The 49,574-nt window shown below is 69.2% G+C and carries 45 protein-coding genes and 1 tRNA gene; 23 read left to right on the top strand and 23 right to left on the bottom strand.

Going from position 1 to position 49,574, the window contains the following annotated elements; all coding sequences use genetic code 11:
- The 4 genes from H7I41_RS09945 to H7I41_RS09930 all read left to right on the top strand — a co-directional run.
- On the top strand, positions 1 to 1,084 hold a 1,084-nt coding region (locus H7I41_RS09945), incomplete at its 5' end, for a nitroreductase family protein (protein WP_505011362.1).
- A gap of 24 nt (positions 1,085 to 1,108) precedes the next feature.
- A complete protein-coding gene (locus H7I41_RS09940) occupies positions 1,109 to 2,986 on the top strand; it encodes a putative bifunctional diguanylate cyclase/phosphodiesterase (protein WP_264012408.1) in 1,878 nt (625 codons plus the stop codon).
- Between the two features lie 65 nt (positions 2,987 to 3,051).
- Positions 3,052 to 4,050 carry an acetyltransferase Pat gene (gene pat / locus H7I41_RS09935; protein WP_264012407.1) on the top strand — a complete coding sequence of 333 codons (999 nt, stop codon included), beginning with the start codon at positions 3,052 to 3,054 and terminating at the stop codon, positions 4,048 to 4,050.
- On the top strand, positions 4,047 to 4,892 hold the full coding sequence (locus H7I41_RS09930; protein ID WP_264012406.1) for a shikimate 5-dehydrogenase: 846 nt from the start codon (positions 4,047 to 4,049) through the stop codon (positions 4,890 to 4,892). Before pat ends, H7I41_RS09930 begins: the two co-directional genes overlap by 4 nt.
- Positions 4,893 to 4,895: 3 nt before the next feature.
- On the opposite strand, the gene lpqN is transcribed toward H7I41_RS09930, so the two are convergent.
- Positions 4,896 to 5,600 carry an envelope biogenesis lipoprotein LpqN gene (lpqN, locus tag H7I41_RS09925; protein WP_264012405.1) on the bottom strand — a complete coding sequence of 235 codons (705 nt, stop codon included), beginning with the start codon at positions 5,598 to 5,600 and terminating at the stop codon, positions 4,896 to 4,898.
- A gap of 381 nt (positions 5,601 to 5,981) precedes the next feature.
- Here lpqN and H7I41_RS09920 point away from each other — a divergent pair, with 381 nt between their 5' ends.
- A complete protein-coding gene (locus H7I41_RS09920; protein WP_264012404.1) occupies positions 5,982 to 7,607 on the top strand; it encodes a PE-PPE domain-containing protein in 1,626 nt (541 codons plus the stop codon).
- 1 nt (position 7,608) lies between these two features.
- On the opposite strand, the gene H7I41_RS09915 is transcribed toward H7I41_RS09920, so the two are convergent.
- Positions 7,609 to 7,890 carry a hypothetical protein gene (locus tag H7I41_RS09915; protein WP_264012403.1) on the bottom strand — a complete coding sequence of 94 codons (282 nt, stop codon included), beginning with the start codon at positions 7,888 to 7,890 and terminating at the stop codon, positions 7,609 to 7,611.
- A gap of 122 nt (positions 7,891 to 8,012) precedes the next feature.
- Here H7I41_RS09915 and H7I41_RS09910 point away from each other — a divergent pair, with 122 nt between their 5' ends.
- On the top strand, positions 8,013 to 8,672 hold the full coding sequence (locus H7I41_RS09910; protein WP_264012402.1) for a DUF5642 family protein: 660 nt from the start codon (positions 8,013 to 8,015) through the stop codon (positions 8,670 to 8,672).
- A 28-nt stretch (positions 8,673 to 8,700) separates the two neighbouring features.
- Positions 8,701 to 9,351 carry a DUF5642 family protein gene (locus tag H7I41_RS09905; protein WP_264012401.1) on the top strand — a complete coding sequence of 217 codons (651 nt, stop codon included), beginning with the start codon at positions 8,701 to 8,703 and terminating at the stop codon, positions 9,349 to 9,351.
- Between the two features lie 4 nt (positions 9,352 to 9,355).
- Here H7I41_RS09905 and H7I41_RS09900 read toward each other — a convergent pair whose 3' ends face one another.
- Entirely contained in the window at positions 9,356 to 9,952 is a 597-nt protein-coding gene (locus H7I41_RS09900; protein WP_264012400.1) for an alpha-ketoglutarate-dependent dioxygenase AlkB, read from the bottom strand.
- A 33-nt stretch (positions 9,953 to 9,985) separates the two neighbouring features.
- Positions 9,986 to 10,417 carry a redox-sensitive transcriptional activator SoxR gene (soxR, locus tag H7I41_RS09895; RefSeq protein ID WP_302913328.1) on the bottom strand — a complete coding sequence of 144 codons (432 nt, stop codon included), beginning with the start codon at positions 10,415 to 10,417 and terminating at the stop codon, positions 9,986 to 9,988.
- A 45-nt stretch (positions 10,418 to 10,462) separates the two neighbouring features.
- Here soxR and arcA point away from each other — a divergent pair, with 45 nt between their 5' ends.
- Positions 10,463 to 11,671: an arginine deiminase gene (gene arcA, locus H7I41_RS09890; RefSeq protein ID WP_308214600.1), complete on the top strand. Its 1,209-nt coding sequence runs from the start codon at positions 10,463 to 10,465 to the stop codon at positions 11,669 to 11,671.
- A 50-nt stretch (positions 11,672 to 11,721) separates the two neighbouring features.
- Here arcA and H7I41_RS09885 read toward each other — a convergent pair whose 3' ends face one another.
- Entirely contained in the window at positions 11,722 to 12,576 is an 855-nt protein-coding gene (locus H7I41_RS09885) for a putative endonuclease domain-containing protein (RefSeq protein WP_264012399.1), read from the bottom strand.
- A gap of 140 nt (positions 12,577 to 12,716) precedes the next feature.
- The gene (locus H7I41_RS09880; protein ID WP_264012398.1) at positions 12,717 to 14,258 is read right to left on the bottom strand and encodes a dolichyl-phosphate-mannose--protein mannosyltransferase; all 1,542 of its coding nucleotides are present in this window, start codon (positions 14,256 to 14,258) and stop codon (positions 12,717 to 12,719) included.
- Positions 14,259 to 14,282: 24 nt separating this feature from the next.
- On the opposite strand from H7I41_RS09880, the gene rsmI reads away from it, so the two are divergent.
- The gene (gene rsmI / locus H7I41_RS09875) at positions 14,283 to 15,122 is read left to right on the top strand and encodes a 16S rRNA (cytidine(1402)-2'-O)-methyltransferase (protein ID WP_264012397.1); all 840 of its coding nucleotides are present in this window, start codon (positions 14,283 to 14,285) and stop codon (positions 15,120 to 15,122) included.
- On the opposite strand, the gene H7I41_RS09870 is transcribed toward rsmI, so the two are convergent.
- From H7I41_RS09870 to metG, 4 genes are all read right to left on the bottom strand, one after another.
- Positions 15,092 to 16,330 carry an aminodeoxychorismate synthase component I gene (locus H7I41_RS09870; protein WP_264012396.1) on the bottom strand — a complete coding sequence of 413 codons (1,239 nt, stop codon included), beginning with the start codon at positions 16,328 to 16,330 and terminating at the stop codon, positions 15,092 to 15,094. The two genes, rsmI and H7I41_RS09870, sit on opposite strands and share 31 nt — an antisense overlap.
- A 19-nt stretch (positions 16,331 to 16,349) precedes the next feature.
- On the bottom strand, positions 16,350 to 17,252 hold the full coding sequence (locus tag H7I41_RS09865) for an RNA polymerase sigma-70 factor (protein ID WP_264012395.1): 903 nt from the start codon (positions 17,250 to 17,252) through the stop codon (positions 16,350 to 16,352).
- A complete protein-coding gene (locus H7I41_RS09860) occupies positions 17,249 to 18,421 on the bottom strand; it encodes an NAD(P)/FAD-dependent oxidoreductase (protein ID WP_264012394.1) in 1,173 nt (390 codons plus the stop codon). The genes H7I41_RS09865 and H7I41_RS09860 overlap by 4 nt, the downstream gene beginning before the upstream one ends.
- Positions 18,422 to 18,524: 103 nt before the next feature.
- Positions 18,525 to 20,060 carry a methionine--tRNA ligase gene (gene metG / locus H7I41_RS09855; RefSeq protein WP_264012393.1) on the bottom strand — a complete coding sequence of 512 codons (1,536 nt, stop codon included), beginning with the start codon at positions 20,058 to 20,060 and terminating at the stop codon, positions 18,525 to 18,527.
- Between metG and H7I41_RS09850 the strand changes: the two genes are divergently transcribed.
- The 3 genes from H7I41_RS09850 (at position 20,053) to rsmA (ending at position 23,026) form a co-directional block, all read left to right on the top strand.
- Entirely contained in the window at positions 20,053 to 20,928 is an 876-nt protein-coding gene (locus tag H7I41_RS09850; RefSeq protein WP_264012392.1) for a TatD family hydrolase, read from the top strand. The genes metG and H7I41_RS09850 overlap by 8 nt on opposite strands.
- Before the next feature lie 89 nt (positions 20,929 to 21,017).
- A complete protein-coding gene (locus H7I41_RS09845) occupies positions 21,018 to 22,145 on the top strand; it encodes a resuscitation-promoting factor (RefSeq protein ID WP_264012391.1) in 1,128 nt (375 codons plus the stop codon).
- Positions 22,142 to 23,026 carry a 16S rRNA (adenine(1518)-N(6)/adenine(1519)-N(6))-dimethyltransferase RsmA gene (gene rsmA / locus H7I41_RS09840; protein ID WP_302471748.1) on the top strand — a complete coding sequence of 295 codons (885 nt, stop codon included), beginning with the start codon at positions 22,142 to 22,144 and terminating at the stop codon, positions 23,024 to 23,026. Before H7I41_RS09845 ends, rsmA begins: the two co-directional genes overlap by 4 nt.
- 8 nt (positions 23,027 to 23,034) lie before the next feature.
- Here the strand turns inward: rsmA and H7I41_RS09835 are convergent, their stop codons facing one another.
- On the bottom strand, positions 23,035 to 24,537 hold the full coding sequence (locus H7I41_RS09835) for an amino acid permease (protein WP_264012390.1): 1,503 nt from the start codon (positions 24,535 to 24,537) through the stop codon (positions 23,035 to 23,037).
- 80 nt (positions 24,538 to 24,617) lie between these two features.
- Positions 24,618 to 25,409, bottom strand: coding sequence for a serine/threonine-protein kinase (locus H7I41_RS09830; RefSeq protein WP_264012389.1), 792 nt, complete (start codon positions 25,407 to 25,409; stop codon positions 24,618 to 24,620).
- A 50-nt stretch (positions 25,410 to 25,459) separates the two neighbouring features.
- Here H7I41_RS09830 and H7I41_RS09825 point away from each other — a divergent pair, with 50 nt between their 5' ends.
- From H7I41_RS09825 to H7I41_RS09805, 5 genes are all read left to right on the top strand, one after another.
- A complete protein-coding gene (locus tag H7I41_RS09825) occupies positions 25,460 to 26,428 on the top strand; it encodes a 4-(cytidine 5'-diphospho)-2-C-methyl-D-erythritol kinase (RefSeq protein WP_264012388.1) in 969 nt (322 codons plus the stop codon).
- 359 nt (positions 26,429 to 26,787) lie between these two features.
- Positions 26,788 to 28,422, top strand: a complete 1,635-nt coding sequence (locus tag H7I41_RS09820) for a fatty acyl-AMP ligase (protein ID WP_264012387.1) — start codon at positions 26,788 to 26,790, stop codon at positions 28,420 to 28,422.
- A 62-nt stretch (positions 28,423 to 28,484) separates the two neighbouring features.
- On the top strand, positions 28,485 to 29,447 hold the full coding sequence (locus H7I41_RS09815; RefSeq protein ID WP_264012411.1) for an efflux ABC transporter ATPase subunit, DrrA-related: 963 nt from the start codon (positions 28,485 to 28,487) through the stop codon (positions 29,445 to 29,447).
- Positions 29,444 to 30,292, top strand: coding sequence for an ABC transporter permease (locus tag H7I41_RS09810; RefSeq protein WP_264012386.1), 849 nt, complete (start codon positions 29,444 to 29,446; stop codon positions 30,290 to 30,292). Before H7I41_RS09815 ends, H7I41_RS09810 begins: the two co-directional genes overlap by 4 nt.
- A gap of 43 nt (positions 30,293 to 30,335) precedes the next feature.
- Positions 30,336 to 31,364 (top strand): epoxyqueuosine reductase, encoded by a 1,029-nt coding sequence (locus H7I41_RS09805; protein ID WP_264012385.1) that lies wholly within the window; start codon positions 30,336 to 30,338, stop codon positions 31,362 to 31,364.
- A 4-nt stretch (positions 31,365 to 31,368) separates the two neighbouring features.
- Here the strand turns inward: H7I41_RS09805 and pth are convergent, their stop codons facing one another.
- The 8 genes from pth to H7I41_RS09765 all read right to left on the bottom strand — a co-directional run bounded on the left by pth (position 31,369) and on the right by H7I41_RS09765 (position 37,449).
- The gene (gene pth / locus H7I41_RS09800) at positions 31,369 to 31,944 is read right to left on the bottom strand and encodes an aminoacyl-tRNA hydrolase (protein ID WP_264012384.1); all 576 of its coding nucleotides are present in this window, start codon (positions 31,942 to 31,944) and stop codon (positions 31,369 to 31,371) included.
- A gap of 18 nt (positions 31,945 to 31,962) precedes the next feature.
- Positions 31,963 to 32,652 (bottom strand): 50S ribosomal protein L25/general stress protein Ctc, encoded by a 690-nt coding sequence (locus tag H7I41_RS09795; protein ID WP_264012383.1) that lies wholly within the window; start codon positions 32,650 to 32,652, stop codon positions 31,963 to 31,965.
- A 154-nt stretch (positions 32,653 to 32,806) separates the two neighbouring features.
- Complete coding sequence (locus tag H7I41_RS09790) at positions 32,807 to 33,673, bottom strand: oxidoreductase (RefSeq protein WP_264012382.1); 867 nt, start codon at positions 33,671 to 33,673, stop codon at positions 32,807 to 32,809.
- Positions 33,674 to 33,710: 37 nt separating this feature from the next.
- Positions 33,711 to 34,382: an LpqN/LpqT family lipoprotein gene (locus H7I41_RS09785; RefSeq protein ID WP_264012381.1), complete on the bottom strand. Its 672-nt coding sequence runs from the start codon at positions 34,380 to 34,382 to the stop codon at positions 33,711 to 33,713.
- Complete coding sequence (gene arsC / locus H7I41_RS09780; protein WP_264012380.1) at positions 34,379 to 34,726, bottom strand: arsenate reductase (glutaredoxin); 348 nt, start codon at positions 34,724 to 34,726, stop codon at positions 34,379 to 34,381. The genes H7I41_RS09785 and arsC overlap by 4 nt, the downstream gene beginning before the upstream one ends.
- Positions 34,727 to 35,707: a ribose-phosphate diphosphokinase gene (locus tag H7I41_RS09775; protein WP_264012379.1), complete on the bottom strand. Its 981-nt coding sequence runs from the start codon at positions 35,705 to 35,707 to the stop codon at positions 34,727 to 34,729.
- A 102-nt stretch (positions 35,708 to 35,809) separates the two neighbouring features.
- Positions 35,810 to 37,288, bottom strand: coding sequence for a bifunctional UDP-N-acetylglucosamine diphosphorylase/glucosamine-1-phosphate N-acetyltransferase GlmU (gene glmU / locus H7I41_RS09770; RefSeq protein WP_264012378.1), 1,479 nt, complete (start codon positions 37,286 to 37,288; stop codon positions 35,810 to 35,812).
- An 89-nt stretch (positions 37,289 to 37,377) separates the two neighbouring features.
- A tRNA-Gln gene (locus tag H7I41_RS09765) sits at positions 37,378 to 37,449 on the bottom strand.
- A gap of 93 nt (positions 37,450 to 37,542) precedes the next feature.
- Here H7I41_RS09765 and H7I41_RS09760 point away from each other — a divergent pair.
- The 3 genes from H7I41_RS09760 (at position 37,543) to H7I41_RS09750 (ending at position 43,127) form a co-directional block, all read left to right on the top strand.
- Positions 37,543 to 38,142 carry a TetR/AcrR family transcriptional regulator gene (locus H7I41_RS09760; RefSeq protein WP_264012410.1) on the top strand — a complete coding sequence of 200 codons (600 nt, stop codon included), beginning with the start codon at positions 37,543 to 37,545 and terminating at the stop codon, positions 38,140 to 38,142.
- Positions 38,143 to 38,226: 84 nt separating this feature from the next.
- Positions 38,227 to 41,883, top strand: coding sequence for a transcription-repair coupling factor (gene mfd, locus H7I41_RS09755; RefSeq protein WP_264012377.1), 3,657 nt, complete (start codon positions 38,227 to 38,229; stop codon positions 41,881 to 41,883).
- Positions 41,880 to 43,127, top strand: coding sequence for a nucleoside triphosphate pyrophosphohydrolase (locus tag H7I41_RS09750; protein ID WP_308214599.1), 1,248 nt, complete (start codon positions 41,880 to 41,882; stop codon positions 43,125 to 43,127). Before mfd ends, H7I41_RS09750 begins: the two co-directional genes overlap by 4 nt.
- Before the next feature lie 74 nt (positions 43,128 to 43,201).
- On the opposite strand, the gene efeB is transcribed toward H7I41_RS09750, so the two are convergent.
- From efeB to efeU, 3 genes are read right to left on the bottom strand one after another with little or no spacing between them, the layout of a single operon-like run.
- Positions 43,202 to 44,524 (bottom strand): iron uptake transporter deferrochelatase/peroxidase subunit, encoded by a 1,323-nt coding sequence (gene efeB, locus H7I41_RS09745; protein WP_264012376.1) that lies wholly within the window; start codon positions 44,522 to 44,524, stop codon positions 43,202 to 43,204.
- Positions 44,505 to 45,641, bottom strand: coding sequence for an iron uptake system protein EfeO (gene efeO / locus H7I41_RS09740; protein WP_264012409.1), 1,137 nt, complete (start codon positions 45,639 to 45,641; stop codon positions 44,505 to 44,507). Before efeO ends, efeB begins: the two co-directional genes overlap by 20 nt.
- 26 nt (positions 45,642 to 45,667) lie before the next feature.
- Positions 45,668 to 46,600: an iron uptake transporter permease EfeU gene (gene efeU, locus H7I41_RS09735; protein WP_264012375.1), complete on the bottom strand. Its 933-nt coding sequence runs from the start codon at positions 46,598 to 46,600 to the stop codon at positions 45,668 to 45,670.
- Positions 46,601 to 46,787: 187 nt separating this feature from the next.
- Here efeU and H7I41_RS09730 point away from each other — a divergent pair, with 187 nt between their 5' ends.
- The 3 genes from H7I41_RS09730 to H7I41_RS09720 form a co-directional block, all read left to right on the top strand.
- Positions 46,788 to 47,519: a lytic transglycosylase domain-containing protein gene (locus tag H7I41_RS09730; RefSeq protein WP_264012374.1), complete on the top strand. Its 732-nt coding sequence runs from the start codon at positions 46,788 to 46,790 to the stop codon at positions 47,517 to 47,519.
- Positions 47,520 to 47,603: 84 nt separating this feature from the next.
- Entirely contained in the window at positions 47,604 to 48,899 is a 1,296-nt protein-coding gene (gene eno / locus H7I41_RS09725; RefSeq protein ID WP_264012373.1) for a phosphopyruvate hydratase, read from the top strand.
- A gap of 7 nt (positions 48,900 to 48,906) precedes the next feature.
- Positions 48,907 to 49,574: FtsB family cell division protein (locus H7I41_RS09720; RefSeq protein WP_264012372.1), on the top strand; the 668-nt coding region annotated here is incomplete at its 3' end.

Here is a 49,574-nt window from a genome sequence, read left to right as displayed (position 1 = left end):
GCCGCCCGACCAGGGCGACGCCGACCAACCCGCGCTGCCCGGCCTGACCGGCGTGCTCGCCGCCGCCGCGATCCGGGCGCCGTCCGGCGGCAACGTGCAGCCGTGGCGCATCGACGTCACACCCGAGGCGCTCACCATAAACGTTGCGCCAGAATGCACCTCGGCGATGGACGTCGGTCACCGGGGCAGTGCCGTCGCGCTGGGGGCGGCGCTCTTCAACGCCAGGATCGCGGCCGCTGCGCACGATGTGCTCGGCCCCGTCACCGTGACCGAGCACACCGGCGGGGTACCGCTGCAGGCGACGCTGCGACTCGGCGACCACAGCGACGCCGACCTCGCGGAGCTGTACCGGCCCATGCTCGCCCGCGAGAGCAATCGGCACCACGGCACGCCAGGACCCCTGGACCCGGCCACTGCTGAGGCGCTGCGCGCGATCGCCACCCGACACGGCGCAACGCTGCGGTTGCTCACCACGGACACCGAATTAGCGGGAGCGGCAGGAATTCTCGCGGCCGCGGACCGGGTCCGTTACCTGACGCCGCGGCTGCACGCCGAGATGATCTCCGAGCTCCGCTGGCCAGGTGACCCGGACTTCGACGAGGGCATCGACGTGCGGAGCCTCGAGATGGACGCCGGTGACCTCGCCGTCCTCGACATCCTCCGGCGGCCCGAGGTGATGGCGCATCTCGCGGACTGGCAGGCGGGCAGCGCACTCGGCGAAGACACCCATGACCGGGTGCGGGCGAGCTGCGCGCTCGCGGTGGTGACCGTGGCGGGCGATGCCCTGCGCGACTACGCCGCGGGAGGGGAGGCCGTCGAAGCGGTGTGGATCGCCGCGCAGACGCACGGGCTCGGCGTGCAGCCGGTCTCGCCGGTGTTCCTCTACGCCCGCTCCGATGACGAACTGCGCGACCTCTCACCACAGTTCGCCGGAGAGCTCGCCGGCCTGGCGTCGGACTTCGCGCGGCTCGCAGGCACCGGCCCGGATGACGCCATCGCCCTGATCCTGCGATTGGCCGCCACGGGTCCGGCATCGGTGCGAAGCAGGCGCAGACTCGACCGCGTTCGGGCCCTGTCCCGGTGAACACGCTGTCGTAAGGTTTGACACGTGTCGCGCACACTCGAGGAGGTCGTCACCTCGGTCGCCGCTGAACTCATGGCGGCGAACGTCACGTCCGTGGTGCGCAGCAGCGAACGTGTGCTCGAGATCCTGGTGGGACAGCTCGGCGTCGACATCAGCTTCCTGCGGCACAACGACCACACCATCCACGCCACCAAGTTGATAGCGCAGTGGCCGCCCCGGCCCTACGTCCCGGACCCCGATCCGATCGGGGTGGTGCACTTCGTCGACGCCGACCCGGTGTTCGCGGCGGCCGAGCACCTCAAGGCGCCGCTGGTGATGCGGCCGGAGCCGGCGAACGACGACTACCAGCGCCGGATCGAGGAGGGCACCGCGGTGCCGGCCAGCTCGATGGCCTGCGTGCCGCTGCTGTCAGGTGAGATCACCACGGGGACACTGGGGTTCGTCAAGTTCGGCGATCGTGAGTGGACGCCGGCGGAACTCAACGCACTGCAGACGATCGCCACCCTGTTCGCGCAGCTGCAGGCGCGCATCGTGGCCGAGGAGCAGCTGCACTTCCTCGCCGAGCGCGACGACCTGACCGGGCTGCTGAACCGCCGCTCGCTCACCGAGCAACTGGACCGGCGGCTGACGTCCGGCCGCGAGGAATCGGTGCCCGTGCTGTTCATCGACCTCGACCGGCTCAAGGCGGTCAACGACTACCTGGGGCACAAGGCCGGCGATACGTTCATCAAGGTCTTCGCCGATCGCCTGCGCGAAGCCGTGGACGGTCCCGCCACCCTCGCGCGCATCGGCGGCGACGAGTTCCTGGTGATGCCCGAGAAGGCAATGGACGCCGACGACGCGGAGCTCTACGCCAGGGAACTGCAGACCAGGCTGCAGAAGCGGGTGGTGATCGACGGCGAGACGCTCACCCGCACCGTCAGCATCGGTGTCGCGGTGGGAATGGCGGGCCGTGACAGCACCTCCGACGTGCTGCGCTGGGCGGATCAGGCGGCGCTGTCGGCGAAGAGCGCCGGTGGCAACAACGTCTCGGTGCTCACCCCCGCCCAGTCTGAGAAGCAGGCCCTCATCAACGACGTCGAGTTGCGCCTCGAGGAGGTGATCGACGTCGACGGCGCTCTGGTGCTGCACTATCTGCCCGAGATCGACATGCGCACCGGGCGGATCCTGGCCACCGAGGCGCTGGTGCGGTGGCAGCACCCGACGCGGGGGCTGCTGCTGCCCGACTCGTTCATCGGCGTCGCCGAATCCATCAACCTGGCCGGCCGGCTCGGGCGACGCGTGCTGCGGATGGCCTGCGAGGAGTTCACCGCGTGGCGGCGCAAGGGCCTCGGCCTCGACATCGTGCTTCGCGTGAACGTCTCGCCGGTGCAACTGGTGTCGCACGGGTTCGTCGACATCGTCGCCCGGACTCTCGGCCACTGCGGGCTCGACCCCGCCAACCTCTGCCTGGAGATCACCGAAAGCGTTGTGGTCCAGGACATCGAAGCCACCCGCAACACGCTGGCCGGCCTGCGCGACGTCGGCGTGAAGATTGCGATCGACGACTTCGGCACCGGGTACAGCGTGCTGACACACCTCAAGTCGCTGCCCGTCGACACGGTCAAGATCGATCGCGGTTTCGTCCGTGACCTGGGTAGCAACCCGCACGACCTGGCGATCGTCCGGGCGATCATGGCGCTGGCCGACGCGTTCGGCCTCGACGTCGTCGCCGAAGGCGTCGAGACCGAGTTCGCCGCGAAAACGCTGATGGACCTTGGTTGTTGGCGGGCGCAGGGCTTCCTCTTCTCGAGACCGGTCCCCGGTGACGCGATGGCGGCCCTGCTGGCCGCTGGTGCGGTACCGGTGCACCACACGGACGTGCAGCCGTCCCCGGACAACGGTCGGCTCCCGGAGAGCTGATCGCGACGGGCGCGGCGATCGTCACGGTGGTTGCCGGTCGGAGGGGCAGGCCGTAGCCTCGGGGCGTGGCCGGTGCGACAGCCGTCCGCGTGGACGAACTCGCGGCACTGGAATTCTTTGCCGGCTGCCCCATTGACGCTCTGGCGCCGCTGGCGGCCCAGTTGCGGCCGCTGACCGCCGCGCCAGGTCAGATCCTCATGCGTCAGGGTGAGCAGGCGGTGTCCTTCCTGCTGATCGGGTCCGGCCGCGCCCAGGTCACCCATGCGGCCGCCGACACCCACCCGCTCGTCGTCGACCTCGCGCCCGGCATGATCGTCGGCGAGATCGCGCTGCTGCGGAACACCCCGCGCACGGCGACGGTGGTGGCGATCGATCAACTCACCGGCTGGGTGGGAGGCCACGAGGCGTTCACCACCATGCTCGACCTGCCGCCGATGATGGCCAAGCTGGTGCGCATCGCCCGCCAGCGGCTGGCCGCATTCACCGACCCCATCCCGGTGCGGCTGCGCGACGGCACCGAACTCTTCCTGCGGCCGGTGCTGCCCGGCGACAACGAGCGCACCATCAACGGCCCGGTCGAGTTCTCCAGCGAGACGCTCTACCGGCGGTTCCAGTCGGTGCGGAAGCCCACGGTGGCGCTGATGGCGTACCTGTTCGAGGTGGACTACCTCGACCATTTTGTCTGGGTGATGACCGACGGCGCCGACGGGCCGGTGGTCGCCGACGCCCGATTCGTCCGTGACGAACTCGATCCCACCACCGCCGAGGTCGCGTTCACCGTCGGAGACGCCTATCAGGGACGCGGGATCGGCACATTCCTGATGGAGGCGCTCGCCGTGTCCGCGGCGTACGACGGAGTGCAACGGTTCTCCGCGCGCGTGCTGTCGGACAATTTCCCCATGCGCAAGATCCTCGACCGCTTCGGCGCGTTCTGGCACCGTGAGGACCTCGGCGTCGTCACCACCGTCGTCGCCGTGCCCGACGCGTCCCGGCTCTCGCTGAAACCGCGCCTGGTCGAACAGATCCGCGACGTCACCCGCCAGGTGATCCGGGCCGTCGGATGACCGGCGCCGCACGTAGACCACCGCTGAGCAAGGACACCCGGCTGTGCATCTCGCTGGCCGGCAGGCCCAGCAACATCGGCACCCGGTTCCACAACCATCTCTACGACGTGCTCGGACTCGATTTTCTCTACAAGGCGTTCACCACCACCGACATCGCCGCCGCCATCGGTGGCGTGCGCGCCCTCGGCATCCGCGGTTGCTCGGTGTCGATGCCGTTCAAACAGGACGTGCTGGCGCTCGTCGACGAGGTGGAGCCCTCGGCCCAGGCGATCAACGCGGTGAACACCATCGTCAACGACGTCACGGTGTCCGGCGGACGCCTCACCGCGTCGAACACCGACTACCTGGCGGTGCAGCGGCTGATCGCCGAGCATGGGCTCGACCCGGCGGCCCCGGTGCTGATCCGCGGCAGCGGCGGCATGGCCGCGGCCGTCGGATCCGCCTTCCGCGACGCGGGTTTCCGCACCGGCACCATCGTGGCGCGCAACCGCACCACCGGCGCCGAATTGGCGGACCGGCTCGGCTACGACTACGCCGTCGACGTCGGGTCGCGCATCGCCGCGGTGATCGTCAATGTGACACCCGTCGGCATGGCGGGCGGCCCGCAGGAACGCGACAGTGCCTTCGACACTGCGACGATCGCGCGGGCCGAGACGGTGTTCGACGTGGTGGCGATGCCGTCGGAGACACCGCTCATCGCCGCCGCCCGCGACGCCGGGGTACCGGTCATCACCGGCGCGGAGGTGATTGCGCTGCAGGCTGCCGAGCAGTTCGAGCGCTACACCGGCGTGCGGCCGACGCCCGGGCAGATCGCCGAGGCGTCGGCGATCTCCCGCGCGTGACCGTCAGGGGGTGATGGTGGTCTGCTCGTCGATGAGGTTCATCGCGTCCATCATCGGGCCCTCCTGGCCTTCGGGGCCGTCGGCGTTGAGTTGCAGCACGTACATGCCGTCCTGGCCGGGGATCACGACGGTCTTCTGACCGATCAGCCGCGTTGCGCCGTCCTTGACGTAGGTGCCGCTCAGCTGCCACGCGTCGAAGCCGCTCATCGTGCTCGACTGCCCGTCGCTGCCGTCCCAGCCGTCGAGGTTCTTCAGCTCGTTCGGTGCGAATTCGATGATCTTGGCCGGGTCCACGTTGCCGGTCAGCTTCGACATCAGCGCGATGACGCTCGGCGGGTCGCCTGCCGCAGCGGGATCGGCGAACACGATTGCGCCCCAAGCCCATTCCGGCGCGTTCGGACCGGCGTCCTCCCACCCGGGCGGGATCGGCAGGTCGAGAGCCGGCGAGCCCGGATCGCCGCGGTGGATCGGCGTCTCGACGATCTGGTTCTCCTTGATGTAGTCGACGATCGTGTAGTTGGCGCCGTCGGCCGGCGCGGGCGAGGTCTCCGGAGCGGCCTTGGTCGTCTCGGATTTCGAGGTCGCCTTCGACGAGGTCTCCTTGGCCGCACTCGGCTCGGTGGCGGTGTCGGACCCGCACCCGACCAGTGCCAGACCGAGGGTCACCGCAGCGATGGCCACGCCACTCGCGCGCCGCGAATTCTTCATGAGTTCTCCCGTCAATTCTGATGTCGGCAAGAGCCTACGACTGGCAAATGCCCGACGAATGCTGAATCGCCGGGCAGGTTAGCCGACGGCGATTGGAACTCGATTGGAGAGTTCCGGCGCGTCCGCCGCCGGGACCACCCTTCTGAACCGATTCCGAAAATCGGCCACTGTTCACTTGCTGTGGCTGGTAGCGGGCAGTGCGGTATTTCCTGTGGAAAGTACTTGTGGTCGGTAGCCGAAAACTTCGCCGATGTCCGTTGGCAACCTGAGAATCCGATGAGAAAATGGGTTTGCCCAGCACGAAGCGGCTGTCGATTGACTCCGGCGTCATTACTGGGCTCCGGGGAAATCATTGCTGGTACTTCATGGGGGCACTCGCGTATGCGCACAAAACTTCGTTCGCTGGGACTGGCCGGGGGAGCCGTCGCAGCGGCGGTCACATTCGGTCTGGCGTCACCTCTGCCGTCGATGGTCCAACTACTGGCCACCACCGCACTCATCATGGGCGGCACCGAACACCCGCTGGTGCAGTCCAACCACGACGGCGTCAGCAATGATCCGTTGACCGCTGACGAGCAGTGGGTGAGGGACTACCTCGACTCGATGCAGGACAACTACCTCGAACCGACCGAAGGCGACCGAGACGCCGAATCGAACGAGCCGTACCGCCTGGTGGCCGTCTACACGCCCGAGGAGTTCTTCCCGGTCGTCGGCTCGAAGACCTTCGACGACTCGGTGGCCGAGGGTGCGGACAACCTCGACGGCTGCATGACCACCGGCTGCGACTCGCATGTGGTGACCGAGCCCGACCCCGGCGTCAACGACGAGTGGGTGATCGTCGGCTACTCGCAGAGTGCCCGCATCGCGTCGATGGAGAAGCAACGGCTGATCGACGAGTACCGCGACGACTGGATCGCCGGTGAAGAGACGCCGGATGTCTCGTTCCTGCTCCTGTCGAACCCCAACCGTCCCAACGGCGGTGTGCTCATGCGGTTCCACGGGCTGTCGATCCCGATCCTCGGTGTCACCATGGACGGCGCAACGCCGACCGACAGCTGCGAAGGCGACACCTGCCATCTGCCGACCGTCGACGTGGCGCAGCAGTACGACGCCCTCGGCGGCGACTTCCCGCTCTACCCGCTCAACCTGCTGGCGACGCTGAACTCACTGGCCGCTTACCTGATGCTGCACGGCGACATGCCCTATGCCGGCATGGACGAAGTCGACGAGGATCAGGGGCAGTTCGGGGACACCCACTACTACATGGTCGGCGCCGACCTCCTGCCGCTGCTGATGCCGCTCGAGCAGCTCGGTGTGCCGCGCGCGCTGCTGAAGGTCATCGACGCACCGCTGCGCGTGCTCATCGAGACGGCTTACCGTCGCGACATCAGCCCGGGAGAGCCGGTGCCGGCACAGCTGGTGCCCGTGATCAACCCGAGGTTCTTGGCCAACCTGCTGGCCTCGATCCCCGTCGGCATCGACGACGGTATCGAGGAGCTCACCGGCGAGCGGCCGCTCGGCACGCAACCGGCCGGAATCTACGGCGTCGGTGGCGAGGACGAGGATCTCGAGGGTGCACCGGTGGGGTTCATCCCGCTGGGCAAGCCCGATCCTACGACGTCCGAGGAAGTCGAGCCGCTTGCCGAAACCGGTTCGCTGACAGCCGATACCGAGATCGCCGACGAGGAGCCGACCACGCAGGCAACTGTCCCAGCGGCCGCGAGCACGCCCGAGACTCCGAAGGCGGAAGTGCCGAAGGCGGCAGAGGATCCACAGTCGCGCGGCAATCTGCACACGTTCTTCCGGGAGCGCGACAACACCGGCGATGAGCAGGAAAATCCCAAGCCGCGCTCGGAGCGCCGCCCGGGAAGTCATCTGCGGAACTTCGTCAAGCGGCTGACAGGTCAGCGTCCGGAACGCTCGAATACCGGCACCGCACCTGAGTCCGGCGACGCGAAGACCGACGATCCGTCGAACTCTCCGGACAACAAGGGCGCCGCCGCCTGAGTCAGCACTTCGCGGTGAGCAACAGCGTGGCCGACTCGCCGTGGCCCTCTGTGCTCATCGGCTGTGTCGGGCCCCCGCCGGGTTGCACGGCGGCCACCGAGCACTGGTCCAGCGGTAGATCGCCGACCTTGTCCACGACCACTCGGTAGCCACTGCGCTCGAGCACCGCGGCGGTCTCCTCGGCCGACCCGACACCGGCCGGTGCGGCCAACGCGGTGGGCGTCCCGAGTGCCAGTGCGGCCATCGTCCCGCCCACGATCGCGGCGAGGTACAACTTGTTCATTTGTGATGCCTTTCGAGTTCTGATCTTGTAAACGTGGTTTCAATCGAATTGATTCCGAACGAATTTGAGGGCGCAGGCGTGCTCGGCCGTTTTCAGCGGGTCGGCTGTGGTATCAACGGCGCGTGCGCCTCTACGCGGCCGTCGCACCGACGGTGCTGTGTCTGGCGGCCTGTGCCGCGCCGGCCGAGGCGCCACCTGCGGCCATCGCCTCGTCCACCCCGACGGTCGGCGTGGTCAACCCGGCACGGGTCGACCGGGTCCGGGCCGAACTGCCCGCCGGCTACGAGGTGGCCGATCTCACCGACCGGCCTGCTCCGGTGGCGCTGTGGGGTTTTGGTCCCGGGTGGATCGCCGATCCGCCGCAGTGCGGTGCGTTGGCCGATCCTGCGCTCGACGCCGCCTCGCTGAGGGGGTGGTCGGCATCGGGTGGCGGCGGCATCGTCTACACCTTCGCGGCGGACGGCGCGGTGGCGCCGGATCCGGCGCTCGTCGACGGCTGCACGCGGTGGACGTTGGCGGCGGGACCCACGTCGGGCACGGTCAGCCGCGTCGACGCGCCGGCGGTCGAAGGCGCCGCCACCCTCGCCATGGCCGCCGACGTGGTCACCACCGTCGAGGGCGGCACCGCAACGCGTTCACACGCCGACACGACGTACGCGTTCGTCGACGGCCACGTGGTGGTGGTCGCCGTGGTGACCGATCCGGGTTCGGTCCAGACTCCGCTCGACGCGGGCGTCGCCGCGGCCCTGCTGACGAAAACCGTGGCGGCGTTGCGGGGTTGACCGCCCGGCGGCGGGTAGATTGGCGCCGATGCTGCTTCTGAGGGCGACGATCGTCGCCGGCCTCGCCGTGCTGCTCGCCGCATGCGGATCCGGCGAGCCGACCGCGGACATCAACCGGATCGACCAGGTCGGGTCGAGTTTCGGCCCGGAGTTCAAGGTGACGAACGTGCCGTCGAGCGGCATCGACCCGAAGCTGCTCGCGCCCCAGAAGCTGCCCGCGGGCATTGCCTTCACGCCGCCGGACTGCGCCGAGTTCGCCGAGGGTCAGCTGATGCCCGAGGGGCTCAAGGGCAACATGGCCGCCACCTTCGCCGAGGGTGAGGGCAACCGCTTCATCGCGATGGCCGTCGAGACCTCCGAGCCGGTGCCGTCCGCGGACCCCGGGGAGAACTGCAAGAAGGTCGAGTTCGCGGGTGGGCAGTTCCGCGGGCTGGCCGAGACCGTCGACGTCCCGCAGATCGAGGGCGTGACGACACGGGGCACCCACCGCGTGCTGCAGACGATCGTCGACAGGCAGCCGCGCACCGGGGAGCTGTACAACTACGTCGCCAGCTTCGACGACTACTTGGTGATCGTCACCGCGAACCCGTTGGTGGTGCCCGGCAAACCGGTCGCGCCGGTGAACACGCAGCGGGCCCGCGACCTGCTGACCGCGGCGGTCGCAGCCGTACGCGGGTGAGGGATCACCGCACGTCGTGCGGGCGGAACTGGATGCTGATCCGCGGTCCCGTCGGCCTCGTGGTCTTCGGCACCGCATGCTCCCAGGTCCGCTGACATGACCCGCCCATCACCAGCAGGTCGCCGTGGTGGTGATGCAGCCGCAGTGACCGTCCGCCGCCGCGGGGACGCAGCGCGAACACCCGGGTGGCGCCGAGGCCGACGATGGCGACCATCGTGTCCTGACTGCTGCTGCGGCCGATGGTGTCGCCGTGCCAGGCGACGCTGTCGTTACCGTCCCGGTACAGGCAGAGTCCCGCCGTGGTGAATGGTTCGCCGAGCTCGCCGCCGTAGGTGTCGTTGAGGCGCCGGCGCAGCTGCTTGAGCCGCGGGTGCGGCACCGGCCCGTCGAGCAGGTTGTGGAAGCTGACCAGCCGGGGGACGTCGAGCACCCGGTCGTACATCTGGCGGCGCTCCGCACGCCACGGCACGGCGTCGCGGAGTTCTTCGAAGAGGGTGTCGGCGTCGGTCAACCAGCCGGATCGCACGTCGAGCCAGGCTCCGTTTCCGAGCTGGCGGCGTTCGGCGTGCTCGAACAGCGAGTCCTGAAGGGCCACCTCCATGTTCGCGAGTGTATCGCACACCCGTTCGAAATCTCAGAGTCGAACGGCGCCGGGTCCCTGTTCGGCGAGTACGTCGCCGGGATTGGACAGGATGCAGGTCTTCAGGCTGAGGCAGCCGCAGCCGATGCACCCGGCCAGGTTGTCGCGCAGTCGCTCCAGATGCAGGATGCGGTCGTCGATGTCCTGGCGCCAGCCCGCCGAGAGCCTGGCCCAGTCCTTGCTGGTGGGGACGCGGTCGTTGGGCAGCGTCCGCAGCGCGTCCCGGATGCGGGCGAGTGGGATGCCCAGGCGTTGCGACATCCGGATGAACGCGACGCGCCGCAGGGTCTCACGCGCGTAGCGCCGCTGGTTGCCCGACGTTCGCCGGCTCTGGATCAGGCCTTCGCGCTCGTAGAAGTGCAATGCCGACACCGCAACGCCGCTGCGCTCGGCCATCTCGCCCGGTGTCAACTCGTGCGTGTCCACACCTGAACAATAGTTGAGGTGACGTTTGGCGCTACGGTGCTAGATGTGACCGGCACCGTGTTGGGCTCCGATTCCGAGGTCGGTCCGCTGCGCGTCGTCATCCTGCACCGCCCCGGCGCGGAACTGCAGCGGCTCACACCGCGCAACAACGACGCACTCCTGTTCGACGGACTGCCGTGGGTGGCCAAGGCGCAGCAGGAGCACGATGCGTTCGCCGACCTGCTGCGCTCGCGCGGGGTGGAGGTGCTGCTGCTGGCCGAACTGCTGTCGGAGGCGCTGGTCAGCGGAGCGGCCCGGATGCACGGCATCGCGGCGGCGGTCGACCCGCGACGGCTGGGCATTCCGCTGGCGCACGAACTGTCGGCGTATCTGCGCACACTCGAACCGGCGGCGCTGGCGCATGTGCTGATGGCGGGGATGACGTTCAACGAGTTGCCGCTGGCCGGCGGTGAGTTCTCGCTCGTGCGCCGCATGCATCACGGCGGTGACTTCGTCATCGACCCGCTGCCCAATCTGCTGTTCACCCGCGACTCGTCGTTCTGGATAGGGCCGCGGGTGGCGATCACGTCGCTGGCACTGCCGGCGCGGGTGCGCGAGACGTCGCTCACCGACCTCATCTACGCGCATCATCCGCGGTTCCTCGGGGTGCGGCGGGCCTACGAGTCACGCTCGGCGCCGGTCGAGGGCGGCGACGTGCTGCTGCTGGCGAAGGGCGTCGTCGCCGTCGGCGTAGGGGAGCGGACCACGCCGGCCGGCGCGGAAGCCTTGGCGCGCAGCCTGTTCGACGACGACCTGGCGCACACCGTGCTGGCGGTGCCGATCGCGCAGGAGCGCGCGCAGATGCATCTCGACACGGTGTGCACGATGGTCGACGTCGACGCCGTCGTGATGTACCCCAACATCAAGGACACGCTGTCGGCGTTCACGATCCACCGCAACGGCAGCGGCGGGGTGCGAATCGACGACGCCGCGCCGTTCGTCACCGCCGCGGCCGCGGCCATGGGCATCGAGCGCTTGCGGGTGATCGACACCGGCCTCGACCCGGTGACGGCCGAGCGTGAGCAGTGGGACGACGGCAACAACACCCTCGCCGTCGCCCCCGGCGTGCTCGTCGCCTACGAACGCAACGTCGAAACCAACGCGCGCCTTGGCGACTCGGGCATCGAGGTGCTGTCGATCGCGGCGTCGGAGCTGGGCACCGGCCGCGGCGGCCCGCGCTGCATGTCGTGTCCGGCGGCGCGCGACCCGCTTTAAGTGTGGCGCGTTTTTGCGTGTAGGGATGTTGTGGCGTCGAAAGCACAGCCCTACGCGCAATAACGAGGAGCCCACCCGCGTCGTGCGAAAGCGTCGCGGACGCGTCGCAGCGTGAACAGCCTGCTGTGCTCCTTCACCACTTTGATGTCGATCCAGCCCTGGCCCTCGATGAGTTCAGCCCTGCCGATGTCGTAGACGTACTGACCGCGATCATCGAGGTGGTGCGCGCCCTCGTAGTCGAGGCCGACTTTCGGCTCGTCGTAACCCATGTCGATGTAGGCGTCCGCGAACCCGTCGCTCACGAGGATCTGGGTGCGCGGGCGAGGTAGGCCGTCATCGATGAGCATGAGCCGCAGCGCCGTCTCTCTCGGTGACTGTGCGCCGCCGTCCATCAGGTCGAGGGCCACACGCGCTCGCGGCAGGCCCCGGGCCCGCGGATGACGCTCGGCCGCTTCGAGCGCGTCGACCGCCGTGACTCCGGACGCGTGGGCGAGCGCGTCGAGGTGTCGGACAGCCGCGTTGCGGGGGAGACATCTCGCCAGATCGAGTGCCGTGCGCTGCAGGTTCGTCACGGGAAGACCGGCGATGTGGACGATTTCGTCGCCGTCGATGCGCTCATTGCGCACCGTGACACCCGGCGGCGGTCGGCCGGAGCTCCAGATCAACTCGATCGGCGTGGCTGCGTCCACCCATCGCGCTCCGTGCAGCGCCGCGGCGGCACGCCCTGCGATGACGCCGTTGCGTCCGGACCACAACCAGGCGCCGGCAGTTCTCGCCTGCAGAGTCAACGTCGCGGCCTTCGGCGCGTAGACACCGGGGAAGAGCGGACGGTAGTTCCACCGGAGTTGACCGCGGGTGAGCGTGCCGAGCGCCAGCACTTCGCCGCCGATCACCACCTCGTGCATGCCGCGATGGTCGCCGCCCGTGCCGACAATTCGGCCGGCTGAGCGGATTTTTGCGCACAGGGCTGTGGATAGCGGCGCGCAGCAGCCCTGGATGCAAAAACCAGCTTCGGCGGCGCCAGTCTCGGCGCCAAACTAAATCGCTAGCGCCAGCTGGGCAGCCAGATCTGCATGTTCCACGTCGACTGCGAGATCGGAATCCCCGTCAGGATCGGGTACATCCACGCGAAGTTCGTGATGACGAGCGCCACGTAGATGCTCACCACCAGCAGCCCCAGCGTTCGCCGCTCGGCGTTCTGGCGGGGCTTGTGCAGGATGTCGCCGAGGATCATCGCGATGGCCAGCACGAGGAACGGCGCCATCACCGCGGCGTAGAAGAAGTACATCTGCCGGTCGATGTCGGCGAACCACGGCAGGAAGCCCGCCGAGTAGCCCACCAGGATCACCGCGTAGCGCCAGTCCCGTTTGACGAACGCCCGCCACACCGACCAGCCGAGCACCGGCACCGCGATGAACCACATCGCGGGCGTGCCGACCAGCATCACGGCCTTGACGCACGACTGCGCGCCGCAGCCCGCCACATCCTGGTTGTCGATCGCATAGAGCACGGGCCGCAACGACATCGGCCACGCCCACGGCTTGGACTCCCACGGATGGTGGTTGCCGTCGGCGTTGGTGAGTCCGGAGTGGAACCGGTACGCGGCATGCGTGTAGTACCAGAGCGACCGCAGCGCATCAGGTATCGGCAGCACGCTGTCCTCGCCGATGGCCTGCCCCACCTGGTGCCGGTTCACCCCGGTCTCCGAGGCGAACCACGGCGTGTACGACGCCAGGTAGACGCCGAACGGAATCAGCACCATCGCGTACAGCGACGGTCCGAGGTCGCGGCGCAGCGCTCCCCGCCACGGCCGCCGCACCCGGTACTGCCTGCGCGCCGCGATGTCGAACGCCAGCGTCATCACGCCGAAGAACATCACGAAATACAGGCCCGACCATTTGGTCGCACAGGCCAATCCGAGCAGCACCCCGGCGCCGAACCGCCACCACCGCACGCCGAGCCGTGGGCCCCACGTCGTCTCACCGATCCGGCCCTCGAGCATCGCGATGTGCATCCGCTCTCGAACCTGGTCGCGGTCGACGATCAGGCAGCCGAACGCCGCCACCACGAACACCACCAGGAACCCGTCGAGCAGCGCCGTCCGGGACGCCACGAAGCTCACCCCGTCGGCGATCAGCAACAGCCCGGCGATACCGCCGACGATCGTGGACCGGCTGATTCGCCGCCCGATCCGGGCCACCAGCAGCACCACGATCACACCGCACACCGCGCCGGAGAACCGCCAGCCCAGGCCGTTGTAGCCGAACAGCGCCTCACCGATCGCGATCAGTTGTTTGCCGACCGGCGGGTGCACCACCAGTCCGTAGCCGGGGTTGTCCTCGATGCCGTGGTTGTGCAGCATCTGCCACGCCTGCGGCGCATAGTGCTTCTCGTCGAAGATCGGGGTGCCCGCGTCGGTGGGTGAGCCGAGGTTGAGGAACCTCGTCACCGCGGCCAGCGCCGTGACCACGGCGGTCATCGCCCACCCCGACAGCCGGTCCAGCGGACCGAAGTCCGCGGGCGGTGTCAATGGCGCCGGACTGATGACGGGGACCGCGCGCGGCGCTTCGGTGGCGGGGGCGGTCACGACAGCGATCGTAGGCTGTCGGCTGTGACGAATCCTGGTCGACTACTGCTCGGCGCCACGCCCCTGGGTTTGCCCACGGATGCGTCCGCCCGCCTGATCACCGCGTTGAGCAGCGTCGACATCGTCGCGGCCGAGGACACTCGGCGGGTGCGCACCCTCGCTCAGGCGCTCGAGGTCCGGATCGCCGGCAAGGTGGTCAGCCTGTTCGACCAGAACGAGGCGACGCGCATCCCCGGCCTGCTCGACGCCATCCGCTCCGGGGCGACGGTGCTGGTGGTCAGCGACGCGGGCATGCCGCTGATCAACGATCCCGGATACCGGCTGGTCTCGGCCTGTGTCGACGCCGGTCTGCCGGTGAGCTGCCTGCCCGGGCCGTCGGCGGTCACGACGGCGCTCGCGGTGTCCGGGTTGCCGTCCGACCGGTTCTGCTTCGAGGGATTCGCGCCGCGCAAGCACGCCGCGCGGGTGTCCTGGTTCGCCGCCCTGGCCGCCGAACCGCGCACCTGCGTGTTCTTCGAGTCGCCGCGGCGCCTGGCCGTCACCCTGCGCGACGCGGCCGAGGCGCTCGGCGGGCAGCGCCGCGCCGTGGTGTGCCGGGAGCTGACCAAGACCCACGAGGAGATCGTCCGCGGGTCGCTGAGCGAACTCGTCGACTGGGCGGAGGACGGCGTGCTAGGCGAGATCACGGTGGTGCTGGCCGGGGCGGTGCCGCAGGCCGACGAGGCGACGCTCGTCGCGGAGGTGACCGCACTCGTCGACGAGGGGATGCGGGTGAAGGACGCCTGTGCGCAGGTGGTGGCGGCGCATCCGGGGTCGCCGTCGCGCCGCGAGCTCTACGACGCGGTGCTGCGCTCGCGGGAGTGATCGGGGTCGACGATCGATGCTGCCTTATGCAGGCATTCGTCCCACTCGCGGTCCGGGTCGGAGTCCGCGGTGATGCCGCCGCCGACCCCGAGCACCGCGTGTCCCGCGGCGTCGATCTCCACGGTCCGGATCGCCACGTTGAGCTCGCACCCGCCCACCGGTGACGCCAGCCCGATTGTCCCGCAGTAGATGCCGCGGCGATGCGGCTCCCAGGACCTCAGCAGCCCGCGCGCCCGCTCCTTCGGTGTGCCGGTCACCGATGCCGGCGGGAACGTGGCGTCCAGCAGCGCCGCCATCGGCACGTCAGGGCCGACCTGCGCCGAGACCGTGGACACCAGATGCCATACCCCGGGCGCCGGCCGGACGGACAGCAGATCCGGCACGGTGACGGTGCCGATGTCGGCGACCCGTCCGAGGTCGTTGCGGACCAGGTCGACGATCATGATGTTCTCGGCGACGTCCTTCACCGACGACAGCAGTGCGGCGGGGTCGGCGGTGCGCGGGAGTGTGCCCTTGATCGGGCTCGACGTCACCGTCGTCCCGTGCCGGCGCAGGAACAACTCGGGCGAGAAGGACGCCACCGCGCCCCACTCGCCCGCCAGGTACGCCGCCCGTGCGGGCTCAGTCCGCGTCACGGTGTCGACGAAGAAATCCATTGGGCCGCCGCGCAACCGGCCGGCGAACCGGGTGCACACGCACGCCTGGTACACCTCACCCGCGGCGATCGCCTCGAGGCAGGCGAGCACACCGGTGCGGTGGGTCTCGCGATCGGGCGACTGCCACCCGATGTCGGCGCCTGCTGCCGCGGCGGGGCCATGCAACCCGTAGCTGATCCACTCGGGAAGCGCTGTCTCGGAGAGACTCTCGTACCACCACGCGCCGTCGACGTCCTGGCGGAGCACGCAGTCGGACCAGCCGCCGGCCGCCTCGGGGATCCGCCCACCGAGGCCGTCCGCGCCCGGATCGGGATAGGACAGGTAGCCGAACCAGCCGCCGCCGACCGTCGAACCGTCACCCGCCGCGACGTCGAACACCGAATCGGCCGCCACCGGCTGCACGTCGACGCTCGGCGCGATCACCGCGCGAGAGCCGAACCAGTCGCCGATCAGCGCAGCGGGCGGCGGCAGGCCGCGGCGGGTGGCGGCGCCGGCGACGGCGGCCAGCACCGTGGGCGCGTCGCCGAGGTCCCCGAGCCGCTCGATCCGCACCCGTGAAGCCTGACAGAAGCTAGCGGGTGATCTCCCGGCGGACGTCGACACCGGCCAGCTTGTCCGGGTTGCGCATCGCGTAGAAGTTCGTGATCCGGCCGTCGACGATCTCGACGGTGATCACGCCTTCGAAGCTGTCGCCGAGGTAGAGCCGCAGCGCGGGGGCGTTGTTGTACATGGCCGGCTCGATGCGGCCGCCCTCGCCGGCCTGCCGGACCAGTCCCATGACGAGCTTCGCGACGCGCTCGGCGCCCGCAACGGGTCTTCTCGCAGCGGAACGCTTGCCGTCGCTGTCGGCGGTCCAGACGACGTCGGGGGCCAGCATCGCCATCAGGTCGTCGAGGTCGCCGCTGGCGGCTGCCGCGAAGAACCGGGTGGTGAGCGCTTCCGACGTCCTCGAATCGACGGGCTCGAACCGCTTGCGCCGCGACTGCACGTGTTCCCTGGCGCGGTGCGCCAGCTGGCGCACCGCCACCGTGGACTTGCCGACGGCCGAGGCGATCTCGTCGTGGTCGAAGCCGAACACCTCGCGCAGCACGAACACCGCGCGTTCGTCGGGGCTCAGTGTCTCGAGCACCACCAGCATCGCCATCGAGACCGACTCGGCGAGGACGACGTCGGCGGCCGGGTCCCGGGTGTCCAGCAGCAGGGGTTCCGGCAGCCACGGCCCGATGTAGTCCTCGCGTCGGCGTGACTGGGATCGCAGGGCGTTGAGGGCCTGCCGGGTGACGAGCTGCGAGAGGTAGGCCTTGGTGTCGCGCACCGTGTCCAGGTCCACCTCGGCCCAGCGCAGGTAGCTCTCCTGTAGCACGTCATCGGATTCCGTTGCGCTGCCCAGCATCTCGTAGGCGATGGTGAACAGCAGCGGTCGCAGCAACGTGAATCGTTCGGCGTGCTCCGAAGCACCCGGCGAGGCCGTCACGGGAGCGCGACCGCCTCCGCGAGCCGCCGCTGCCGCTTGCCGCCCTTGAGCCAGAAGTAGCTACCCGGCTTGCGCGCTTCCCGGGCCAGGAAGGCGACCGTGCCCTTGCACACCGCTTCCTTGATCGACGCCGCCACGCGCCCGCCGACGTACAACGGCATCACCCTGTCGTCGAGGTGGGCGAGCTGGATCAGCCCCGCGTCGCGGCCCATGCTGATGCACTGTCCGGTGAACGCCTGGTTGAGCACCGCGGGTTCGGTGCCGGCGATCCGGCTCAGCACCGTGTTGGCGGCCTGTGCGCCGAGGGGGATCGCCGCCTGGCAGCTCATCCGCAGCGGGACGTCAGACGGCGCCGACGCGTCGCCGGCGGCGACGATGTGGGGGTCGTCGACGCTGGTCAACGTCTCGTCGGTGAGCAGCCGGCCGATCGGGTCGGTGGTCAGGCCGCTGCGCGCGGCGAGATCGGGCACCGCGAAACCGGCGGTCCAGATGGTGACGGCGCTTGGCAGTTCGCGACCGTCGGCCAGTGTGACCGCAGCAGGACCGACCGCGGTCACCACCGCACCGGGTCCGTCCAGCACGGTCACGCCGAGCTTGGCGAACCGCTTGGCCGCGGCCCGCCGGCCCGCCGTGCTCAGGTAGGGACCGAGCACGCTGCCGCACACCAGGGTGACGCGGCGGCCCTCCTCGGCGAGTTCGGCGGCGACCTCGATACCCGTCGGTCCCGCGCCCACGACGATGATCGGCGCGTCGGCGGCGGCGCCCGCGACAGCGGCGCGCAGGGGTTCGGCGTGTTCGAACTCCGAGATCGGGAACGCGTGCTCGGCGGCGCCGGGCACGGTCGCGGCGGCGCCGGTGCTGCCGACCGCGTAGATCAGGTAGTCGTAGTCGAGCGTCTCGCCGGAACCGAGCTCGACCCGCCGGCTCGCGGCGTCGATCCGGGTCGCCGAATCCACGACGAGCCTGATGCCCGCGCCGAGGATGCTCTGGTAGTCCACGACGGAGTCGTCGGAACCGGTGACGACCTGGTGCAGCCGGATCCGCTCCACGAAGTTCGGCCGGGGGTTGATCAGGGTGACGTCGACGGTTTCGTCGAGTCGCAGGTGGTTGGCGGCCATCACGCCGGCGTAACCGCCGCCGACCACGACCACCCTGTGCTGTTCGGTCATCTCACACTCCTCGGTTCATCCGGCGTTGCGATCTAGCCGGGTTGCCTTGGAGACACCGCACACGCCGGGAGTGTGACAGGCGCTGGTCGAGTTGTGGCGCAGATCACTCCACCTGGTAGCGCGGGAACACCCCCTGGGGTGCAGGCAGCGGGGTGCCCGAAACGAGGCGCTCCTCGATCGCGATGAAGTCGCGCCGGTCCGCGGGCTGGCCGAGCAGGTCGAGCAGCGCGCCGGACGCCGTCGGCATCACCGGCTGGCTGAGCAGCGCCGCGATCCGCACCACCTCGAGCGTCGTGTAGATCACGGTCTTGAAGCGCTGCTCGTCACTCTTGCGCAGCACCCACGGCTCCTGCGCGGAGAAGTACCTGTTGGCCGCGGCGAGCACCGACCAGATCGCCTCCAGCCCCAGGTGCAGGGCCTGCCCGTCGTAGTGCTCCCGCACCCGGGCCAGCAGTGCGCCCGCCGCGTCGAGCAGTGCGGCGTCCTCCGGGGTGAATGCGCCGGGTTCGGGCACTGCGCCGTCGAGGTTCTTGGCCACCATCGACAGCGAGCGCTGCGCCAGGTTGCCCAGCTCGTTGGCGAGGTCGGCGTTGATCCGGGCGATGATCCCTTCCTCGGTGTAGTTGCCGTCCTGCCCGAACGGCACCTCCCGCAGCAGGAAGTAGCGCACCTGGTCGACGCCGAACGTGTCGACGAGTGCGACGGGGTCCACGACGTTGCCGACCGACTTGCTCATCTTCTCGCCGCCGCTGAGCAGGTGGCCGTGGGCGAACACCCGGCGCGGCAGCTCGATGCCTGCCGACATCAGAAACGCCGGCCAGTAGACGGTGTGGAACCGGATGATGTCCTTGCCGATCATGTGCAGGTCGGCCGGCCAGTACTTCTCGAACGCCTCGGAGCCGGTGTCGGGAAAGCCGACGCCGGTCAGGTAGTTGGTGAGCGCGTCGACCCACACGTACATGACGTGGTCGGGGTGCCGGGGCACCTGAACGCCCCAGTCGAAGGTGGTGCGCGAGATGGACAGGTCACGCAGGCCGCCGGAGACGAAGCTGACCACCTCGTTGCGCCGTACGTCGGGCCCGATGAACTCGGGGTGGGCCTCGTAATGGGCCAGTAACCGGTCGGCGTAGGCCGACAGCCGGAAGAAGTAGGTCTCCTCCTCAGTCCAGGTCAGTGGTGCGCCGGTCTCGGTGGCGATCCGGGTGCCGTCGTCGCGGACTGTGGTCTCGCCCTCGGTGAAGAACCGTTCGTCGCGCACCGAGTACCAGCCGGAGTACGCATCGAGGTAGATGTCACCCGCCGCGTCCATCCGGTTCCAGATGTCGATCGAGGCCTCGATGTGGTCAGGATCGGTGGTGCGGATGAACCGGTCGAAGGAGATGTCGAGCTTCTCGTAGAGGCGCTGGAACACGTCGGAGTTGCGCCGGGCGAAGTCGGGCGTGGGGAGACCCTCGCGGGTGGCGGTCTCGGCCATCTTCAGGCCGTGTTCGTCGGTGCCGGTGAGGAAGCGGACGTCGAAGCCGTCGAGCCGTTTGAAGCGGGCGATGGCGTCGGTGGCGATCTTCTCGTAGGCGTGCCCGATGTGCGGTGCGCCGTTCGGGTAGTCGATCGCCGTGGTGATGTAGAACGGGATGCTCATTTGGACACAACCTTATGGTGTTGCGGTGAGTAGTAAGCGCTCAGCCGGGCGGGAGGCGCCGCCGCCGCCGGAACCCCTGACCCCGCTGATCGACGCGCACACCCATCTCGACGCTTGCGGTGCCCAGGACGCCGACGACGTGCGCGCGATCGTGGACCGGGCCGAGGCCGTCGGCGTGCAGACGGTGGTCACCATCGCCGACGATCTGGCCTCGGCGCGCTGGGCGACCCGGGCCGCCGAGTGGGATCCGCGGGTGTACGCCGCGGTGGCCCTGCACCCCACGCGCGCGAACGCACTCACCGATGCCGCCAGGGCGGAGCTTGAACGCCTCGCGGCGCATCCGCGGGTGGTGTCCGTCGGCGAGACCGGCATGGACCTCTACTGGCCGGGCCGGCTCGAGGGCTGCGCCACGCCCGCCGAGCAGCGCGAGGCCTTCGCCTGGCACATCGACCTCGCCAAGCGCATCCGCAAGCCGCTGATGATCCACAACCGCGACGCCGACGCCGAGGTGCTCGACGTGCTGCGCGCCGAGGGCGCCCCGGACACCGTGATCTTCCACTGCTTCTCGTCCGACGCCGCGATGGCGCGGGCCTGCGTCGATGCGGGCTGGCTGATCAGCCTGTCGGGCACCGTCAGCTTCCGGAATGCGCACGCGCTTCGCGAGGCCGTTCCGTTGATCCCGGCCGACCAGCTGCTCATCGAGACGGACGCCCCGTTCCTCACCCCTCACCCGTTCCGGGGTGCGCCGAACGAGCCATACTGTCTGCCGTACACCGTGCGTGCGCTCGCCGAAGTCGTCGGGCGCCCGGCCGAACAACTCGCCGGCGAAACCACGGCAAATGCGAGAAGGGCCTACCGCGTGGCCTAAGTTGCCGCCAGGACACCTTTTCGTTACCGTCTTGTGATCCAGTACGGCTGAGCCCACCGCCGTCCGAAAAGTCGGGGACTGACTCCACCTTGAATGCTCTGACCAAGCTCCATGAATCGCGCTCGCCGGTCCTGCGACTCCTCGTAGGGGCGTTGCTGCTCGCGCTGACGTTCGCCGGCGGATACGCCGTGACCGCGCACAAGACCGTGACCCTGAGCGTCGACGGCACCTCCACGACCGTCACCACGATGAAGTCCCGGGTGATCGACGTGGTGGAGGAGAACGGCTTCGACGTCGAGGACCGCGACGACCTGCGCCCCGCCGCAGACCAGACGATCGGCCAGTCCGACACCATCGAGCTGCGCCGCAGCCGGCCGCTGCAGATCTCGCTCGACGGCCAGCACAGCACCCAGGTGTGGACCACGGCGTCCACCGTCGACGAGGCGCTGAGCCAGCTGCAGATGACCGACAAGGCGCCGGCCGCGGCCTCGCGTGGCAGCCGCGTCCCGCTGGCCGGGATGTCATTGCCCGTGGTCAGCCCCAAAACCGTGCACATCGACGAGGGCGGCGCCGTGCGCACCGTGCGTCTCGCGGCGCCCAACGTGGCCGGCCTTCTCGAGGCGGCGGGCGCGCCGCTGCAGCAGCGCGACAAGGTGGTGCCACCCGCGGCGGCGCCGGTTGTCGACGGAATGGCGATCCGGGTGACCCGGATCCGGATCGAGCGGGTCACCGAGCGGTTGCCGCTCGCGCCGGCCAATCAGCGCATCGAGGACGTCACCCTGAACATGAGCCGTTCGGTGGTCGAGGACCCGGGCGCGCCGGGCACGCAGGACGTCACATTCGCCATCGCGAAGGTGAACGGTGTCGAAACGGGCAGGCTGCCAGTAGCCAATGTCGTCGTGACACCGGCCCGCCCCGGGGTGCTGCGGGTGGGTGCCAAACCGGGCACCGAAGTGCCTCCGGTCAGCAACGGAGGGCAGTGGGACGCGCTTGCGCAGTGCGAAGCCGGAGGTAACTGGGGCATCAATACAGGCAACGGATACTTCGGCGGTGTCCAATTTGATCAAAACACCTGGGAGCGCAACGGTGGTCTGAGGTATGCTGGGCGCGCAGATCTGGCAACACGAGAAGAGCAGATCGCGATTGCTGAGGTCACACGGGCGCGGCAAGGTTGGGGCGCCTGGCCGACGTGTAGTGCGAGAGTGGGGGCGTCCTGACAATTCGGCTTCTCGGGCGGACCGAGATACGACGCTTGGCGAAAGACATCGACTTTCGGCCACGCAAGTCCTTTGGGCAGAACTTCGTCCATGATGCGAACACCGTGCGCCGGATCGTCTCGGCATCGGGGATCCACCGGCACGACCACGTCCTGGAGGTGGGCCCCGGGCTTGGTTCACTCACCCTGGCACTGCTGGACAAGGGTGCGCACGTCACTGCGGTGGAGATCGACCCGCTGCTGGCGCGCCAGTTGCCCAAGACGATCGCCGACCACTCGCACAGCGAGATCAACCGGCTCACGGTGCTCAACAGCGACATCTTGACGCTGCAGCCGTCGGACCTGGAGAACGAGCCCACCGCGCTCGTCGCCAATCTGCCGTACAACGTCGCGGTTCCCGCGCTGCTGCACCTGCTCGCCGAGTTCCCGACGATCAAGTCGGTGATGGTGATGGTGCAGGCCGAGGTTGCCGAGCGGCTGGCCGCCGAACCGGGCGGCAAGGACTACGGCGTGCCCAGTGCGAAGGTCAGGTTCTACGGCAAGGTGCGCCGGTACGGCATGGTGTCGCCGACGGTGTTCTGGCCGATCCCGCGGGTGTACTCCGGACTGGTGCGGCTGGACCGTTACGAGACCTCGCCGTGGCCGACCGAGCCCGGGTTCCGTAAGCAGGTCTTCGACCTCATCGACATCGCGTTCGCGCAACGGCGTAAGACGTCGCGCAACGCGTTCGCCGAGTGGGCGGGTTCGGGCAACGAGTCGGCACGCCGGCTGCTCGCCGCCAGCATCGACCCGTCGCGTCGCGGTGAGACCCTCGGGGTCGCCGACTTCGTGCGGTTGCTGCAGCGCTCCGACGACTCCGAGGCGCCCGTCAGCCTCGCGTAGCAGCGCGGCTACTCCTTGTCGCCGTCACGCCGGTTGTCCTTGCCGAGCAACTCGTCGAGCAGCGGTGTCTCCGCCACCACGGGGTAGTTACCGGTGAATCCGATGCGTTCACGCGCCATCTCGAGCACCCGCCCACGGACGGCGTACCAGCCGCCGACCAGTGTCGGGATGATGATGAGCAGGGCGATCAGGTTCCAGTAGTTCTCGTAGCACATCAGCGCCACCACGCCGACGAGGAACACCAGCGTGGCGTAGCTCGTGTAAGGCGTGCCGAAGAGCCGGAAGCTGGGCCGCTCCAGGATCCCCTTCTGCGACCAGCGGTACAGCTGGATTTGGCAGATGACGATCGTGCCCCACGACGCGATGATGCCCAGCGCCGACAGGTCCAGCGCGATGTTGAAGGCCTCCGCGGGCACGACCAGGTTGAGGACGACGCCGACCACGGTGAAGACCGCCGTCAGCGCGATGCCCGCCCACGGCACACCCCTGCTCGACATCTTCGCGGTGAACTTCGGCGCGCTGCCGTTCATCGACATCGACCGAAGGATGCGCCCGGTCGAGTACAACCCGGCGTTGAGACTGGACAGCGCGGCGGTGAGCACCACGAAGTTCATGATGTCGCCCGCGGCGGGGACGCCGATCTTGGAGAAGAACGTCACGAACGGGCTGGTGCCTTCCTCGTACGCGGTGTACGGCAGCAGCAGTGCCAACAGGATCAGTGAGCCGACGTAGAACACCGCGATCCGGAAGATCACCGAGTTGATCGCCTTGGGCATCACCTTCGGCGGATCCTCGGTCTCACCGGCGGCGGTGCCGACCAATTCAACTGCGGCATAGGCGAAGATGACGCCCGAGGTGATGATCACCAGCTGCAGGATGCCGGTGGGCAGGATGCCGCCGTTGTCGGCGATCACCGAGGGACCGGTGGTCTGGCCCTCGATCGCGAAGCGGCCGGCCAGGAAGACGATGCCGACGATGAGGAAGGTGACCAGTGCGACGACCTTGATCAGCGCCGCCCAGAACTCCATCTCGCCGAACCACTTGACCGAGATCATGTTCACGCTCAGCACGATCACCAGCGCGATCAACGCGATCGACCACTGCGGTATCGCCTCGAAGGCGCCCCAGTAGTGCATGTAGAGCGCGATGGCGGTGACGTCGACGATCGACGTGCACGCCCAGTTGAAGAAGTACATCCAGCCCGCGACGTACGCCGCCTTCTCGCCGAGGAACTCACGGGCGTACGAGACGAATGATCCCGACGAAGGGCGGTGCAGCACAAGCTCGCCCAGTGCGCGCAGGATGAAGAAGACGAACAGTCCGCAGATCGCGTACACGATGAACAGGCCTGGTCCCGCGCTGTTGAGCCGGCCGCCTGCCCCCATGAACAGGCCGGTGCCGATCGCGCCGCCGATGGCGATCATCTGCAGCTGCCGCGGTTTGAGGCCCTTCTCGTAGCCCTCCTCTTCGTGCGCGAGTGCGGAGTTGTCGTATGGCGCGGTCGCGGTCATAGGGCCGAAGTTAGCCCCGGCCGTGTAAAGCGGAATCGGACGCCAGTTAAAGCTGCGTTAAGTCGGCGGCCGGACGCGGTTCACCGCAGGGTGCGGGTGATCAGCCTCACCATCTCCGAACACGAGTCGTAGCGCAGGTCGGGATCCTTCGCCAGCGCCTTCGCGATGATCGAGTCGAAAGCGTGCGGTATCCACGCTATTCGCCGCGCCAGCCGCGGTGGCGGCGCGTTCAGGTGCTCGTCGACCAGGCCGTGCGAGGTGTTCGCGGTGAAGGGTGTGGCACCGGTGATCATCTCGACGGCGGTGCAGGCGAGCGCATACTCGTCGACCGCCGGAGTCGGCGTGCGGCCTCGCAGCAGCTCCGGTGCGGAGTAGGGCAGCGACGCCTCGACGCGGGCCGGATGGCGGAGGGCGTCATCGGTCATCGAGTGCGCGACGCCGAAGTCGACGAGCACCACACTGATCGACGAGAAAGGCTCGCGCACAAGGATGTTGGCGGGTTTGACGTCGCAGTGCACGATGCCTGAGCGATGGATGTGGTCGAGTGCGCCGGCGATCTGAGCCAGTGCCGTCAGCCGGTCGTCCATCCTGGGCAGCGTCATCGCCGTTCCGCCGCCGACGATCTCCATGGTGAGCCAGTGCGGACCGCACTCGTACACCTTCACCACGTGCGGATGTTCGGCCGCGCGGGCGAACGCGAACTCGCGCTGAAGCCGGCCGACGTCGGCGGGCCTGCGATGACGCTCGTCGAGGATCTTGAGCGCCACGTCGGCGCCTGCGTCGGTGCGCACCCGGTAGACCTCGGCGTACCCGCCGCGGCCCAGCGGTTCGTCGACGACGTAGTCCGCCACCCTGTCGCCGCGCGCGAGCATATCGGGAAGCCTAGGTTCTCCGGGCCGGCGCGCGGCGCTAGTGTCGTGCGGTGGCCGACGGCAACACCGCATCTCAGTGGGTTCCCACTGGTTCGGTGACCGTGCGCGCACCGGGGAAGGTCAACCTCTACCTCGGGGTCGGCGACCTGCGCGACGACGGGTACCACGACCTCACCACCGTCTTCCACGCCGTGTCGCTGGTCGACGAGATCACCGTCCGCAACGCCGACGTGCAGTCGCTCGAGATCGCGGGCGAGGGCGCCGAGGGACTGCCCCTCGACGAGCGGAACCTCGCGTGGCAGGCCGCCGAACTGCTCGCCGAACACGTCGGCCGCGCCCCCGACGTCGCGATCTCGATCGAGAAGGCGATACCGGTGGCGGGCGGGATGGCGGGCGGCAGTGCCGACGCCGCTGCCGTGCTCGTCGCGATGAACGCCCTGTGGGAGCTCGGCGTGCCCCGCCGCGACCTGCACACGCTGGCCGCCACTCTCGGCAGTGACGTCCCGTTCGCCCTGCACGGCGGGACGGCGCTGGGCACCGGCCGCGGGGAGGAGCTCGCGACGGTGCTCGCCCGCAGCACCTTCCACTGGGTGCTGGCGTTCGCCCACAAGGGCCTGTCCACCCCGAAGGTGTTCGGGGAGATCGACCGGTTGCGCGCGGCGGCCGACGGCCAGCGCGACGCGCCGCCGCGGCTGGACGATCCCGAGCCGCTGCTCGCGGCGCTGGCCTCCGGGGACCCCGCCGAGTTGGCTCCGCTGCTGGGCAATGACCTGCAGGCCGCGGCGCTGAGCCTGTACCCGGGTCTGCGGCGCACGCTGCGGGCGGGGCGCGAGGCCGGTGCGCTGGCCGGCCTGGTGTCGGGCTCGGGCCCGACGTGTGCGTTCCTGTGCGAGTCAGCGACGGCGGCGGTCGACATCGGTGTCCGGCTGGCCGGCGCGGGCGTCTGCCGGACCGTGCGGGTAGCCAGCGGACCGGTGCACGGCGCCCGGTTGGTCCCCGCGCCGACCCCGTCGGGCTGACGCGCGGAGGCGCCAGGGACACGGCGCGCCGCCGATGTGACCCACGCCTCAATCCGCGCTACAGTTTGGCGGACACTTAAGAGCCTCTTAAGATGGTGCCCGGTGAAAACTAGCGGTCAAGCAATGGGCGCGAGCCCGTCACCCGCCGGACTGCTCGGCGGGTCCGCTCGCAGCTCTACGGCAGGCTCGCCGAAGAGCACTGTCGCTTCCGGATCCGCAACCGCGCCCGGGTTTTCCCATGCATCACCGTTTCGATATGAAACCGCTCCTGAATCGTTCGTGCGCGCCTTCTCGGCAGCGCCCGGCAAACAGCGGAGCATGAGAAACCGGGCATTGTCGCCGGTCCCGAGGAGGTCGTCGTGAGCAGGTTCACCGAGAAGATGTACCGCAACGCCCGCACCGTCACCACCGGCATGGTGACCGGGGAGCCGCACGAGCCCGTGCGACACACCTGGGGTGAGGTGCACGAGCGTGCGCGGCGCATCGCCGGCGGCCTGGCCGCGGCCGGTGTCGGACTGGGTGACGCGGTGGGCGTGCTGGCGGGCTTCCCCGTCGAGATCGCGCCGACCGCGCAGGGCCTGTGGATGCGCGGCGCGAGCCTGACCATGCTGCACCAGCCGACCCCGCGCACCGACCTCGCGCTGTGGGCCGAGGACACCATGATGGTGATCGGGATGATCGAGGCCAAGGCCGTGATCGTCTCCGAGCCGTTCAACGTGGCGATCCCGGTGCTCGAGGAGAAGGGCATCACCGTCCTCACCGTCTCCGACCTGCTGGGCTCGGAGCCGATCGATCCCGTCGAGGTCGGCGAGGACGACCTGGCGCTGATGCAGCTGACGTCCGGCTCGACCGGTTCACCCAAGGCCGTGCAGATCACCCACCGCAACATCCACTCGAACGCCGAGGCGATGTTCATCGGCGCCGAGTACGACGTCGAGAAGGACGTCATGGTGAGCTGGCTGCCCTGCTTCCACGACATGGGCATGGTCGGCTTCCTCACCATCCCGATGTACTTCGGCGCAGAGCTGGTCAAGGTCACGCCGATGGACTTCCTGCGCGACACGCTGCTCTGGGCCCGGCTGATCGACAAGTACAAGGGCACGATGACCGCCGCGCCGAACTTCGCCTACGCGCTGCTGGCGAAGCGACTGCGCAGGCAGGCCACGCCCGGCGAGTTCGACCTGTCCACGCTGCGCTTCGCGCTGTCGGGCGCTGAGCCGGTCGAACCGGCCGACGTCGAGGACCTCATCGACGCGGGCAGGCCGTTCGGGTTGAGCGCCGAGGCGATCCTGCCCGCCTACGGCATGGCCGAGACGACGCTGGCGGTGTCGTTCTCCGAGTGCGGCGCCGGCCTGGTGGTCGACGAGGTGGACGCCGACCTGCTGGCCGCTCTGCGCCGGGCCGTGACCGCCACCAAGGGCAACACCAAGCGGCTGGCCACGCTCGGCCCGCTGCTGGAGGGGCTCGAGGCCCGCATCATCGACGAGCAGGGCAACGTGATGCCCGCCCGCGGTGTCGGCGTCATCGAACTGCGCGGCGAGCCGTTGACGCCCGGCTACATCACCATGGGCGGATTCGTGCCCGCCCAGGACGAGCACGGCTGGTACGACACCGGCGACCTCGGCTACCTCACCGAAGAGGGACACGTCGTGGTCTGCGGCCGCGTCAAGGACGTCATCATCATGGCGGGGCGCAACATCTACCCGACCGACATCGAGCGGGCCGCCGGGCGCGTGGAGGGCGTGCGGCCCGGCTGCGCCGTCGCCGTCCGGCTGGACGCCGGGCATTCGCGCGAGACGTTCGCCGTCGCGGTGGAGTCCAACGCCTGGCAGGACCCGGTCGAGGTGCGCCGCATCGAGCACCAGGTCGCCCACGAGGTGGTGACCGAGGTGGACGTGCGTCCGCGCAATGTCGTGGTCCTCGGGCCCGGCACCATCCCGAAGACGCCGTCGGGCAAGCTGCGCCGCGCCAACTCGGTCTCGCTCGTCACCTAGCAGCCCTGCGCCCTCGCACCGGGGGTAACGAGGTGTCGGTGATCACCGATACCGTCGGTGACATGACACCGGCCATCGAAGCGATCGACCTGGTGAAGCAGTTCGGGGATCCCGCGGTCGTGCCACCCGCGGTCGACCACGTCAGCTTTGCCGTCCCGCCGGGCACCGTCCTCGGCCTGCTCGGGCCCAACGGTGCGGGCAAGACCACGACCGTGCGGATGATGACGACGCTCACCGAGCCGACCAGCGGGACGGCGCGGGTGGCGGGATTCGACGTGCTGCGCCAACCCGACGAGGTGCGGCGCAACATGGGCCTCACCGGGCAGGTGGCGACCGTCGACGAACTGCTGACCGGTCGCGAGAACATCCGGATGATCGGCAGCCTGTACGGCATCCGGCGCCGGGAGCTGGCCCGCATGGGCGACGAACTGCTGGAGCGGTTTTCCATCGCCGACGCCGCCGACAAGGTGGTCAAGTCCTACTCCGGCGGGATGCGGCGGCGCCTCGACCTCGCGGTCAGCCTGCTCGCGTCGCCGCCGGTGCTCTTCCTCGACGAACCGACCACCGGCCTCGATCCGCGCAGCCGCAGCGACCTGTGGGACGTGCTGCGCGGCCTCGTCGAGCAGGGCACCACCCTGCTGCTCACCACGCAGTACCTCGAGGAGGCCGACCAGCTCGCGGACAACATCGTCGTCGTCGACCGGGGCCGGATCATCGCCGAGGGATCGCCGCTGGAGCTCAAGCGCCAGGCCGGCAACGCGAGCCTGGTGGTCACCGTGACCGACGCCGACGACCTGTCGGCGGCCCAGGAGTTGCTGGCCCGCACCGGCGCCGAGGTGTTCGTCGAGGCGGGTGCGCGACAGGTCACGGCCTCCGCCGACGGGCTCGACGACGTCATCCGCGTCGCGGGCTGGCTCCGCGACAGCGGCATCGCCGTCGACGACATCGGGCTGTCCCGGCCGAGTCTCGACGATGTCTTCCTGTCGCTCACCGGACACCGCACCGAGGAGGAGGCCAGCGCATGACAGCCCTTGCGTCGCGTACAGAGGTCGAGGCCGAGCGGCCCCGCACGCATCCGACCAACATCGCCCAGCAGTCCTGGATCATGGTCAAGCGCAACATGATCCACACCAAGCGCATGCCGGAGATGCTCAGCGACGTCACCGCGCAGCCGATCATGTTCGTGCTGCTCTTCGCGTTCGTGTTCGGTGCGTCGATCACCGACACCGGTGGCGCGTCCTACCGCGAGTTCCTGCTGCCCGGCATCCTGGCGCAGACCATCGTGTTCTCCGCGTTCGTCGTCGCCGCGGGCATCACCGCCGACGTCGAGAAGGGCATCATCGACAGGTTCCGGTCGCTGCCGATCCACCGGTCGTCGGTGCTCATCGGGCGCAGCGTCGCCAGCCTGGTGCACTCGTCCCTCGGCATCGTGGTGATGGCGGTGACGGGCCTGGCGATCGGCTGGCGGATCCGCGGCGGCGTCGGCGAGGCGGTGCTCGCGTTCGCGCTGCTGCTGGTGTTCGGGTTCGGCATCATCTGGTTCGGCATCCTGGTGGGCTCACTGATGCGATCGGTCGAGGCCGTCAACGGGGTGATGTTCACCGTGCTGTTCCCGATCACCTTCCTGGCGAACACGTTCGTGCCGACCGGGCCGATGCCGCACTGGTTGCGGGTGATCGCCGAGTGGAACCCGGTGTCGTCGCTGGCGCAGGCGATGCGCGAACTGTGGGGGAACGGCCCGCCCGCGGCGCCCGAAGCGCAGCTACCACTGCACCATCCGGTGCTCGCAACGGTGCTGTGGTCCGTGGTGCTGACCGCGGTCATCGCGCCCGTCGCGCTGCGCGCCTACACCCGCCGCACCGGCGGCTGACGGCTCGCATGGCGAGCTGAGTATTTCTCGCTATACTCAGCTCATGCTGAAGCCTCCCTCGCGGATCGCCGACCACCCGACCGTGCGGGCGGTGCTGGCGCGCCAGCGGGAGAAACCCGGCGCCGTCGACGCGGAATGGCTGCGCGAGGTCTGTCTGGCCGCCGGCGCCGACGACGTCGCCTTCGCCAGTGTCGCCAACCCCGACCTGGCCTCGGAGGTCGAGCACGTCGAGGCGGCGCTGCCCGGCGTCAGGAGCTACGTCTCGCTCGTGGTGCGGATGAACCGCGACAACGTCCGGTCTACGGCGCGCAGCGTCGCCAATCAGGAGTTCCACCGCAGCGGTGAGATCATCAACGAAGCGGCGCACCGCATCACCCGCGCACTCGAGGACGCCGGCCACCGGGCGCTCAACCCGTCGGCGACCTTCCCGATGGAGATGGACAAGTTCCCCGGCCGGATCTGGGTGGTGGCGCACAAGCCGGTCGCGGTCGCGGCGGGGCTGGGCGTGATGGGCATCCACCGCAACGTGATCCACCCGAAGTTCGGCAACTTCATCCTGCTGGCGACGATCCTCGTCGGCGCCGAGATCACCGAATACGGATCGCCGCTGGACTATTCGCCATGTCTGGAGTGCAAGCTCTGTGTCGCGGCCTGCCCGGTCGGCGCCATCGGCAAAGACGGCGAATTCGACTTCGTCGCGTGTTCGGTGCACAACTACCGCGAGTTCATGGGCGGCTTCACCGACTGGGCGCAGACCATCGCCGACAGCGCCGACGCCGACGACTTCCGTTCGCGGGTCAGCGATTCGGAGAACGCGTCGATGTGGCAGAGCCTGTCGTTCAAGGCCAACTACAAGGCGGCCTACTGCCTGGCGGTGTGCCCGGCGGGCGAGGACGTCATCGAGCCGTACCTCGAGGACCGGAAGGGCTTCATGGACCTGGTGCTCAAGCCGCTGCAGGAGAAGCGCGAAACGCTCTACGTGCTGCCGAATTCGGCGGCCAAAGCGCACGCCGAACGGCGGTTCCCGCACAAGCCGGTGAAGGTGGTCGACAGCGGCATTCGCGGGCGATAGAGGCCTACCAGGCGTGGACGGTGTTCTGCGCGGGCTCGATGCCCTGCTCGAGCAACAGTTCGGTGGCGTCGGCGGCCTGCTCGCAGATCGTCGGCACCTCGGTGCGCTCGGCGGCCGTGAACGCCTCGAGCACATAGGCCGCCGCGTCCTTACGACCCGGCGGGCGGCCGATCCCGACCCGGACACGCTGGAACCCGTTGCCGCCCAGCGCGGCCGACACCGACCTCAGGCCGTTGTGGCCGGCCACGCCGCCGCCGAACTTGAGCCGGATCCGGCCGAAGTCGATGTCGAGCTCGTCGTGGATCACCACCACGTCGGCGGGCGCCACCGAGTAGAACTTGGCCAGCGGGCCCACCTGGCGGCCCGATTCGTTCATGTAGCAGCGGGGCTTCGCCAGCACCACCGACCGGCCGCTGAGCCGGCCGGTGACGACCTCGGCGCCGGACTTCTTGTGCACCTTGAAGCCCGACCCCATCCGGCCCGCGAGCAGGTCGGCGACCATGAAGCCCACGTTGTGCCGGGTCTTGGCGTAGGTGGGCCCGGGATTACCCAGGCCCACCACCAGCAACGGCTCGGCCATGAGAGGTGAGTCGACCGCCTACTCGGCGGATTCGGCCGGGGCCTCGTCGCCCTCGCCGGCCTCGCCTTCGGCCTCTTCGACGGCCTCGGCGAACTCGGCGGCCTGCTCGTCGATCGACGCGCCGCCACCCTCGGCCTCGAGGTCCTCGGCGGTGGGCGCGGCCACGACGTTGACCACCAGCGCTTCGGGATCGGTGATCAGGGCGACACCCTTGGGCAGCTCGATCTGGCCCGCGGTGAACTGGGTGCCAGCCTCGGCTCCCTCCACCGAGACGACGATCTGCTCGGGGATGGCCTGCACGTCGGACTCGATCTCGAGCGTGTTGGCCTCCTGCGTCACCAGGGTGCCGGGGATCGCATCGCCTTCGACGACGACGTTGACCTCGACGGACACCTTCTCGCCACGGCGGACGACCAGCAGGTCGGCGTGCTGGATGTTGCGGCGGATCGGGTGGATCTCCAGCGACTTCGTCAGCGCGAGCTGCTCGGTGCCCTCGATGTCGAGGCTCAGCACGGCGTTCGTGCCGGAGTGACGCAGCACCGCGGCGAAGTCGCGGGCGTCGATCTCGAGGTGCTGCGGGTCGGTGCCGTGGCCGTACAGGACGGCCGGGACCTTGCCCTCACGGCGGGCGCGACGCGATGCGCCCTTGCCGGTGACGGTGCGGACCGATGCGGTCAGATTGTTCGTAGAGGCCGACTTCTTGGCCATGTGCGGTGCTCCTGTGCTGGTCGAGGGAACTCATCGCACAGCAGGGGCCGCATCCGTGAAGACGCGTGTTCCCGTCGATAACGGTGGCCGACATGCCGGCCGCCCTCGCCGTGACGCCCGCCCAGGGTAGCGCAACGCCCTGGTCAGAGAGAAATCAGCGGGGGAACGCGGTGCCGGTGAGCTGTTCGGACAGTTCCCACAGTGCCGCTGCGGTGTCGCTGCTGCGGGCCAGCGGGCTGCGGCCCACCGACCGGGTGGGGCCCATCATCGAGAACCGCGGCCCGACGAAACTGTCGCCGGGGACGTCCTGCGACACGGCGTAGAGCGTCTGGCGGGCACCGAAGTCGGCGTCAGTCGCCAGCCGGCTGCCGATCGACATCAGCGCGTCGCCGAGCTTGCGGCCGCTCTTGCCCTGCAGGTTCGTCGCGCTGTACCCGGGGTGCGCGGTCACCGCCCGCACCGGGGACCCCGACCGCTCCAGCCGGCGCTGCAGCTCGCTGGTGAACAGCAGATTGGCCAGCTTGGACTGACCGTAGGCCGGCCAGGCGGAGTACGGCCGGGCCTTCCAGTTCAGGTCCTTGAGGTTGATGCGGCCGATCCAGTGCATCATCGACGACACCGTGACCACGCGGTCGGTGATCTTGGGCAGCAGCAGGTTGGTCAGCGCGAAGTGGCCGAGGTGGTTGGTGCCGATCTGGCTCTCGAAGCCGTCCTTGGTCTGCGCGTAAGGCACCGCCATGATGCCCGCGTTGTTCACCAGGATGTCCACCGCGTCGACACCGGCGGCGAACTCCCGCACCGACGCCAGATCCTGCAGGTCGAGCTTGCGGACGGTGACGTCGCCGGTCATGCCGGCAGCCGCCTCGTCGCCCTTGGCGGTGTTGCGGACGGCGAGCACCACCGACGCCCCTGCGCGCGCGAGTTCGCGCGCGGTGATCAGTCCCAGACCGCTGTTGGCGCCGGTCACGATGACCGTGCGGCCGGTGTAGGAGGGCAAATCGGCGGCGGTCCAACCAGTCATGGCACCACCCTATAGACGTCGCCTCGCCGCGGCGTCCTCACTTGGGCGGTGGCTTGGGGGCGACGGTGAACCCGGAGATGATCGTCTCGATGTCCTTGCCGTTCGCCTGGGCTTCGTCGGCGAAGCTGGTGACGGTGAGCTGAACCAGGTAGCGCTGATTGGCCGGCGGCGATCCGGTGGCGATCACGACGCGGTTGTAGCTCTGCATCCGCTGGCCGTTGAGGTCGTAGCTGCCCTCGATCATCGAGGACGGGAATCCGCGCCAATTCTTGTCGGAAGCGTTGAGCCGCTTGAAGTTCTCCGACAGCTCCGCATCGCCCGTGCCGTGCTTGACCGCCTCGGCGGCGTCGAACTCACCCTCGAGTTCGAACACCAGCAGCATCGCGATCGGATAGGTGTCGCCCTTGACGATGGTGCGGGTGCCGGGCGCGAAGTTGGGATTCGTGTACGGCTTCCAGCCCGGCGGCGTCGGCACGGTGACCGTGAGATCCGGCAGCCGGTCGGGGGCCACCGGTTTGCCGTCGACGCCGACGCTCTCCAGGTACTGCGACAGCGGCACCGGCGCCTCGGTGCTCGTCGGGGCCGCCGACGTGGTACTGCTCGTCGTCGACCAGACCGCTTCGTAGTCAGGCGTTTCCGCGCCGCATCCGACGGCGGAGGCAACCGTGATCAGCGCGAGCGTTGCCGCCACGCAGCGGCGGACGGTCACAGAATCTCGCGCACCGAGTCGATCGGCCGGGCCAGCCGGGTGCCCTTCGCGGTGACGACGAAGGGCCGCTCGATGAGGATCGGGTGCTCGGCGAGGGCGTCCAGCAGTTCGTCGTCACTCGCGTCGGCCAGATTGAGCTCGCCGTAGAGGGATTCGCGCTTGCGCACCGCGGCGCGCACCTCGATGCCGGCGTCGCGGATCATTGCGGACAGCTCGTCACGCGACGGCGGCGTCTTCAGGTACTGCACCACGGTCGGCTCGATGCCGTTGTCGCGCAGCAGTTCCAGCGTCTTGCGCGACGTGCTGCACCGGGGGTTGTGGTAGACGGTGGCGGTCTGCGCCATCTACGCCGACCCGTCGAAAAGGCTGGTCACCGAACCGTTGTCGAACACGGCGCGGATGGTGTTGGCCAGCAGCGGTGCGATCGACAGCACGGTGAGCTGCGGGAACTGCTTCTCCTCGCCGATCGGCAGGGTGTTGGTGACGATGACCTCGCGGGCCCCGGAGTCGGCCAGCCGTTCGCGGGCGGGGTCGGACAGCACGCCGTGCGTCGCCGCGATGATCACGTCGCCCGCACCGTCCTGCTTGAGCAGTTTGACCGCACCCGCGATGGTGCCGCCGGTGTCGATCATGTCGTCGGTCAGCACGCAGGTCTTGCCGCGCACGTCGCCGACGACGCGGTTGGACACCACCTGGTTGGGCACCAGCGGATCCCGGGTCTTGTGAATGAAGGCGAGGGGAACGCCACCCAATGCGTCGGCCCACTTCTCCGCGACGCGGACACGGCCGGAGTCGGGTGAGACCACCACCATGTCGTGGTCGGCGTAGTTGTCGGCGATGTACCCGGTCAGCAGCTTCTGTGCGCGCATGTGGTCGACCGGCCCGTCGAAGAAGCCCTGGATCTGGTCGGTGTGCAGGTCGACGGTCAGGATGCGGTTCGCGCCGGCGGTCTTCAGCAGATCGGCCACCAACCGGGCCGAGATCGGTTCGCGTCCGCGGTGCTTCTTGTCCTGCCGGGCGTACGGGTAGAACGGCAGGATCGCGGTGATCCGCTTGGCGCTGCCCCGCTTGAGCGCGTCGATCATCAGCAGCTGTTCCATCAGCCATGTGTTGAGCGGCGCCGGGTGGGACTGCAGGACGAACGCGTCGCAGCCGCGAACGGACTCGTCGAAGCGGACGAAGATCTCACCGTTGGCGAAGTCCCGGGCGGTCTGCGCGGTGACCGGGGTGTCGAGCTCCTTGGCCACCTGCTCGGCGAGTTCGGGGTGCGCGCGGCCCGAGAAGAGCATCAGGTTCTTGCGGTTGTCGGTCCACTCGGTGCCCACTGTGCGCCTCTGCCGGTCGGGGGTCGATGTCGGCCCAATCGTACGTAGCGGTCCTGCAGGTGCGCTGCCGGGTTGCCGGATCGCCAACAGATTGGGTCCAGATCACGACCGTTGGTCGTCGTCCCGGTGCTCGGGATCCTCCGCGGCCGCTGCTGCCGCCGCGGCTTCGGCGGCGGCCGAGCCCGGCCGTTTGCGGATCACCCAGCCCTCGATGTTGCGCTGCGGCCCTGCCGACACCGCGAGCGCACCCGGCGGCACGTCCTCGCGGATCACGGTGCCCGCCCCGGTGTAGGCGCCGTCGCCGATGGTGACGGGCGCGACGAACATGGTGTCCGAGCCGGTCCGCACGTGCGAGCCGATGGTGGTTCGGCTCTTGTTCTCGCCGTCGTAGTTGACGAACACGCTGGACGCGCCGATGTTCGTGTTCTCGCCGATGTCGGCGTCGCCGACGTAGGTCAGGTGCGGCACCTTGGTGCCCGCGCCGAGGGTGGCGTTCTTGGTCTCGACGAACGCGCCGAGCTTGCCCGCGGCGCCGAGCACGGTGCCCGGCCGCAGATAGCTGAAGGGGCCGACGGTCGCGCCCGACCCGATGGCCGACTGCGAGCCGTGGGTGCGCACCACCGACGCCGCGTCACCGACGGTGACGTCGGCCAGTGTGGTGTCCGGGCCGATCTGGCAGCGGCCGCCCACGCTGGTGACGCCGAGCAGCTGGGTGCCCGGTTGGATCACGGTGTCCCGGCCGATGGTCACGTCGACGTCGATCCACGTGGTCGCGGGGTCGACGACGGTGACGCCGGCCCGCTGGTGGCCGGCCACGATGCGGCGGTTCAGCTCGGCGCCGAGCGCTGCCAGCTGCACGCGGTCGTTGATGCCTGCGACCAGTGCGCTGTCGTCGACGTGGCGGGCCCGCACCACCAGGCCGTCCTGCCGCAGGATCGAGACGACGTCGGTGAGGTAGAGCTCGTGCTGGGCGTTGTCGGAACCCAGCCGGCGCAGCGCCGAGCGCAGGGCGCCGATGTCGAATGCGTACACACCGGCGTTGACCTCGCGGATCGCCAGCTGGGACGGGCTGGCGTCGGCCTGCTCGACGATGCGGGTGACCTCGTGGTCCTGGGTGCGCAGCACCCGGCCGTAGCCGGTGGGGTCGGGCAGCGTGGTGGTCAGCACCGTGGCTGCCGCGGCCTCAGAAGTGTGGGCGGCCAACAGGTCGGCGAGCGTCTCGGCGTCCAGCAGCGGCACGTCTCCCGAGGTGATCACGACGACGCCGGCGAACTCGTCGGGCAGTGCCGACAGCCCGCACTCGGCGGCGTGGCCGGTGCCGAGCTGCTGGTCCTGCACCGCGATGTCGACGGGACGGCCGACGTCCTCGGCGAGTGCGGCGACCGCCGGCGCGATGCGGTCGCGGTCATGGCCGAGCACGACGACGAGGTGCTGCGGCGCGACCTTGGCGATGGTGTGCAGGACGTGGGAGAGCATGCTGCGCCCGCCGAGCGTGTGCAGCACCTTGGGGGTGTCGGACCGCATCCGGGTGCCCGCGCCCGCTGCCAGCACCAGCACCGCGGCTTCGCCGTGCACCGTCATCGCCGTCCCCTCTTCTCGCAAAAGCGGACGTCTGTCCGTCCACACGCCGCTCAACGCGCCGTTCTGCGCACGTCCGCCGCTGAGAATTGCTCCGTCGCCAGGACTCGAACCTGAACTATCTGAACCAAAATCAGAGGTGCTGCCGATTACACCACGACGGAAAGATCACCTGGAGACTCTAGTCGAAGCAGGCCAGGAGCTACCCTGAGCACGTGGCAGCACCCGACAAGGAAGTGCGTGCACCCCGCGCCCGGATGACCGGCAGTGAGCGGCGCCAGCAACTCATCGAGATCGCGAAGTCGCTGTTCGCTGCGCGTGGCTACGAGGGCACCTCGATCGAGGAGATCGCACAGCGGGCGAACGTCTCCAAGCCGGTGGTCTACGAGCACTTCGGCGGTAAGGAAGGCCTGTACGCGGTCGTCGTCGACCGTGAGATGTCGGCGCTGCTGGACGGCATCACCTCCTCGCTGACCAACAACCGCTCGCGGGTCCGCGTCGAACGGGTGGCGCTGGCGCTGCTGACCTACGTCGAGGAACGCACCGACGGGTTCCGCATCCTGATCCGGGATTCGCCGGCGGCCATCACGTCGGGCACCTACTCGACGCTGCTCAACGACGCGGTCAACCAGGTGAGCTCGATCCTGGCCGGTGACTTCTCCCGCCGCGGCCTCGACCCGGAGCTGGCGCCGCTCTACGCGCAGGCACTCGTCGGCTCGGTGTCGATGACCGCCCAGTGGTGGCTCGATACGCGGGAACCGAAGAAGGAAGTGGTGGCCGCGCACCTGGTGAACCTGATGTGGAACGGCCTGACCCACCTCGAGGCCGACCCCAGGCTGCAGGACGACGAGGGCTAGCACCTTCGGCGAGTTGACACGCGTCAACAGGCGACGGGCGCAGGAGGAACGCGCCCGAGAGACGTTGCCTAGGATGGACGCATCATGACCTCATCGGGGCCCACCCATGTCGAAACCCCGATCTCGGGGCTCATCTCGTTGGCGTTGCGCGATCCGGCGCTCGCCGACCTCACCCGTCGTGCCGCCGAACGGCCCGAGCGGCTCGCCGTGGTCGGACCGGCCAGTGCCCGGGTGCTGGTGGCGGCGGCGCTGGCACAGGCAGGACCGCTGCTGGTGGTCTCGGCGACGGGCCGCGAGGCCGACGATCTGACCGCTGAATTGCGCGGCTACCTCGGTGACGCCGTGGCACTGTTCCCGTCGTGGGAGACCCTGCCCCACGAACGGCTGTCACCGGGGGTGGACACCGTCGGCGCGCGGCTGATGCTGCTGCGCAGGCTGACCCATCCGGACGACGCCCGGCTCGGCCCGCCGCTGCGCATCGTGGTGACGACGACGCGTTCCCTGGTGCAGCCGATGGCGCCGGGCCTCGCCGAGGTGGAGCCGGTGACGTTGACCGCCGGCGCCGAGATCGACTTCGACGGCGTGGTGGCCCGGCTCGTCGACCTGGCATACAGCCGGGTGGACATGGTCGCCCGCCGGGGCGAGTTCGCCGTGCGCGGCGGCATCCTCGACGTCTTCCCGCCCACCGCCGAACATCCGGTGCGTGTCGAGTTCTGGGGCGACGAGGTCTCGGAGATGCGGATGTTCGCCGTCGCCGATCAGCGGTCCATCCCCGACATCGACGTCGACGCGGTGATCGCCGTGCCGTGCCGCGAACTGCTGATGACCGCCGACGTCCGCGATCGCGCGGCCAAGCTGGCCGCGGACCACCCCCGGCTGGAGAACGCGGTACCCGGCGGCGTGCCGGACATGCTGGCCAAACTGGCCGAGGGCATCCCGGTGGACGGCATGGAGGCACTGCTGCCGGTGCTGCGCCCTGGCGAACTGTCGACGCTGGCCGACCACCTGCCCGTGGGGACGCCGGTGCTGGTGTGCGATCCGGAGAAGGTGCGCACCCGTGCCGCAGACCTGATCAAGACCGGCCGGGAGTTCCTGGAGGCGTCGTGGTCCACGGCGGCCGTGGGCGGCGACGCGCCGATCGACCTGGAGGAACTCGGTGCGTCGGGCTTCCTGAACCTCGAGGACGTCGCCGCAGGTGCCCGCGCGGGCGGTCACCCCTGGTGGACGCTGAGCCAGCTGTCCGACGAGTCGGCGGTCGCGCTGGACATCCGGTCTGCGCCCTCGGCGCGTCAGCACTCGTCGGTCGCGGAGATCTTCGCGATGCTGCGCGCCCACGTCACCACCGGTGGTCACGCCGCCATCGTCACGCCCGGCACCGGCACCGCGCACCGGGTCTGCGAGCAGCTCGCCGACGCCGAGACACCCGCGGCGATGCTCGATCCCGGCGCCGAGCCGAAGGCCGGCGTGGTCGGGGTGCTGCGGGGTCCGCTGCACGACGGTGTCATCCTGCCGGGGTCGCAGCTCGTCATCATCACCGAGAGCGACCTGACGGGTAACCGCGTCACCGCGCCCGAGGGCAAGCGGCTCGCCGCCAAGCGGCGCAACGTCGTCGACCCGCTCGCGCTCACCGCAGGCGACCTGGTGGTGCACGACCAGCACGGCATCGGCCGGTTCGTGGAGATGACCGAACGCGTCGTGGGCGGCGCGCGTCGCGAATACCTGGTGCTCGAATACGCGTCGAGCAAGCGGGGCGGCGGTTCGGACCGGCTCTACGTGCCGATGGACTCGCTCGACCAGTTGTCGCGTTACGTGGGCGGCGAGGCGCCGTCGCTGTCCAAGCTGGGCGGCAGCGACTGGGCGAACACCAAGACCAAGGCCCGTCGCGCGGTGCGCGAGATCGCCGGTGAACTGGTGTCGCTCTACGCCAAGCGGCAGGCCGCTCCCGGCTACGCGTTCGGCCCGGACACCCCGTGGCAGGCCGAGATGGAGGACGCGTTCGGCTTCACCGAGACGATCGACCAGTTGACCGCGATCACCGAGGTCAAGTCCGACATGCAGAAGCCGGTCCCGATGGACCGGGTGATCTGCGGCGACGTCGGCTACGGCAAGACCGAGATCGCGGTGCGCGCCGCGTTCAAGGCTGTGCAGGACGGCAAGCAGGTCGCCGTGCTGGTGCCGACGACGCTGCTCGCCGACCAGCACATGCAGACCTTCGCCGCACGCATGGCCGGGTTCCCGGTCACGGTGAAAGGACTGTCCCGGTTCACCTCGCCCGCGGAATCCAAAGCGGTGCTCGAGGGGATGAAGGCCGGGTCGGTCGACATCGTGATCGGCACCCACCGGTTGCTGCAGACCGGCGTGACGTGGAAGGACCTCGGCCTGGTCATCGTCGACGAGGAGCAGCGCTTCGGGGTCGAGCACAAGGAGCACATCAAGTCGATGCGCACCCACGTCGACGTGCTGACGATGAGCGCCACCCCGATCCCGCGCACGCTGGAGATGAGCCTGGCGGGGATCCGCGAGATGTCGACGATCCTGACACCGCCCGAGGAGCGCTACCCGGTGCTGACCTACGTCGGTCCGCACGACGACAAGCAGGTGGCTGCGGCGCTGCGGCGTGAACTGCTGCGCGACGGACAGGTGTTCTACATCCACAACCGGGTTCGCTCGATCGACCAGGCCGCCGCGCGGGTTCAGGCGCTGGTGCCCGAGGCGCGGGTGGTGGTCGCGCACGGTCAGATGCCCGAGGAGCTGCTCGAGCGCACGGTCGAGGGCTTCTGGAACCGCGAGTACGACATCCTGGTGTGCACCACGATCGTGGAGACCGGGCTGGACATCTCCAACGCCAACACCCTGATCGTCGAGCGGGCCGACACGTTCGGCCTGTCGCAGCTGCATCAGCTGCGGGGCCGGGTGGGTCGTAGCCGGGAACGCGGCTACGCCTACTTCCTGTATCCGCCCGAGATGCCGCTGACCGAGACGGCCTACGACCGGCTGGCCACCATCGCCCAGAACAACGAACTCGGCGCGGGCATGGCGGTGGCGATGAAGGACCTCGAGATCCGCGGCGCGGGCAACGTGCTCGGCGCCGAGCAGTCCGGGCACGTGGCGGGGGTCGGTTTCGACCTCTACGTCCGGCTCGTCGGCGAGGCGGTGGAGGCCTACCGAGCCGCCGCCGACGGCAAAACCGTTGCCACAGCGGAAGAGCCGAAGGACGTCCGGATCGACCTGGCGGTCGATGCGCACCTGCCGCCGGACTACATCGCCAGCGACCGGCTGCGGCTGGAGGGCTACCGCCGGCTCGCTGCGGCGCACGACGACGCCGGGGTGGACGCGGTGATCGACGAGCTGGTCGACCGGTACGGACCGCTGCCGGAACCGGCGCTGCGGCTGGTCGCGATGGCGCGGCTGCGGTTGCTCTGCCGGGAGTACGGCGTCACCGAGGTCAGCGGCGTGTCCGGGGCGACGGTGAAGGTGTCGCCGCTGGAACTCCCCGATTCGGCGCAGTTGCGGCTCAAGCGTTTGTATCCGTCGGCGTCCTACCGGGCGACCACCGGGACGGTGCAGGTCCCGATACCGCGGGCCGGTAGCGGGGTCGGCTCGCCACGGATCCGTGACCTCGAACTGGTGGCGATGGTCGCGGGCTTGATATTGACGCTTAGCGGGAATGCTGTGACGGATGTTGATATAACCAAATTCGGAGGTGGCCCGGCCATGACGGACAGACGGCAGACGCCATGACAGTCGTGCTCGTCGATCCGCGCCGCCCCTCCCTGGTCCCGGTCGCAGCCATCGAGATGTTGGCCGGTGACGTGCAGTACACCGAGGAGATGCCGATCGCGGTGCCGTGGTCGCTGCCCGCGGCCCGGCCGGCCTACGACGGCGAGGACGCCCCGGTGCTGCTGTCCTCGGATCCCGAGCATCCGGCGGTCAGGACGCGCCTTGCGGCGGGTGACCGATTGATCGCCGCGCCGGAACCGCAGGGGGGCGAACGACTGGTCGACGCCGTCGCCATGATGGACAAGCTGCGCACCGCGGGGCCTTGGGAGAGCGAACAGACCCACGACTCGCTTCGGCGCTATCTGCTCGAGGAGACCTACGAGCTGTTCGACGCGGTGCACAGTGGCAATGCCGACGAGCTCCGCGAAGAACTCGGAGATGTGTTGCTGCAGGTGCTGTTTCACGCCCGGATCGCCGAGGACGCCCCTGAGCACCCGTTCACGATCGACGACGTCGCCGACTCCCTGGTGCGCAAGCTCGGCAACCGGGTGCCCGCAGTGCTGGCCGGCGAGTCGATCTCGCTGGACGAGCAGCTCGCGCAGTGGGAGGAACGCAAGGCCCAGGAGCAGTCGGTCAGGTCGCGCAGGTCGTCGATGGACGATGTGCCGACCGGTCAGCCCGCCCTGGCGTTGACGCAGAAGGTGATCGCCCGGGTCACGCAGGCGGGGCTGCCGGCGGATCTGATCCCCGCCTCACTCACCGCCGTCACGATCTCGGCCGACGTCGACGCCGAGAACCACTTGCGTACAGCGACTCTGGAGTTCATGGAGACCGTGCGGCGGGTGGAGAGGGACATCGCGGCAGGCCGCCGCGGCGAGGACGTGCCTGAGGAACTCGACATCGCGTCGCTCGGCGCGGTGAGCGAGGACGAGTGGCGGGAGTACTGGCCGTCGGACACCGCGCCGGACGTGGACGCCACCATCGATGACGACTTTCTCGACGACATTGCGGAAGACGTTGCGGCCGAGGACATTACGGAAGACGGTGCCGATGACGACGTTGAGGATGACGTCGCCGATGACGACGCAGAGCTGGAGGTCGAGATGAACACCGAACCCGCACCGGACCGGATTCCTGAGCCGTCACCGGTCGAGGTGCCCGAACCCGGTCCCGTCGAGGTGCCCGAGCCGTCGCCGGTCGACGTGCCCGAACCCGCGCCGGCCGATCCGCCTGCCGCCGGCGAGGTGAGCACCGCCGAGCGCTGACTCGCCGAGCGTGAAGTGGTGGCGAGAATCGGCGCCGAATGTCGCCGTGGTTGCACACTCGGCGCGCTTGTGGCTCAGGCGAAGAGGGTCGAGCCCCAGTAGGCCGACTCGTCACCTTCGCGCAGCCCGGGCGGGCAGGCGAAGATCGCCGTCCCGGTGTGGGTGATGTACTCGTTCATCGCATCCTTGCGCGACATCTCCGCCTGCATCGGGATGAACTGGGTGATGGGATCGCGGACGAACGCGATGAAGAACAGCCCGGCGTCGAGGTGGCCGAAGCCGTCGGTGCCATCGGTGAAGTTGTAACCGCGGCGCATGATCTCGATGCCGCCAAGGTTCTCCGGTGACACCAGGCGCACGTGTGCGTCGACGTCGATCAGCGGGGCGTCCTTGTCGTCGCGCAGGTCGAGATTGAGTTCCTCGAACTCGTCGGTGAGCCCGTTGGGGGCGCCGCTGCCCTTCTGCCTGCCGATCACCCGCTCCTGCTCGAGCAGCGTGGTGCGGTCCCAGTTCTCGATGCGCATCCGGATCCGGCGGGTCACCAGATACGACCCGCCGGTGAGCCAGTCCGGGCCGTCGCCGTCGGCGACCCACACGAACTGGTTGATCTTGTCGGTCTCCTCGGCCTTGAGGTTGGCCGTCCCGTCCTTGAAGCCGAACAGATTTCGCGGCGTGGCCTGTTCCTGGGTGGTCGAGCTGGTGCGTCCGAAACCGAGCTGCGCGTAACGCACCGCCACCGTGCCGAAGCCGACGCGCGCGAGGTTGCGGACAGCGTGGAAGGCGACCTGCGGATCGTTGGCGCACGCCTGGATGCAGATGTCCCCGTAGCTCTTGTTCGGGTCCATAGTCTCGTTCGGGAACTTCGGCAGCTTCGCGAGTTCCTTCGGCAGCTTGTCGGCGATGCCGAACCGGTCCTTGCCGTCCTTGCGAAAGAACGAGGGGCCGAAGCCGATGGTGAGCGTCAGCTGCGATGCGGGCAGGCCGAGCGCCTCGCCGGTGTCCGGCGGCGGCGCATAGGGATTGTGGTCGACCGCACCGCCTGCGACCGTCTCCTCGCCGCGGGCCATCCGCTCGGCCATCTCGGTCCACTGCTTGAGCAGCCCGATGACGTCCTCGCGGCGGTCGGTGGTGACGTCGAAGACGACGAAGTTCATCCGGTCCTGCTGGGCGGTGACGATGCCCGCCTGATGTTCGCCCCGGAACTCGACGGGACTCTGCAGCCCCGCGGTGGACGTGCTGGCCGCTGAGGCACGGCCGGCCAGCGCACCCGCGCTGGCCGCGCCGACGACCGCGGCACCCACGCCCGCCGCGCCGAACAGCTTGCGCCGGGAGAGCCCGGCGTTCTGCTGCCCGGCCTGCGGCGCGGGCGGTTCGGTGTTACTTCTGGGCGACGACACCTTGGACCTGGCTGACTTCCTTGCTCAGCGCGTCGATGGCGCGCGACAACTCCTGACGCTGCGGCTCGGTGACCTTGTCGTAGGAGACGAAGCCGTCGCCTTCACGATACTTCTCCAGCAGCGCCTCGACGTCCTCGAAGCGCTGGTCGACGCGTTTGCCCAGTTCGGCGTCCTTCTCGTCGAGGATCGGCCGCACCGAGGACACCGCGGTCTGCGAACCCTGCAGGTTGGCGTTGAAGTCCCACAGGTCGGTGTGGCTGAAGATGTCCTCTTCGCCGCTGATCTTGCTGATCGCGATCTCGTCGAGCAGGCCCTGCGCGCCACCGGCGATCTGGGTCGAATCGATCGAGTAGTCGGGCGCCTTGACGCCGTCGTTGAGTTCCTTGACGTCGGCGATCAGCTGATCACCGAGCTTGTCGGTCTCGGGGGTGAGGCCGGTGACCCACAGCGCCTTCTCGATGGCGTGGAAGCCGGTCCACTTCTGGCCCTCCTCGAGATCGGCCTCGCGCAGGTCGATGCGCGGGTCGAGGTCGTTGGGGAACGACTCGGCGACGGGCTCGATGCGTTCGAAGTAGACACGCGAGGTGGGGAACTGCGCCTTGGCCGACGCGACGTCGCGGGCCTTGACCGCGGCGACGAACGCCTCGACCGCGGGCACCAGTGCCTCGGTCTGGCTGTTGACGTACCGCTTGTAGCTGTCGGCGGCCTCTTTGAACTTGCCCTCGGTGTCGATCTGGACCGCGTCGCCGGTGACCATGAAGTCGCTGCGGATGCCGTCACCGACCATCCCGGGGCGGCACGACGTCTGGTAGGTGCCGGGCTCGGTCAGCTGGACGATCAGCTTGCGCTGCAACCCGGGGGAGATGTTCTCCACCTCGCCCATCACCCGGTCGCCCTCGCCGTAGACGTAGAACTCGGTGACCTTGTTGCCGCTGTTGGTGACGACGAAGGTGCTGGGCCCGGTCGAGGCCTCGGTGCCCGACAGCTTGCACTCGCTGTCGGAGGCCTCGACGGTGATGTCGCCGGCGGCTCCGCCCCCGGCGTTGTCGGTGCCCTCGTCCTTGGCCTGGCAGCTGGTCAGCGAGACGCCGGCCAGCAGGGCGGCGACGGCGGCCATGCCGGCCTTCGCTCCGGGGAGATTGTTCACGTGGTGGACCTTTCGGACGAGGTGTCGGACGGTAGAGAACTCTGGGGTTCGGCGGGGGTGGCGGCGGGCTTGGTGCTGGTGACCGGCCACAGGAACGCGGTCAGCACCACCACCAGATAGGCCAGCCACAGCAGCAGCTGCAGCCAGGTGGGTGACGGCGTGATGTTGAAGACGCCCTGGATCACCTCGCCGTACCAGGCCGACCAGTTGAACGATGCGCTGACGTCGAACGCGCGCGAGCCGAGGCCGGGCAGCCAGCCGACGGTCTGCAGCGCGCCGATGCCGTAGGCCAGGATCCCGGCCGCGACGACGATCAGGAACACGCCCGTGTACTTGAAGAACTTGGCGAGGTTGATCCGGACGGCGCCGGCGTACATGCCGTAGGCGATGGCCGCCGCGATCAGTACCCCGATGATCAACCCGAGGAGTGGCCAGGCGGTTTCGGCCTCGGCGAGGCCGACCATGAACAAGGCGGTCTCGACGCCCTCACGCCCGACGGCCAGGAACGCCAGCGCCGTCACCGCGAATGCGCCGGCCTCCAGCGCCCGCGTCATCTCGGTGCGCAGTTCGCCGGACAGCCCGGCGGCGGCCTTCTTCATCCACAGCACCATGGTGGTGACGATCGCGACCGCCACCAACGACGCGACACCGGCGATCGCCTCGGCCCCGAGGCCGGTGATGGTGTACGCGGAGAATTGGATGGCGAGGAACACGACGACAGTCATCGCGATTGCTGCGCCCACGCCCAGCCACACCCATTTCAGGGCGTCGCGGCGGTCGGACTTGACCAGGAACGCGACCAGGATGGAGACCACGATCGCCGCTTCGAGACCCTCGCGGAGACCGATCAGACCACTGCCGAACAGCTGCGATGTCACATTGGGGGCGGCGGCGTGGATGCTGGCCGGGAATCCCGCAGACGCAGTCATCGACGCAACCTCGCTCCAGGAAATTCGGTAAGCCAGCTATGCCTATCCATAGCAAGGCGTGGCTCACCTTAGCAGGGCATTCTGGCTACGTGGACGGGTCTGCGAGACGTGATGTTGCAGACCGGCGTTGCGAACCACGGCGCTGCGCGTGCAACTATGGGGACAGCAGAGCAGGTTGAGGAGTCCGGTGTCGCCAGTTCGTTGGCTGCGGGCTGTCGCGGTGATCGGCGCGACGGCCCTGCTGATGGCTTCCAGTTGTTCATGGCAGCTGGGCGCGCCGATCCCCGAGGGAATCCCGCCACCGGCGGGGGACCCGGTGCCTGCCATCGACACCTACGCCTCGGGCCGTCCCGCCGACCAGTTGCACGACTGGGCCGCCGAGCGTGCCGATGCGCTCGAGATCCCGGTGACGGCGCTGGAGGCCTACGCCTACGCCGCCCGGGTCGCCGAGGTCGAGAACCCCGACTGCCACCTGTCCTGGACGACGCTGGCCGGCATCGGGATGGTGGAGAGCCACCACGGCGGCTACCGGGGCTCGATGGTGTCCACGGACGGGGCGGTGACACCGCCGATCCGGGGAATGCAGCTCGACGGTTCCAGCGGCAACATGAAGATCGACGACACCGACGGCGGCGAACTCGACGGCGACACCGAGCTGGACCGGGCCATGGGCCCGATGCAGTTCATCCCGGAGACCTGGCGGCTCTACGGCGTGGACGCCAACAACGACGGCCAGGTCAGCCCCGACAACATCGACGATGCCGTGCTCTCGGCGGCCGGCTACCTGTGTTACCGCGGCAAGGACCTGTCCACCCCCCGCGGCTGGATGAACGCACTGCGCGCCTACAACTTCTCCGACCAGTACGCGCGGACGGTGCGCGACTGGGCCACCGCCTACGCCCAGGGCCGCTCGCTGTAGGCGCGTCCTCGTTCCGCCGTCGCGATCTCCAGCCTCTAGGCTGAGTGCGCAACGAGCCAGTCGCCGCAGACCAAGGAGACGCCAGTGCCCATCATCGAGCAGGTCGGAGCCCGCGAGATCCTCGACTCCCGCGGCAACCCGACGGTCGAGGTCGAGATCGTGCTGGACGACGGCAGCTTCGCCAGGGCCGCGGTGCCCTCGGGCGCGTCGACCGGCGAACACGAGGCCGTGGAATTGCGCGACGGGGGTTCCCGCTACGGCGGCAAGGGCGTGCAGAAGGCGGTGGAGGCCGTCCTCGACGAGATCGGCCCGACCGTCATCACCATGAGCGCCGACGACCAGCGGCTGATCGACCAGGCGCTGCTGGACCTCGACGGCACGCCGGACAAGTCCCGGCTGGGCGCCAACGCCATCCTCGGCGTCTCGCTGGCGGTGGCGAAGGCCGCCTCGACGGCCGCCGAGCTGCCGCTGTTCCGCTACATCGGCGGTCCGAACGCCCACATCCTTCCGGTGCCGATGATGAACATCGTCAACGGCGGCGCGCACGCCGACACGGGTGTCGACGTGCAGGAGTTCATGGTGGCCCCGATCGGGGCGGCGTCGTTCAAGGAGTCGCTGCGGTGGGGCGCCGAGGTGTACCACTCGCTGAAGTCGGTGCTCAAGAAGCAGGGCCTGGCCACCGGCCTCGGTGACGAGGGCGGATTCGCGCCCGACGTCCCCGGCACCAAGGCGGCACTCGACCTGATCTCGTCGGCGATCGAGGGGGCCGGCTTCAAGCTCGGCTCCGAGATCGCGCTGGCGCTCGACGTGGCGGCCACCGAGTTCTACACCGCCGGGACGGGTTACGCGTTCGAGAAGGAGACCCGCACCGCCGAGCAGATGGCGCAGTTCTACGGCGAGCTGCTCGACTCCTACCCGCTGGTGTCGATCGAGGACCCGCTGTCGGAGGACGACTGGGACGGCTGGGTGGCGCTGACCACCGAGATCGGCGACCGCGTGCAGATCGTCGGCGACGACCTGTTCGTCACCAATCCCGAGCGGCTCGAAGAGGGCATCGACCGCGGCGCGGCTAACGCACTCCTGGTCAAGGTCAACCAGATCGGCACCCTCACCGAGACCCTCGATGCGGTCGCGCTGGCCCACAACAGCGGTTACCGCACGATGATGAGTCACCGCAGCGGTGAGACCGAGGACACCACCATCGCCGACCTCGCGGTCGCCGTGGGCAGCGGGCAGATCAAGACCGGTGCGCCGGCCCGCAGCGAGCGCGTCGCCAAGTACAACCAGTTGCTGCGCATCGAGGAGATCCTCGGCGACGCAGCGCGCTACGCAGGCGATCTGGCGTTCCCGCGGTTCGGCGTCGGCGAGGGTCAGGCCTGACACAGACGTGCCCGACGCGAAACGGCCCGACCCGAGGCGGCGGTCACCGGCTTCCCGGCCAGGGAAGCCGGCGAAGCCCGGCGAGTCGAAGCGGGACCGTCCGCGCGGTGCGTCGCCGGTGCGCCGCGAGCCCCGGGCCATCGAGGCGAAGCCGTCCGCCCCCGAGACCACACCCGAGGTCACCGACGCCATCCGCGAGTCGATCGCGGCATCGGCCGAGCAGCAGTCGGAGCAGCGGTTCGGGTCGGCGGCGCGGCGGGCCGCGATCCTGGCCGCGGTGGTGTGCGTCCTGACGTTGACGATCGCCGGTCCGGTGCGGACCTATTTCGGGCAGCGCACCGAGATGCAGCAGCTGCGGGCCAGCGAAGCGGTGCTGCGTGAGCAGATCGCCGAACTCGAGCAGCAGAAGGTCAAACTGGCCGACCCGGTGTTCGTCGCCGCCCAGGCCCGGGAGCGCCTCGGCTTCGTGATGCCGGGGGAGATCCCGTACCAGGTGCAGCTGCCGCCGTCCGCGGTGGTTCCGGGTGCGCCCGACGCCCGCGTGGACACCGTCCCGCCGGGCACGCCGTGGTACTCGGCGCTGTGGAGCACCATCGCCGATGCGCCGCACGGCCTTCCGCCGAGCGCGACGCCACTTCCGCCGCCCCCGCCGGGTCCGCCGCCCGGCCCGCCCGC

The sequence above is a fragment of the [Mycobacterium] manitobense genome (assembly GCF_025821665.1).
Taxonomy (GTDB): Bacteria; Actinomycetota; Actinomycetes; order Mycobacteriales; family Mycobacteriaceae; genus Mycobacterium; species Mycobacterium arseniciresistens.
Note: the sequence above shows the minus strand (reverse complement) of the source record. Positions and strands in the feature narration are given on the sequence as shown.

Excerpts from the sequence above, each read along its gene's own strand:
- H7I41_RS09810 (WP_264012386.1), top strand. The coding sequence starts at position 29,444 with ATGACAGCCCTTGCGTCGCGTACAGAGGTCGAGGCCGAGCGGCCCCGC.
- H7I41_RS09750 (WP_308214599.1), top strand. The coding sequence starts at position 41,880 with ATGACAGTCGTGCTCGTCGATCCGCGCCGCCCCTCCCTGGTCCCGGTC.
- efeU (WP_264012375.1), bottom strand. The coding sequence starts at position 46,600 with ATGACTGCGTCTGCGGGATTCCCGGCCAGCATCCACGCCGCCGCCCCC.
- H7I41_RS09920 (WP_264012404.1), top strand. The coding sequence starts at position 5,982 with ATGCGCACAAAACTTCGTTCGCTGGGACTGGCCGGGGGAGCCGTCGCA.
- lpqN (WP_264012405.1), bottom strand. The coding sequence starts at position 5,600 with ATGAAGAATTCGCGGCGCGCGAGTGGCGTGGCCATCGCTGCGGTGACC.
- H7I41_RS09795 (WP_264012383.1), bottom strand. The coding sequence starts at position 32,652 with ATGGCCAAGAAGTCGGCCTCTACGAACAATCTGACCGCATCGGTCCGC.
- glmU (WP_264012378.1), bottom strand. The coding sequence starts at position 37,288 with ATGACGGTGCACGGCGAAGCCGCGGTGCTGGTGCTGGCAGCGGGCGCG.
- H7I41_RS09760 (WP_264012410.1), top strand. The coding sequence starts at position 37,543 with ATGACCGGCAGTGAGCGGCGCCAGCAACTCATCGAGATCGCGAAGTCG.
- H7I41_RS09905 (WP_264012401.1), top strand. The coding sequence starts at position 8,701 with ATGCTGCTTCTGAGGGCGACGATCGTCGCCGGCCTCGCCGTGCTGCTC.
- H7I41_RS09885 (WP_264012399.1), bottom strand. The coding sequence starts at position 12,576 with ATGCACGAGGTGGTGATCGGCGGCGAAGTGCTGGCGCTCGGCACGCTC.
- pth (WP_264012384.1), bottom strand. The coding sequence starts at position 31,944 with ATGGCCGAGCCGTTGCTGGTGGTGGGCCTGGGTAATCCCGGGCCCACC.
- H7I41_RS09805 (WP_264012385.1), top strand. The coding sequence starts at position 30,336 with ATGCTGAAGCCTCCCTCGCGGATCGCCGACCACCCGACCGTGCGGGCG.
- H7I41_RS09915 (WP_264012403.1), bottom strand. The coding sequence starts at position 7,890 with ATGAACAAGTTGTACCTCGCCGCGATCGTGGGCGGGACGATGGCCGCA.
- arsC (WP_264012380.1), bottom strand. The coding sequence starts at position 34,726 with ATGGCGCAGACCGCCACCGTCTACCACAACCCCCGGTGCAGCACGTCG.
- H7I41_RS09815 (WP_264012411.1), top strand. The coding sequence starts at position 28,485 with ATGACACCGGCCATCGAAGCGATCGACCTGGTGAAGCAGTTCGGGGAT.
- H7I41_RS09790 (WP_264012382.1), bottom strand. The coding sequence starts at position 33,673 with ATGACTGGTTGGACCGCCGCCGATTTGCCCTCCTACACCGGCCGCACG.
- H7I41_RS09860 (WP_264012394.1), bottom strand. The coding sequence starts at position 18,421 with ATGACCGAACAGCACAGGGTGGTCGTGGTCGGCGGCGGTTACGCCGGC.
- H7I41_RS09835 (WP_264012390.1), bottom strand. The coding sequence starts at position 24,537 with ATGACCGCGACCGCGCCATACGACAACTCCGCACTCGCGCACGAAGAG.
- H7I41_RS09900 (WP_264012400.1), bottom strand. The coding sequence starts at position 9,952 with ATGGAGGTGGCCCTTCAGGACTCGCTGTTCGAGCACGCCGAACGCCGC.
- mfd (WP_264012377.1), top strand. The coding sequence starts at position 38,227 with ATGACCTCATCGGGGCCCACCCATGTCGAAACCCCGATCTCGGGGCTC.
- H7I41_RS09830 (WP_264012389.1), bottom strand. The coding sequence starts at position 25,409 with ATGCTCGCGCGCGGCGACAGGGTGGCGGACTACGTCGTCGACGAACCG.
- metG (WP_264012393.1), bottom strand. The coding sequence starts at position 20,060 with ATGAGCATCCCGTTCTACATCACCACGGCGATCGACTACCCGAACGGC.
- efeO (WP_264012409.1), bottom strand. The coding sequence starts at position 45,641 with ATGGCCGCCGTCGCCGCCCTGCTGGCCGGCGTCTCGCTGACCAGCTGC.
- H7I41_RS09850 (WP_264012392.1), top strand. The coding sequence starts at position 20,053 with ATGCTCATTTGGACACAACCTTATGGTGTTGCGGTGAGTAGTAAGCGC.
- H7I41_RS09930 (WP_264012406.1), top strand. The coding sequence starts at position 4,047 with ATGACCGGCGCCGCACGTAGACCACCGCTGAGCAAGGACACCCGGCTG.